The sequence below is a fragment of the Pseudomonas sp. OV546 genome, from assembly GCF_900116845.1.
GTDB classification, from domain to species: Bacteria; Pseudomonadota; Gammaproteobacteria; order Pseudomonadales; family Pseudomonadaceae; genus Aquipseudomonas; species Aquipseudomonas petroselini.
The window spans coordinates 1-57,135 of sequence record NZ_FPCE01000006.1; the positions used below are offsets into that span (position 1 = coordinate 1).

Below are 57,135 nucleotides of genomic sequence, written 5' to 3' on the forward strand. Positions count from 1 at the left end.
ACTGGATTCGGCCTCATCAATTCAACGATGGGTTGGCACCAGCGCAGGCCGAGGAAAAACTTAACGTCGTGTCCGGGATTAGTTGACCACTACATTCCTTCAGTCGCTGTCGGCCGTGAAGCTTTAGGTCAACCGGTTGGCCGGTAAGAGAAAAACGACAGGGGGATGGACACGCACGCCCATCCCCCTTTTCTGTTTCTTACGTTGTAGCGCTAGCCACGGTCATTTCATGAAAGCACTCGCCGCTGGCCCCTAGGCAGTCCAGGGTGTCGGCTTCTTCGTTCCTTGGGTTGCCGGCCTTCACCAGCGAAGACTATGCTTGGGCTAGCGGTCAGCAGTAGTAATGTGATTGCTAGGTATCTCATGTTCATATCGGTAGTCTCAAAGGTGTGGAGGCGCAAAGCGCCTTTAGTAGACAGGCTTCGTTAGGTGAATTGTTAGGGGTGTTTGGAGGGGGAGGGGGGAAGGAAGTTTGTCGGCATTATTATCTAAGGCGCTCAGATTTTTCGGCCAAAAATAGCAGGCGCTCAATACTTTATTGAGCGTTTTACACGTGCATTTTTGGTCCTCTGGATTTAGGAGGCACCATCGGCTGCTTTTACTGCTCAGCCCGCTTGTGAATGGTTAACGGGTCGTCTTTATTTGTATAGAACACCTATGATTGCAACTGCATGCACGACTGTTCTAAGACCTTTGTGCTCCCTTTCTATGGCTAGAATATCAGCGACCCCAAGCCCCCCAATACTTTCAAACTGTCGCAAGTGCTGAAGTGGTGGTGGAAGCCTATTACCAACTCGCTTGAAAAGATTAGTTCCATCGTCTAGATGTAATGCAACGTACTCGTCAATATGAGCATCAAAGCCATCTACAGGTATTGATTCACCGCCGAGAGCTATTTGCCCAGGTAGTGCTAGCGGTATGGCGCTGTCCTCTTTAATGCGGTAAGCCGTGCGGACTTTTTGAATTTGTGGTGCCTCACCTACTTGAACTGCCTCTGCCTTGGAGGCAGGGACAGAGTCCAAACCGCCAAACAGGATACCCATAATAGGATGAAGTGATACTTGCAGCTCATGTAGCAGCTGAGTAGGAGGGCTTTTCCGAGGATCCGGTGTCTCAGCCGCCAATGCAACAAACTCTGAGCCCTGAGGCCTTAGCATTCTACGGGCGTATACTTCCTTCCCCGCCCGCGCGATAACTAACTGGCGATCAGTTGGCGCTACTGCATCTATATCTACGATGACAACACTGCCCGGTGGACCCGCGAATCCCAAGGAGTTTGACCTAACGTAGAAGAGTGCTTTGGAGGTGAACCAATCGGAGGTGATTACTTCGTGTTCGATCTCTTGAGACTCGCCAATTGAAGCCCCTCGTACAAACGCCTTAAGAGTTGCTTGGATAGAAATTTGGAATTCTGGAATTTCGGCAGGGGGTAATGAGGGGAGCGTGTTCGTGGCTGGAGGTAATGGCTCTCGACGATTGAAGTTGCGGAACGCTTCGTGTGCGCGCTCCACATTCTGCCGCAACCGATCTAGATCACTTCTGATGTCAGACACTTCTTTAGGGCGAATAGATGCTTTGTCTCGATGATGCACCTTGTTGAGTAGGGCCAAAACTGGAGATCCGTCTTTCAGTGCCGGGTCATTGATGAAGTTAGTAATCGCGGGGCTTTTGAAGAGCTCATTGGAAGCATTCTTTATCAAGCCTCGCAGTCGACTCAAATGGTCACCCAAAGTCGGGGAGAAATTGACTGTTGCCGCTGCCGGGTATGTACGGTCATCAAACAGGTCGCCCATACGGCCTTCTAGAAAAATTCGACATTCTGAGAGGTAAGCTTGGGCGGCCGCTGGGTCATCCGGCATTGAGTTGAAAAGGGCTAGAGTGTCTATTACATTATCAACGCTCGGAGTTAAGAAGATGGTTCCTCTCCTTACCGTGGCGGGATGAACATACTGATGGTTTAAGTAAATAGACTTTCTCTGCGTGCGCTTTGCTACGGCAAGTGCGAATCGTGTGTCATGTGTTGTTATTATCAATTGTGCGCCAGCTTTATTGATGTCGTAGATTGCGTCGGCTAGTCTATCTCTGTTGTCCCCATCTAACAGTTCTTGTGGGTCGTCGAGTAGCAGTAGCTTGAGTCCGCCGCGCTCTTTTAGCATGTATTGCCAATAAGCTAAATAGAAGCCAAGCAGGCTCGCGCGAAGAGCAGATGCGTTAGAGACATGCTGCGCTGGTGCTGCTACTTTTGAAGCGCCAACAAGAAGTTGTAGATCTCCACCTCCACTCATTCGAGTGTCGACCAGTTCCATGCTATTAGAGGGAAATGCACTGAGGTAGATTTTATTACGCCAGGAGGTTGCGCTGCTATGAAGGCGTCCTTGCAGTTGTTTGACCTGCTGCTCTGCCAACTCACCTATGGTAATACATTCCTTAAGTGCAATACTTGCGACGCTATACGCTTTAAGTCGTAGTTCAAAGCCGCGGCGTTTTTTTACATCGGCCATGAGACGCTTTTGCTTTACGGCTGCTTCATCAATAGGTGCCACTGCGCTGACAATATTTTGCAGCTTGTGTAATTGCCCCATGAGCGAGTTGGATTCCGTCTCCCTCTCGTCTGTGGTGACCTGCCCAACCACCTCGCGCATGAAGCTACCTACTGCTAAATTGGCACTCCGCCGCCACTGAGGGTAAGCCAGCGCCAGCTCTATTCGATAGATGAGTAGGTTGAGATCCTTGAATTCGGACCTCCCTGCGCCCAGTTTCTCCGGTTCAGTAAAGGCCAGCTCTGGAAAACTTGAGAGAGCTTTGTCACAGATATTGATAACGTGTGATTTAAGTGGTTTCAGGCTTCCGGCGAAAGCTGGGTCATTAAAAAGCTCTTCCTCTACGGCTTGTCGTATCAGAGATGCGGGTCCGTCCGAAGGAGCCCTTCTTACTTCTGCTGCTAGTGCTACAGGAAGGGACGTCGTGATTTCTGCAATAACGTGTTTCGCCCAAGCGCCAAACGTCTTGCCCGCATAGTCCCCTTCTTTTGCGGCGCCTGCGATGTGATCCTTCACCATCAATCCTGTGATTTCATCCACAACATCGAACAGACTTTGGCCACAAACAGCACAGTTGCTTTCGTTGTGCGCCAGTTGAGTATGATCTCGCATCCATGCAGCAACACGAGCGTAAAGGCGAACGCGCGCTGCCTTTTTAGGCTCTGCTGCTATTTCGATAAGTTCAGACGCCTCCTTACGAACTGCCGCAATTAGATCTCTAGCCGGTGCAGCTTCAGCTTCTGTGAGTCTGGTGAGCGCCCTTAAGCGGCTCATTGACGGAAGGGGGTCTAATTTACTTACTGCGCTCAATGCAGGTGCGATGCTATCGAATAAGTCTTTTCGTTGTGTTTCATCTTGCACGTCGAATGTGTTCCCCAAAACTTGTTTGGCGTGGTTAAGGCCGTAAGTTTTGAGTTCTTCAAGCTTGCTGGAAAGCAGATTCAATTTAGTCTCAGCGTTCTCGGAGTCCGACGGGAACGGAATTTCAGCATCTGCGATTTGCAACTGATGTTTATGTAGTAAATCGACTAAGTCTGTACGCGAGCGAAGATAGGCTTCGTCAATGTTTTCAATCTCGACTCCCTTAGCTTTAGTGAGGTCGCCATCTATCTTTTTCTTTGCTTTGTTTGCATGATTTGCAAGCTGGACCAGAGGTGCCATGCCCGTGAGTTCTGAAACAGCCTTTCCTAGCGCTGAGGCGGATCCCACCTGCACGTAGGGAAGAATGCCTGGCATTGTCGTCCCAACTCTAAAACTAATAGGGTCGAGACCCAGTTCATCAATTCCTGATGCCTCGTCCTTTAAAACGCCGCGTGCTATACGCTTGAGGCTTCGTCGAACCTGATACAGCCTTTTGTCTTGGTCTTCGAATTCCAACTCAACCCAAGTATCAACCGGAATCGCTGGTGCCCCAAGCTCTTCTAGTGAAGGATCAGGCAAAGGAACAACGGGTGGGGCAGAATGAGTTGAACCTTCATCCACCTCAAAATTAAAGTCCTTATTGCCCGACTCAGGCGCTCGTTGAGGCCTCAAGATTTCTCCTGTCAGAGCCCAGATGATGGCGTTTAGAAGTGAGGTTTTACCGCATCCGTTGTATCCCTCGAAAAGGGTTACGCCGTCCCTGAATTCGAACGTGAAGTCGATTGGTTTGGAGCTGGATGTGCCTGCGTGATGCAAGCCAGAAAACTGATGTGCTTTTATTGTTGTGAGAGTGAATTGGCGGGGAGATACAGATACAGTTGTTTGATTAGAAGTGGGAGGTAAGTCTAGTAGAGTTTCAGCCGCATCAACTATAGCCTCAACATCGACAGTTTGGACATTTCCTGCCCACTTCTGCTTATTGTTACCATACCAGAACAGTATTCCACGCGACGCGGCCGACTGAAGCTGAAACGTGCTGCCGTCGTTTCCCACTCCGATAGATAACCCTGCTACCAAGTCGACGCATAGACTGTCCAGCGTATGCAGATGAAGTGGGCGGCTCAACTCCGTGGTCATGTCCTTCTCCTTGCCCTGTTCAGCCTGCGCCTCCCAAATGGAATCGCAGATGCAGCACCACAGGATTGTCACATCCTACTATTTTTTTTCAGGGTGTGGAGCAGCCAGGGAGGTATTAGTGATTGCTCAATCTTCTCCCCCATAGAAGGAACCGAAAGCGCCCAGCCTCGGCCTTGTATTGCATAAATCTATATCCTTAGAAGAATACCTTAAGACGGCAAAAGGCTCGAAATGCTGGCGCTAGCGCTTGCGACTCATCGTTTTAGGTAGGTTCAACGCTGCATTGTCGGACGGGACTTAAAGCGGTCCTTTATCCACGGTGCTGTCTTGTCCACCCTTTGTTAGTAAAAAACCAGAGGGCGGATCCCGGTTTCCGGGATCGACTCGCCTCAGACGAGCCAGCAACACTTCAGTCTGGCGGAAGCTCTTAAGATGGCTCCGGTGTACCGTAAGCGGGTTGATTCGCTTGTGCTATTTTAGGGCTCAGGCGATTTGCGTCCGTGTAGGCATCACTGAGGATTTCCCATGAAAAGAGCATTAACGATTAGTGTCGAAGCCCAATCAGAAGAACACCTTAAGAAGCTTTTGGAGTTAGCACTGTTCGAGCTGGATAAAGTGGGAGAGGACTCAAGAAGTATGCTCGGGGGAAGTACAATACCCTTGAATATGGAGGGAACGATGGGGCACTACAGCTTGCAGTATAAGCTAGGTTCTCACGCACTTATCCAGGCTCAGGAGAAATTGATCGAGCAAGGCTATGTGCGCGTAGAGGGTGCTAATTGGATCTATCAGGAGTACAGCGTGTTTACTCACCCAAGTGAGCAAGCAGTGCGACTATATTTCAGTTCTGCTGAGGTTATGGAGCATGACGAAGAGGAACATCAGGCTAATCTAATCAAATTCTAGAAAATATCCTTAATCGTATCCTCATATGGAATGAAGAAATGCAAGCAGTAGCAGTTTTTGACGACACACTGATTGAGTTAGATGACTTAGTAGACTCATTGAAGGCTCACGGAGTAGTAGTTCTCAACTCTGTGATGCGCGGTTATGCCCAAAATCTACGAGATGAGGCTGTCAGTTCGATGGGGCTTTGGGGCAATGAAAACGTAGTTATCAATTACCTAGAGCTTCAAATGACGGTTGCGGGAGAAGTTTGGTTTGTTCCTACAATGTTTTTCTCCAAAGTGCATTCCTATGGGCCAACCTCAGCGGAATTAGTTTGGCGCGCCATGGAAGCTTGGGTGCAGAGCGGGGCACCCTCGTTTTATCTCTACAAAGATGCCGCCTAGCTACCTTGATTTTACTTGGCCTTGTGAGGACTAGCAGCATGAGATGGGGCCGTTGACTACGAATTTAGAGCTAGTAGTGCTGGTAAATATCGGTGGTGGTACAAAAGTGAGGCAATTAGGTGGTACAAACGCCTTGCCAGACTGCCCAGCACTTGCCTTACAATGCCTCCAAATTCACATCCGCCAGCGTGACGTGAAGAACCGAATTTGAGAGCGCTTTTGATTTGAATGGCCCCGCTTGCCGAGAGGCCAGCGTCGTTATGGTGACCCCATCGGTCCCCCCGCAACGATTACCCGTGAACCTGGTCAGAGCCGGAAGGCAGCAGCCACAGCGGGAACATTGTGTGCCGGGGTGTGGCTGGTGGGGTTGCCTCCATAACGCTCTTCCTTGCATTCCCTCTTCAATTTCACTTCAAAAATGCTTTCACGCCATCTGCCATCGGGCGGTTCATGGCGGCATACTCCAGTGCCTGGCATCCGGAGACAACACACGTGGAAAAAGTCGACGACCTCACTCGCGAAAAACTGCGGGAGTGGCAGATGCGGCGCCTGGAGATCAAGGACCGTATTCAATCGCACCCTGAACAGACCCTGGAATTAGCGAGGGTGCTGGACCTGATGGATGACGAGCACGCGGAGATCCTCAGCCAGGCGCAAATTATCCAGGTTGCGCAGGTGGCCGATGAACCCGCGCCGCCCGCCGAGCCCGCGTCGCCGCCACTCGCGGGTGCCTGCACGCTGCAGTTGAATGTGGCCGCACAGAGTGCCGAGGACTTGCGCAGGCTGCTGGATATGGCGGTGTTCGAACTCCAACAGCAGATCAATGCGATGGCCTCTACGCCGCACGTGCATCCTCATAGCGGCGGCATGTCGGGGTCTCTTGGGGAATATCGGTTTGAGCTGGGCGGTCAGGGCAATGCCTGATTGCCTGGCTGCGAGGAACTATGCAACCGGAACACTTTGATTTATCCAGCCCCGTCTTCCTGCCCGTGACGGATGAGACCTGCACGGCCCTGCTGGGCACGGACGGTGCCACGGCCCTTGCCGGCCTGACGGACCCGGAGTTGGCCGCCGTGCTGGTCATCCAGAACCTGGCCCAGACCGCGGAAAAAGACCTGACCTGCACGGGCGCCGAGCGCATCCTGACCAAGCTGATCGACTGGGCGGTGGACACGCAGGCAGAAGGCGCTGCGAGATTACTGTCCGAAGCCCAGCGGCTGTTCGATCCGCGCAAACTGTACTTTGGCTTCAATGCGCTCAAAACGGTCAACCTGCGGCTGCTGTCGGCTGAAGAAGTCGCGGCGCGGGATTACCTGCTGCCTTCGGGCAAATGGGATATCGGCTACAAGGTCCGCCACCTGCGCAGCAATGACCCGTTCAGCCAGCAGATGATCACGCCCCGGCACCGCGAACGCTGGCTCAGTCCGGCCCAGGACAAGCTGGTGCGCACCTTTCGCGCCAACCTGAACGAAGACCTGCATGTGCAAGGCTATGCGGGCATCGGCAAGAGCCACTTGCTCGGCGCGTTGATGGAGTGCCTGCGGCCCGCCCAGACCCTCGTACTGGCGCGCACGGGGGCAAAGTTGGCGACGCTTCGCGAACGTATGGGGTTGGCGCGTGACAGCAAGGCCGGCTCGACGTTTGCCGCCTTCGCCAAGGCCCTGTTGCAGGGGCCACGGCCCTCCGCGCAGATTTCGCCGGTGAGGTTGCCCGGCAAGCACGATGTGTCCCAGGCCCTCAATATCCATGGCTGGCGGGGGCACGATGGTGCGGCGACACTCGATATCTGTCTGAAGGTGCTCGAAAGCTATTGCCACTCCAACCATCACAGCCTGTCGGCGAGGCACTTGCCGCATTTCAAGCAACCGCTGTCCAGCGTCAACGCCCAAGCGTTGCTGGAGTATGCCAGCCGCGTGTGGACCTACCTGGAAGCCAACCCGCAATGGGCCAACCAGACCGGCTTCGCGGCGCTGTGGCTGATCAAGCGTGCGAGCCTCGAAGGGTGCGTGGTGCCGCCCCGGTACACCCATGTACTGATCGACGAAAGCCAAGACATCCCGCCGTCGTTGCTGCAGATTATCGAGCGCGGCCGCCAGGTGCTGATCACCCTCGGCGATGAATACCAATTGGCCAGCGGTGTGATGGTCCGGAGAAAGCGTGAGGTCCGGCACACTGACATCAGTTACTCCGTCCGCTCAGGCCGCAACGTCGAGCGTCTGGTCAATCCGTTGATCAGCGTGCACTCGCAGAAGGGCAAGACGCCCTTTGAAGGCGCCCGGGATGCCGATGTCGGCATCGAGCATTACCCCCAAGGCTTTGTGCCGCCGGAAGGCTGCGTGGTGCTGACCGCCTCCCATTGGGACACCATGAAATGGGCGATTCAGTTGCAGCAGGCCAACTGCCCCTTTGGTCTCCTCGACAACGCCGCGCAGCAGGACCTTGAGCGCTTCATGATCAGCGCCGTCGCCTTGTTCAAGCCGGAGTTCTACAGCAACGAGCACAACGACAACGGCCCGCATGCGTATTTCAGCGACATGGACGACTGGCAGCAGGTGCGCGATGCCGGCCAGTTCGATGAATCGTTCCTGTGGGTCGAGAGTGAATTGGAAAAAGGCTTCAACGTCGCCGACATTACCCGTTTGAACCGGTTGAGCGGCGTCCCCGGCAAGCGCTGCCTGCTGATGCTCGCGGAAGAGGCGGGCGGCATGGAGTTCGACCGCGTATTGCTCACGCCTGAGCTGCTCACCAACGTTAAGTTCAAGGATGCCTACGCGTTCGATCAGCGACTGTGCGCGGTGTACATCGCCATTTCCAGGGCTCGCGCGCAGCTGTACCTGCCTTACGACGTGGTCGAGTGGATTGATTTCCACACGTATCAGAAAACCCGAGAGTTTCACGGTTACTGATCAAATATATTCGGCTGTTTCACAACTTTTACCGGTCGCTCTGGACAACCCCAAACCTCCTTGTTAGTTTCCGCCAGCCACTTGTTTCAGAGTATGACAAGGTGGTGGAGTTGATATTGAAGTGCCACTACTTCTTTAACTAACAAGGATGTCTGTGATGAAAAGCCTGCAAGGGTTGCCCCGTCTTATCAGTGCTTCGGTGGGCGCCCCCGGTAAAGCCCGTAACTTGCCCGCCGATGTGCAGTGCATCCAGTATCTATTCAATTTGATCATTCCCAAGCTGGGGTTTCCGCTGGCCGAAAACGGCAAGTGCGACGGCCAGTTGGTGCAGTGCATCAGCCAGTACCAGTTTCGCCACCTCAAATATGCCCACCCCGATGGTGTGATCGACCCTACCGGTAAAACCTTCAACAGTTTGATCGAAGAGGCGGTCAAGGTGCCGGTGAAGGCCTTCCCGACCCTGCGTATTCCGAGCTTTCTGAATACGTTCGGCAATAACCAGGGGGATGCGGTGCAAGCCACGGTCAATGTGTACCTGGACCGCATGCGCGCGGTGATCGAGGCCGAGCGGCGTAACCGCCAATTGATGCTCCAGGCCACGTGCGACGGGGGCATGACCCTGAGCGAGAGCGATTTTCAGAACGCCGCTACGCAGTTAGGCAGTGGCATTTCGGTGAATATCATCAAGGCTTTCGCCACGGTGGAGTCCGGCGGGCGTTCGGGGTTCGGGCCGGCTAAGTTGCCGGTGATCGCGTTTGAAGGGCACCTGTTTCAGCGGTACACCAAGCACATCTACGACCAGGCGCACCCGCTGCTGTCCTACACCTATAAGAAAAAGGCCGGGCCCCAGTGGCAGATTAACAACAAGGACCAGACCAAGGCCTGGGAAACCATGGCCACCGCCTTCGCCCTGGATCAGGAAGCGGCCTTGATGTCGGCGTCGTGGGGCATGTTTCAGATCATGGGGTTCAACTTTGCATCCTGTGGTTACAAGACCGTGTTTGAGTTTTCTGCGGCATTAAAAGTGAATGCGGGCAATCAACTAAAGGCGTTTCTCGGGTTTTGCAGTAAGAGCCCGGCGTTGATGAAGGCCATGAAGACTAAAGATTTTACCGGCATGGCGCGTAACTATAACGGTGAGGACTACGGCAACTACGACGTCCTGATGCAAAAAGCCTACGAGAAACTTGAAGGGAAAAAATAAGATGATCCGTTTTCTAGCACTGGGTGTGTTGTCGTTGTGCACCGTAGCGCCTGCCTTTGCCGGTTCGCCCGCGTTGCATTCAGGCAAATACGAAGGGCTGATGCTCGCGGTGACGCCTGAGCACCAGGTCGAAGGCTACTACTCGGAACAGATGGGCGAAGGCGTGACGCGCGGCTGCACGTTTTACCTGCAAGGCCAGCCCGGCGCGCTGACCACCTGGCTCGACGAGTCTTACCCCGGCAGCGTGGCAGCGTCGTCTGACGGCGTGACCCTGACCGTGGCAGAAGGCCGCCAGCATCCGGGTTGCCTCAATGTGCTGATGCCGGAGATTGCCACCGGCCTGGACCTGACCCAGACCGCCAGCAAAAAATGGATCGGCCTGGTGAAGGTGTCCGCCGACAAGGCTTACCTGCTGAAAAACCCAAGTGCCAAGGCGGCGAAACGGCCGTACATCGTCAAGAATGACGTGGTCGGTGTGCTGGCCTTCAAGGATGGCTGGGCCCAGGTCGAGTTCATCAATGCGGATGATCGCTCGTTTACGGGGTGGATCAGCCAGGATCAGTACGCGCGTTTGGCGGCCCCCAAAGGCTGATTTCGACAACGATAAGCGTCTAAATCTGGACGCGGGCGTGTTGTGGGGGATGGGGCTTTTTGGGGTGAGCGGGGCTTGACCCCCTGCGGGTTCATTGTAGATCTGATGGGGCTGCTTCGCAGCCCGGCGCGGGGCAAGCCCGCTCACTACAAAAAAACCGTACATCACAAAGAGCCCCATTTACCCCAACAAGCCCACACCCACATTTTGGATCTTCATCCGCCAAAGGTTTCACGCAACAAGTCGGCAAACGCATCCCGCGCCAAGTGCCGCTGGGTGTCCTTGTGCCAGAACAGCAGGTTGTCCACTGCCTGCAGTTCCTCAAAGCGGTACGACGCCAGCTGATTGGCCTGCTCATAGCGGGCCAGGATGCCTTCCGGCGCCAGCGCCACGCCAATCCCGGCACTCACGCAACCGATGATCGTGCCCCAGCTGGCATAGCTGGCAATCGCCGGTTTGAAGGCGTGGGGCTTGACCCAGTTCTCCAGCGCCGCCCGATAAGGGCAGCCCGGTGGCCACACCAGCAAGGTGCGGCCAGCCAGGTCTTCGGCGCTGTGGATCGGGTCGCTGGAGGCGCTGGCGATCAGCACCAGGCGTTCGCGGTAGACCACGCTGTGTTCGAGCTTCGCGCGTTTGTTGCCGGCGGCCACCAGCGCCACGTCTAGGCGGTGGTGTTGCAGGTCGTCGAGCAGCTCGCCCCAGGCACCGGTCACCAGTTCCAGGCTGACGTCCGGGTAGCGCCGGTGATACTCGGCCAGCAGGGGCGGCAGACGCCCGCTGGCGCTGGACTCCACGGCGCCGATACGCAGGGTGCCACGGGGAATGGCGTTGGCGTCCACGGCGCGTTTGGACTCGTCCACCAAGGCCAGGATGCGTTCGCAATACTCCAGGAAGATCTCACCGGCAGCACTGATCACCAGCCCACGCCCGGCGCGAATAAACAGTGGCGTGCCCAACTCGCTTTCCAGCTGCTTGATGCGCGTGGTGATGTTGGACGGCACGCAATGCAATTGCACGGCGGCCTGGGCCACGCTGCCGGTTCGCGCCACGGCTCGCACCATGTTCAGTTGGGCCAGTTCCATTGCTCAGTTCCCGTGATTTCAGAAGTCAGAAACGGTTAATTGTCCTATGCCTTGCCTGGGCCAAGACTGACGGCATTCCTTCTCAGTTTTCGGATGGCCGTCAATGAATACCCCGTCACCCCTGAAGCTTACGCTAGTCATCGCCAGCGTCATCCTCTGTTGGGCCTATTCACCGATTGGCGTGCATATGGGCCTGCACAGCTACAGCCCTGGCCAGCTCGCGCTGCTGCGGTTCTTGATTGCGTCAGTGTTCATGGCGGGCGTGGCGCTGGTGCTGGGCATCGGTCGACCCCGCGTGCGGGATCTGCCGTGGCTGCTGGTGTTGAGTTTTTTCGGCGTGTTCCTGCACCACACCAGCCTCAATTACGGGCAGCAATTCGTGACCGCTGCGGCGTCGAGCGTGCTGGCGCAATCGGCGCCGCTGTTCAGTGTATTGCTCGCGTTTTTCTGCTTGAAGGAACGGGTCAGCCTGTGGCGCTGGAGCTGCGTGTTGCTGGGCTTGCTCGGCGTGCTGGTGGTGATCTGGGGCGATCACGGTGTGGGCGATATCGACCCGCGCGGCTTGCTGATCCTGCTCGCGGCCGTGTCGTGGAGCTTGTACTTCGCCATCCAGAAACACTATGCGCACCGCTACAGCCCGCTGACGATGGCGTGCTACATGGTGTGGGCGGGCACCTTGATGCTCTGCGTGAATCTGCCAGGTCTGCCCTCGGCGGTGATGAAGGCGCCGTTGCCGGAAAACCTCGCGGTACTGGTCCTCGGGATTTTTCCCAGCGCCTTGGCGTACCTGGCCTGGGGGTATGTGTTGAAACATGTCGAGGTCAGCCGCGCCTCAGTGGCGATGTACCTGATCCCGCCGGTGGCGATGACGATGGCGACAACGCTGCTGGGCGAGCACATTGCCCTGCAAGTGGTGCTGGGCGGCGTGATCGTGTTGGCCAGCGTGGCCGCCATCAGCCTGGAAGGGCGTTGGCGGTCAATCGTGCAGGCAGAACGCGCGCAGCCGGTGACCATCGAGGTCCTGGGCGACGAAGGTGTAGCCGAAGTCCAGGGCGGTCGGTGACTGGATGATCGTCGCACCGCGCTCGACCCACAGGGCGTGCAAGGCATCCACGGCGGCCTTGTCGGCCAGGGACACGCCCACTTCACCGCCACCGCCCGTGAGCTGGGCCGCCGGCTGTACGGTATGGCGCGACCACAGCCCCAGTTTTACCCCATTGTCGAGAATGAACAGGGCGAAGGTCGGGTTGAGCTCCACCGGTGGCTTGTCCAGCAGACGGCTATAGAAGTTGGCGCTGGTGGCCGGGCTGTCGACGTACAGCAGGAAATAGTGAGCGATGGTGTTCATGCGGGCTCCTTGGACATGCGTGTTTGGGGAGCCGAGTCTATAAGGCGGTGCTGTCAGTTCCTGTCAGGAGTCTCACCGGTGTAGAGCTGGATGAGTTGATCGATCTCGCCCGACAGCTTCATCCGCAATAAGGTGCGCAGGATCTGCTGCACCGGCACATCCGGGTCGTTGCGTACGGCGCAGCCCAGGTGCTGTTCATCCATCACCGCCACCTTGTGCAGCCGTTTGCCGACCGGCATCCGCTGGTTGAAACGGTCGAGTATCCATTCATTGGCCACGGCGAACTTGAAGCGCCCGGCCACCAGTTTGTGCAGCACTTGCTCCTCGCTGCGCGCATCGTCGCGGCTGAGCTGGCCGCTGGCAAACAGCGGGTCAAGGGTGGCGTAGCGGTAATTGAGCACCGTGCCGATGGCTTGCGGCGCGAGTGTGCTGGCGTGTACCGGCTGCGCGGGGATGTGGGTGCTGACCAGCAGGTTGCGCTGCACCATCAGCGGGACGCTCCAGCTGTAGTCGCCGGACAGGTTGTCGACCCAGGCCTGGGTGACATAACAGCGCACATCAATGTCGCCATGCTCCATGGCGCCGGAGATGCGCGCCCGCGCCAGCACGTGGAATTCGGCCGGTCGGCCAACTTGGGTGGCCAGGCTCAACATCAGGTCATACAAAATACCCTGGGTCGGCCGGCCGTCCTCCAACTGCACCACGGGCATGGCCCAGCTGTCGGAGACCGAGAAGCGCAAGGGGGCGGGGGCTGCAAGGCAAGCCGAGGTGATCATCCATAAAGCGCCCAGGACTCCGCGCATACACTCTCCGGGTTCAGGCCTTTTTGGGGCCAATCAGGCAAGCTTAGTCAGATTAGGCGAGCGTGCCGGATGCAATTTCCCCCTTGCTCCGCTAGCATTACCGGCTTCCGCTTCCCAGTTGCGACGGTTTTCGATGAGTTATCAGGTTCTTGCACGTAAATGGCGTCCGCGCTCGTTCCGCGAAATGGTCGGCCAGACCCATGTGCTCAAGGCTCTGATCAATGCCTTGGACAGCCAACGGCTGCACCACGCCTACCTGTTCACCGGTACTCGGGGGGTGGGCAAGACCACCATTGCGCGCATCATCGCCAAATGCCTGAACTGTGAAACCGGTATCACTTCGACGCCCTGCGGCACGTGCTCGGTGTGCAAGGAAATCGACGAAGGGCGTTTCGTCGACCTGATCGAGATCGACGCCGCGAGCCGCACCAAGGTCGAAGACACCCGCGAACTGCTCGACAACGTGCAGTACGCGCCAAGCCGCGGCCGCTTCAAGGTCTACCTGATCGACGAAGTGCACATGCTCTCCAGCCACTCCTTCAACGCCTTGTTGAAAACCCTGGAAGAGCCGCCGCCCTACGTCAAATTCATCCTGGCCACCACCGACCCGCAGAAACTTCCTGCAACGATTCTGTCGCGGTGCCTGCAGTTCTCCCTGAAAAACATGACCCCCGAGCGGGTGGTCGAGCATTTGACCCACGTGCTGGGCGTCGAGAACGTACCGTTCGAAGACGATGCCCTGTGGCTGCTCGGCCGCGCCGCCGATGGTTCGATGCGTGACGCCATGAGCCTCACCGACCAGGCCATTGCCTTTGGCGAGGGCAAGGTCATGGCCGCCGACGTGCGCGCCATGCTCGGTACCCTGGACCACGGCCAGGTATTCGACGTGCTGCACGCGCTGATCGAAGGCGACGCCAAGGCCTTGCTCGAGGCCGTGCGCCACTTGTCGGAGCAAGGCCCCGACTGGAATGGCGTGCTCTCGGAAATCCTTAATGTGCTGCACCGCGTTGCCATCGCCCAGGCGCTGCCTGAGGGTGTCGACAACGGCCATGGCGACCGCGACCGCGTGTTGGCCCTGGCCCAGGCGTTGCCGGCCGAAGACGTGCAGTTCTACTACCAGATGGGCCTGATCGGTCGCCGCGACCTGCCCCTGGCCCCCGACCCGAGGGGCGGCTTTGAAATGGTGCTGCTGCGGATGCTGGCCTTCCGGCCCGCCGACTCGGCAGACGCGCCGAGACAGCCGCTAAAGCCAGTGGGGATCAGCCAGGCCACAGTTGATTCCGCCAAACCAGTGGCTGGCGCGGCGGTGGTTGCGCCAGTGGTTGCTGCACCCACGCCGGTTGCTTCGGTGCCTGAACCTGAACCTGAGCCTGGACCAGTGTCTGCTGCGCCGGCGGTTGAGCCGGAACCGGTCAGCGCGCCTGAGCCGGTCGTCGACCTGCCTTGGAATGACCCGGTGGAGGCTGACGCCGACGTCGAGCGGGTGCCTGCCGTAGAGCCCGTGCTGGAAACCATCGGCGAGCAGCCCGAGCTGACGCCGATGCCCACGCCGACCCCGGACAGCGTGGTGCCGGATGCCCCCGAGTGGGTGTCCGCGCCGGTCCCCGAGCCTACCGTGGCCCAGGTGGAAGCTGCCACGCCGGGCATCGACCTCGACGACGAACCGCCGCTGGACGAGGACTACATCGAGCCGGACATGGATTCGGCCTACAGCTACCTGGACGACCTGGCCAGCGAACACACCGCCGAGCCGGCCCCCGAGCCCGAGGCGGAACCCGCTGCGGCCCCGGCCACCGGCCTGGCCCTGCAATGGCTGGAGCTGTTCCCGAAACTGCCGATTTCCGGCATGACCGGCAGCATCGCCGCCAACTGCACACTGATCTCCATTGAGGGCGACCACTGGCTGTTGCACCTGGACCCGGCCCACAGCGCCCTGTTCAACGCGACCCAGCAACGCCGCCTCAACGATGCACTGAACCAGTATCATGAGCGCCCGCTGACCATCACCATCGAGCTGATCAAGCCCGAGCAGGAAACCCCGGCCCAGGCCGCGACCCGCCGGCGTATCAACCGCCAGCGCGAGGCCGAGGATTCGATCCAGGGTGATCCACTCATCCAGCAAATGATGCAACAGTTCGGTGCGGTCGTCCGTCACGATACTATTGAACCCGTCGAAGCCCCGGTGCCTCAGGCGTCATAACACCGGGCTACTAATTGATCCACGTACTTTGAGGTGATTCCCATGATGAAAGGTGGCATGGCCGGCCTGATGAAGCAGGCGCAGCAGATGCAGGAAAAGATGGCCAAGATGCAGGAAGAACTGGCCAACGCCGAAGTCACCGGTAAAGCCGGTGGCGATATGGTCAGTGTGGTGATGACCGGTCGTCACGACATCAAGCGCGTGAGCATCGACCCAAGCGTCCTGCCGGGCGTTGGCGAAGATGACCTGGAAATGCTCGAGGCGCTGTTCGCCGCGGCCGTTAACGACGCCGTGCGCAAGATCGAAGCCAACAGCCAGGAAAAAATGGGCGGCGTGACCGCCGGCATGCAACTGCCACCGGGCATGAAGCTGCCGTTCTGATCGATGTGTTTTAGCTACACTCCACTGCCAGGCCACGTGCCTGGCATTTTTTTGTGTGCCAATTGGATCGAACCCTGGTACGCCACGCAGGGTCTGCACCCTATACCGATACATTCGATAAAGGAGCCCCTTCATGCCTCAAGAACCGATCCTGAACCAGCGCATTGTCCTGGTCTCACGCCCTCAAGGCGCACCGACCCCGGAAAATTTCCGCCTGGAGCGTGTGAATCTGCCTGACTTGGCTGACGGCCAAGTCCTGCTGAAAACCCTGTACCTGTCCCTCGACCCCTACATGCGCGGACGTATGAGCGATGCACCGTCCTACGCAGCTCCGGTGGAAATCGACGAAGTGATGACCGGTGGGGCTGTCAGCCGTATCGAACAGTCGCGTAACCCGAAATTCGAAGTGGGCGACCTGGTCGTCGGTGCTACCGGCTGGCAGAGCCATAGCATTTCCGATGGTCGCAACCTGATCCCGGTGCCTAGCGGTCTGGCGAGCCCGTCCATGGCCTTGGGTGTGCTGGGCATGCCGGGTATGACCGCCTACATGGGCCTGATGGACATCGGGCAGCCCAAGGCGGGCGAAACCCTGGTGGTGGCCGCAGCGTCCGGCGCGGTGGGCTCGGTGGTGGGGCAGGTGGCCAAGCTCAAAGGCTTGCGTGTCGTGGGCATCGCGGGGGGCGCCGACAAATGCCGCTACGTGGTGGACGAATTGGGCTTTGATGCCTGCGTCGACCACAAGAGTGCGAATTTTGCCGATGACTTGGCCCAAGCGTGTTTCAACGGTGTGGACATCTATTTTGAAAACGTCGGCGGCAAGGTCTTTGATGCCGTGATGCCGCTGCTTAACCCCAAGGCGCGCATTCCGTTGTGCGGCCTGATCGCCGGCTACAACGCCCACGAGGCGCCCAGCGGTCCTGACCGGTTGCCGGCACTGCAGCGTACGTTGCTGACCAAGCGTGTGCGCATCCAGGGCTTTATCGTGTTCGATGACTACGGTGATCGCCAGCCGGAGTTCCTCAGCGCCATGGCGCCTTGGGTGCGCGATGGCAAGATTAAATTCCGCGAGGACGTGGTCGACGGCCTGGAGCAGGCACCCGAGGCCTTTATCGGTTTGCTGGAAGGGCGCAACTTCGGCAAGTTGGTGGTGCGCGTCGCGCAGGATTGAGGATTTGACGCTAATCCGGGGCGCGGGTATAAACCGCGTCTCGTTGTTTTGTCGGACCATTGCCCATGAGCTTCAGCCCCCTGATTCGCCAACTGATCGACGCCCTGCGCACATTGCCGGGTGTCGGCCAGAAAACCGCCCAGCGTATGGCGCTGCAATTGCTCGAGCGTGATCGTAGCGGCGGCACCCGGTTGGCCCAGGCCCTGAGCCAGGCCATGACCGGCGTGGGCCACTGCCGCCAGTGCCGCACCCTCACCGAGGAAGAGCTCTGCCCGCAATGCGCCGACCCGCGCCGCGACGACACACTGCTGTGCGTCGTGGAAGGGCCGATGGATGTCTACGCGGTAGAGCAGACCGGCTATCGTGGGCGCTACTTTGTGCTCAAGGGCCACCTGTCGCCGCTGGACGGCCTTGGCCCGGAAGCCATCGGCATTCCGCAACTGGTGGCGCGCATCGAAGAGCAGGGCACCTTTACCGAAGTGATCCTGGCCACCAACCCGACGGTGGAAGGTGAGGCGACCGCGCATTACATCGCCCAATTGCTGACCAACAAAGGTCTGATCACCTCGCGCATCGCCCACGGCGTGCCGCTGGGTGGCGAGTTGGAGTTGGTGGATGGTGGGACGCTGGCGCATTCCTTCGCCGGGCGTAAACCGATCGCCCTCTAAAGACCACCGCACTACAAATGTGGGAGCTGGCTTGCTGTGGTGAGCGGGCTTGCCCCGCGCTGGGCGGCGAAGCAGCCCCATTAGATTTGCTGGGAGACTGGCTCCTTCACCACAGCAAGCCCCTTTCCATATTGGGTTTGTGCCATTAGCAATAGCTGAGTACGGCTTGATAACCAAGCAAGCGCTTGGTAATTTCCCTCCGCCCCCCCCCGTGGAGTTTGCCGATGTCTGCCTACCTGGACTACTTCGACCCCAACCACCAATTGGTCCGCGACAGCGTGCGTCGCTTTGTCGAGCGTGAGCTGTTGCCCGGCATCGAGCAGTGGGAGGAGGCGGAAAGCTTTCCCCGCGAGCTGTACCTCAAGGCCGGCGCGGCGGGGATTCTCGGCATCGGTTATCCCGAAGCCCTGGGGGGTAGCCATGAAGGCGATCTGTTCGCCAAGGTGGCCGCCAGCGAGGAGTTGATGCGCTGCGGCTCTGGCGGTGTCGTGGCGGGGCTGGGGTCGTTGGATATCGGCCTACCGCCCGTCGTCAAATGGGCCCGGCCCGAGGTGCGCGAACGGGTGGCGCCGCAGGTGCTGTCGGGTGAAAAGATCATCGCCCTGGCGGTCACCGAACCGGGCGGCGGTTCCGATGTGGCCAGCCTGCAGACCCGCGCCATTCGCGACGGTGACCATTACCGCGTCAGCGGCAGCAAGACCTTCATCACCAGCGGCATCCGCGCCGATTTCTACACCGTGGCCGTGCGCACCGGCGGGCCTGGCTTTGCCGGTATCAGCCTGCTGCTGATCGAAAAAGACACCCCCGGTTTCAGCGTCGGCCAGCCGCTGAAGAAAATGGGCTGGTGGGCGTCGGACACGGCTGAATTATTCTTCGACGATTGCCGCGTGCCCGTAGGCAACCTGATCGGCGCCGAGAACATGGGCTTTGCCTGCATCATGGGCAACTTCCAGAGCGAACGCCTGGCCTTGGCCCTGATGGCCAACATGACCGCGCAAATGGCCTTGGAGGAAAGCCTCAAATGGGCGGCCCAGCGCGAAGCGTTCGGCAAGCCTATCGGTAAATTCCAAGTGCTCAAGCATCGCCTGGCAGAGATGGCCACTGCCGTGGAAGTCTCCCGCGAATTCACCTACCGCCAGGCGGCAAAAATGGCCGCAGGTATCAGCGTGATCAAGGAGATTTCGATGGCCAAGAACCTGGCCACCGACACCGCCGACCGCGTCACCTACGACGCGGTGCAGATCCTCGGTGGCCAGGGGTATATGCGCGGCAGCCTGGTGGAGCGGCTGTACCGTGACAACCGTATCCTGTCCATCGGTGGCGGTACGCGTGAAGTGATGAATGAGATCATCAGCAAGCAGATGGGGTTGTGATGTGCTGTGCTGCGGATGGCCTCATCGGGGGCAAGCCCCCTCCCACATTTGATTGGGTTCACAGATTCATATCTGTGAAGACGATCAAATGTGGGAGCGGGCTTGCTCGCGAAGAGGCCGGCCCAGGTAAACCTTAACGTTCAGTCAACGCAAACTGCGTCAAGCAAAACGTCGGAATCCCCATATCTTCCAACCGCTGCGAGCCACCCAGCTCCGGCAGATCAATAATCGCCGCTGCTTCGAAGATCTTCGCCCCCATGCGCCGCACCAGGTTCGCCGCGGCGATCAGGGTGCCGCCGGTGGCGATCAAATCATCGAACATCAACACCGAGTCGCCCTCGCACAGGCTGTCCGCGTGCACTTCCAGGAAGGCCTCGCCGTACTCGGTCTGATAACCCTCGGCCAGCACGTCGGCGGGCAGCTTGCCCTGCTTGCGGAACAGGATCAGCGGCTTGTTCAGTTGGTAGGCGATGATCGAGCCGATCAGGAAGCCCCGTGCATCCATCGCGCCGATATGGGTGAAGTCGGCTTCGACATAACGCTGGGCAAAGCTGTCCGCTACCAGGCGCAGGGCGCGGGGCGATTGGAACAGGGGAGTAATGTCACGAAAGATCACCCCAGGCTTGGGGAAGTCGATGACGGGGCGGATCAGGGGTTTGATGTCGAACGAATCGAAGGTCATCGTCGAAGAGTCCTGGGCTGGAAACGGACTCGAAGTATACCTGCGACCTCGCCGATTGGCGCGCCGCAGGTGTCTGGATCAACCCTTCTCTTAACCTTCGAGTGCCTTAACCTTCGAGCGAACCACCGGCCAGTGCACACAGCTGGATCGGGTCGAGGATATGCACTTCCTTGCCTTCGGCGGCAAGCAGTGCGTTCTGCTGGAAGCGGGTGAATACGCGGGACACGGTTTCCACCGCGAGGCCCAGGTAGTTGCCGATTTCATTGCGCGACATGCTCAGGCGGAACTGGTTGGCCGAGAAACCACGGGCACGGAACCGTGCGGACAGGTTGACCAGGAACGTGGCGATGCGCTCGTCGGCGGTTTTCTTCGACAACAGCAGCATCATTTGCTGGTCGTCGCGAATCTCGCGGCTCATCACTCGCATCAGCTGGCGGCGCAGTTGCGGCAATTGCAGGGCCAGTTCGTCCAGGCGTTCGAAGGGGATTTCGCACACCGATGTGGTCTCCAGGGCCTGGGCCGACACCGGGTGAATCTCGGTGTCCATGCCCGACAACCCCACCAGTTCGCTGGGCAGGTGGAAACCAGTGATCTGCTCTTCGCCGCCATCGCTCAGGCTGAAGGTCTTCAACGCACCCGAACGTACTGCATAAACGGAATCGAACTTGTCACCCTGGCGAAACAGAAACTCGCCTTTTTTCAGCGGGCGACCGCGTTTAACGATCTCGTCCAGCGCATCCATGTCTTCCAAATTCAGCGAAAGTGGCAAGCAGAGGGGGGCCAGGCTGCAATCCTTGCAATGGGCCTGGCTGTGAGCGCGCAGTTTAACTGGCTCGGACATTTCTTAAATCCTTGTGGGAAAACACACATAAGACGTAAGGGTAACGCACTGGGTGGCAGTGAGGCCAGCCTGTACAAAAAAACGACAGCCGTATAAAGCTTTTTGTATCGATGCCGATACACGGTTACTACCTCGTGAGCCTGGGAGGCTCGAATCATGATTTCCATTGGTGCAACCCATCCGGCCAGCACTGGTGTTCAGTCCTTTTCGGAGCCTAAAGATCTGGTGGCGGAAGCCAAGGCTGCCAAGGCCGCCAAAGATCTCAAGGACAGCACTACCGCTCCGCTGCGCGCGCCCAAAGAGGAGGAGGGCGTGAAGGTGACCATTTCCGGTGCGGCGTTAAAAGCCCTCAGCGATGTTAAGCAATCCAACAACGATATCGAAGAGAGTGGTCTGCCGGACAACGTCCAACAGGTCCTCAAGATGATTCGCCAGATCAAGGCGCAGATCGCCGAAAAGCAGGCCGAGCTGCAGGCGGTGATGGCGGACAAGCGCCTCACCCCGGAAGAAGCGCGGATCAAGATCAGTAACCTGCAAGGCGCGCTCAGCAGCTTGCAAGCCAGCCTTGTGACCGCGCAGACCTCCCTGGCCAAGACGATGAAAGGTCTTAGCAGCCAAGATGCGCTCAAGGCCGCTTCGTTATCGGTATAACTAGATCACCCGTGAAAATCGTTGCCTGTTCTGGTGCTCCAGGTAGGCATCGAACACCATGCACACCGACCGCACCAGCAGTCGCCCGGCGGGCAATACACGAATGCCCTGGGCGTCGAGTTCGATCAGGCCATCTTCGGCCATTGCCTGGAGTTGCGGCCAGATCTCCTCGAAATACCCACGAAAATCAATGTTGAATGCCTGCTCGATGTTCTCGAATGCCAGGCTGAAATTGCAGATCAACTGCTGAATCACTTCCCGTCGCAAGCGATCGTCCGTGGTGCAGACCAGCCCGCGGCTGGTGGCCAGTTGCGCGCCCGCCAAGGTGTTCTGGTAGCCGGTGAGGTCACTGCTGTTCTGGCAGTAAAGATCACCGATCTGGCTGATCGCCGACACCCCGAGCCCGATCAAGTCGCAATGGCCGTGGGTGGTGTAGCCCTGAAAGTTGCGTTGCAGGGTGCCTTCTTCCTGGGCGATGGCCAGTTCGTCGTCCGGCAGGGCGAAGTGGTCCATGCCGATGTAGCGGTAACCGGCCTGGGTCAGTTGCTCGATGGTGGTTTGCAGCATCAGCAGCTTTTCCGCCGGGGAGGGCAGGTCGTCGGTGTTGATGCGCCGCTGGGGCATGAAGCGTTCCGGCAGGTGGGCGTAGTTGAACACCGACAGGCGGTCCGGTTGCAACTTGATCACTTCCTCTACCGTGCGCGCGAAGTTGATGGGCGTTTGCTTGGGCAGGCCGTAAATCAGGTCGATATTGATCGAGCGAAATTGCAGCGTACGTGCCGCATCGATCACCGCGCGGGTTTCCTCCAGGCTTTGCAGGCGATTGACGGCCCGTTGCACCTCGGGGTCGAGGTCTTGCAGGCCGATGCTTACGCGGTTGAAACCCAGCTCACGCAGCAGGCCCATGGTGGCCCAGTCGGCTTCACGCGGGTCGATCTCGATGCCGTAGTCGCCGGAGTCATCATCCAGCAGGTTGAAGTGCTGGCGCAGGCAGTTCATGACCTGGCGCAATTCGTCGTGGCTGAGAAAGGTCGGCGTGCCGCCGCCGAAGTGCAGCTGTTCCACCGGTTGTTTCGGGTCGAGGTGGCAGGCCACCAGCTGGATTTCCTGCTCCAGCCGTTGCAGGTAGGGCAGGGCGCGGCCGCGGTCCTTGGTGATCACCTTGTTGCAGGCACAGTAATAGCAAATGTTGGCGCAGAACGGCACATGCACATACAGCGACAGCGGCCGCGCGGCCTTGCGGCTCTCACGCAGGGCGTGGAGCAGGTCAAAGGTGCCGACCTGGCTGTCGAATTGTACGGCGGTGGGGTAGGACGTGTAGCGCGGTCCCGCCAGGTCGTAACGGTGAATCAGATTGGTGTCCCAACGAATGGCGTCGAGCATGCGGGCGTTCCCCCGGATAGGCTAGTGGGCCGAGTCTAGGGGCTGGCCGGGGGGCGCACCTTGATTTGCATCAACAGGGAGCGGCGCTATGCCACAGCGCGTTAGTGGCCCATCAACCAGTGCTGATGCGGACCGGGCAATGTCCATATGCCGAACAGCATCACCAGCAGCCCTCCGGCCATGCGCACGCTGCGTTTGCGCAATAGCGCCGTGACGCGCTCAGCCGCCAGGCCGGTCGCCAACAGCACCGGCCAGGTCCCCAGCCCGAACGCCAGCATCAACAGGCCGCTGTCCAGCGCATTGCCCAGGCTGGCCGCCCACAGCAACGTGCTGTAGACCAACCCGCACGGCAACCAACCCCACAACGCGCCCAGCAGCAATGCGCGCGGCAGGCTGGAGACCGGCAACAAACGGCCGGCCACGGGCTGGATATGCCGCCACAGGCCGCGCCCGAGGCGTTCGATGCGGGTGAGGCCGCTCCACCAGCCGGCCAGGTACAGGCCCATGCTGATCAACAACAGCCCGGCCAGTACGCGCATGAACATCGCCGCCGGGCTGTTCGCCACCGCCCAGCCGGCCAGGCCGATCAACACCCCGGCTGCGGCATAGCTGAGCACTCGGCCCAGGTTGTACGCCAGCAGCAGTTGAAACCTGCGGCCACGCTGTTCCTTGGGAATCGCCAGGGTCAGCGCGCCCATCAGCCCGCCGCACATGCCCAGGCAATGGCCGCCCCCCAGCAGGCCGAGGATCAGCGCGGAGACCAACAGCGGCGCCAGCTCAAACATGGGGCGGGTCTTTGGGCTTGGACGGGTGTTCGGCGTCGTTGGCTTCGTCGATGGCAGCCAGGTGGTTCGGGTCCTGGTCGTCGAACAACACGCTATGGGCCGGGCCGTCGAGGTCGTCGTACTGCCCGCTGTCCACGGCCCAGAAGAAGATGTAGATGGCCACACCCACTAATAGCAGCGCCGCCGGAATCATCACGTATAAAGCTGGCATCTGCACTCCATGCTCGCGCGGTTCACACCGGCAGCGGGCGGGTTACTGAGGGGGCTCGGGCCGCCGGCGCGCTCGGCAGGCGAGTCAGGCGCAGGGCGTTGAGCACCACGGTCAATGAACTGAGGGACATGCCGATCGCGGCCCAGATGGGGGTGATCCAGCCCAGGGCGGCAAACGGCAGCATAAGGCCATTGTACAGCCCGGCCCAGAGCAGGTTTTCAATGATCACCCGGCGGGTGCGTCGTGCCAGGGTAAGGGCGTGTACCAGCGCGTCCAGTCGATTGGACAGCAGCACGGCATCGGCGCTGGTCTTGGCCAGGTCCGTGGCCGTGCCCATGGCCACGCTGATGTCGGCGGCGGCGAGTACCGGCACATCGTTGACCCCATCGCCGAGCATCAGCACCTTGCGGCCTTCCTTGTGCAGGTGTTGCAGCACGCGCAGCTTGTCATCCGGGCGCAGGCCGCCGTGGGCTTCATCGATACCCAGCTCGGCGGCGACGCTGGCGACCATCGGCGAACTGTCCCCGGACAGCAACAGCGTGCGCCAACCGCGCGCCTTGCACGCGGCCAGCAACGCAGGGGCGTCGCTGCGCAGGCGGTCGTCGAGCACAAACCAGGCCAGGGCGCCTTCGCGGTCGCCAAGCAGCAGCCATTGGCCGGAAAGCTCCGGCGCAGTGGGAATCGCGCAGCCACTGAGTTCGCAGACAAAGCCCGGTTGACCAATGCGCAGTAGGCGCTCGCCCACGCGGCCTTCAAGGCCCAGTCCTGGCGAACTGAGCACCTCGTCGGCGGCCAGCGGTGCACGCCCAAAGGCACGCGCAATCGGGTGTTCGGAGCGGTTTTCGAGGGCGGCGGCGAGGCTCAGGCACAGGTCGGTGCTCAAGCTGCCCAAGGGCCGGATCGCTCTCAATGCCAGGCGCCCTTCGGTGAGGGTGCCGGTCTTGTCGAAAATCACTGTATCGATCTGGTTCAGCCCTTCCAGCACATGGCCCCGGGTCAGCAGCAGCCCCAGTTTGTGCAAGGTGCCGGTGGCGGCGGTGAGGGCAGTGGGCGTGGCCAGGGACAATGCGCAGGGGCAGGTCGCTACCAGCATCGCCAGCACAATCCAGAACGCCCGTGACGCGTCCAGCTCCCACCAAAGCAGACCGATCAGCGCGGCCGCGATCAGCGAGCACAACAGGAACCACTGCGCGGCGCGGTCGGCGATCTGCGCCAGGCGTGGTTTCTCGGCCTGGGCCCGTTCCAGCAGGCGCACGATGGCGGACAGGCGCGTGTCATGACCCAATGCACGCACTTCGACGGTCAAGGCACCTTCGACGTTAAGGGTGCCCGCCGTGACCGCATCCTCGGTCTGGCGCGGTTGCGGCAGGTACTCACCGGTGAGCAGGGATTCATCAATGCTCGAGTGGCCGTCGAGGATCACGCCGTCTGCCGGCAGCACCGCGCCAGGATGCACCAGTACACGGTCGCCCAGCGCCAGTTCGGGGAGCAGGATGCGTTCACTCTGGCCATCGGCCTTGAGTCGCAGGCAGGAGGCGGGCAGCAGGTTGACCAGCTGCGCGGTGGCGGCGGCCGTACGCTCGCGGGCACGACGTTCCAGGTAGCGACCGGCCAGCAGGAACAGCGCAAACATGCCCACCGCATCGAAGTACAACTCACCCACGCCGGTGATCGCGGTCCAGATCCCCGCCAGGTACGCACCGCCGATGGCCAATGACACCGAGACATCCATGGTCAGGTGGCGGGTGCGCAGGTCGCGCATCGCCCCCTTGAAAAACGGTGCGCAGCTGTAGAACACGATGGGCGTGGTGAGAAACATCGCCACCCAGCGCAGGATTACATGCAGCTCCGGGCTCAGGTCGATATTGAATTCCGGCCAGGTGGCCATGGTTGCCATCATCGCCTGGAACCACAACAGCCCGGCCACACCCAGTTGGCGCAGGGCCAGGCGGTTTTCGCCGGCCAGTTGCTCGGCGGCGCGGTCGGCTTGATAGGGGTGGGCGGCGTAGCCGATATGGCGCAGCTCACTGAGCAGCTGGCTCAGCGGCAGTTGCCCATCCGCCCAGCGCACCTGCAAGCGGTGGTTGGACAGGTTCAGCCGCGCCTCGGCCACGGCGGGCAGGCTGCGCAGGTGTTTTTCGATCAGCCAGCCGCAGGCGGCGCAGCTGATGCCTTCCATCAGCAGGGTGGCTTCGGCGAGGTCGCCTTCGTGGCGCACAAAAGGTTTTTGCACGTCGGCGCGGTCATACAGCGCCAGCTCGTCCAGCAACTGCACCGGCAGCGTTTCGGGGTTGGCCGAGGCTTCACTGCGGTGCTGGTAATAACTTTCCAGGCCCCCGGCCACAATCGCTTCGGCCACGGCCTGGCAGCCGGGGCAGCACAGCTCGCGGCGCGCGCCGAGGATCACGCTGGTAAACCGGCTGCCGGAGGGGACGGGGAGGGCGCAGTGGTAGCAGGGGGTGGTCATGATCTGGAATCTATAGGGGCTGGGAGGGCCTCATCGTGGGCAAGCCCACTCCCACAGGGGACCGCGATCCAGGGGGAGCGGGCTTGCCCGCGATGCACGAAGCGCAGGTGTTTATTTTTTCAGGTCTTCGGCACCCTGCAACGGTTCATCACCCAGCAGCAAGTCCTTGTCGTGGCTGACCTGTTCTTCCTCAAACATGCGCCAGGTGCGATCGCCTTCCACACCGAGCAACTCGACGAAGCGCCGGCCTTCGACCTTATCGGTGACCTGGCCGATGTAGCGGCCGGGTTCGCTGTCGCTGCGGGCCAGGTTGATCTTGCGATCCTTCTCTGGCTGGGTCGGGGAAATCAGGTTCAATTCCAGGGTGGTCGGGTTGCTGTTGCCGGTGAGGTTCACCTCGACTTCACCGGTCAGCTCATCCAGGTGCACCTTGGCGCGCAGTTGCAGGGTCTGGGCCAGCAGCTCGCGGTCCAGGGAACGGTTGATGCCTTTGCCGGCCTCGTAGTAGTTGTCGTTGACCAGGTTGTCCGGGTTATTCACCGCGATGGTCACCATGGACAAGGTCAAGGTCACCGAGCAGGCCAGGATCCCAATGATGATCCAGGGCCAGAGGTGCTTGTACCAAGGGCTTGCGGCAGTTGCTACGGACATTGTTCGGTTCTCTGTTAGCGATTAGCGGACTTGGGGGCCGATGAATCGGCTCTTGGCTTCAATGTGGACACTGGCGTCATCGGCATCGGTGAGGATGAATGTCACCTCGTTGGTGCTCGACGGCAACTGTTCCGGCGCACTCGACAGCTCAACCGGCATGCTGACGATATCGCCGGCAGCCACCTTGATTTCGCGACGGCCTTGCAGCTTGAGGTCCGGCAAGCCCGCGGCATCGAGCACGTAGGTGTGGTCGCGCTGGTCCTTGTTCATGATCTTCAGGCTGTAGACGTTTTCGATACGGCCTTCGGCGTTCTCGCGGTACAGCACACGGTCCTTGCTCACGTCGAAACCCACCAGCGAGCGCATGAAGAATGCCGCCGCCAGCAGGCCCATCATCGCCAGCAATACCAGGGCGTAACCGATCAGGCGCGGGCGCAGCTTGTGGGTCTTCTGCCCCGACAGGTTGTGCTCGGTGGTGTAGCTGATCAGGCCGCGCGGGTAGTCCATTTTGTCCATGATGTTGTCGCAGGCGTCGATACAGGCGGCGCAGCCGATGCACTCGATCTGCAGGCCGTCGCGGATGTCGATACCGGTCGGGCACACCTGCACGCACATCGTGCAATCGATGCAATCCCCCAGGCCCTGAGCCTTGTAGTCGATGCCTTTTTTGCGCGGGCCACGCACCTCGCCACGGCGTGGGTCGTAGGAAACGATCAGGGTGTCCTTGTCGAACATCACACTCTGGAAGCGCGCGTACGGACACATGTAGATGCACACTTGTTCGCGCAGCCAACCGGCGTTGCCATAGGTGGCGAGGGTGAAGAAGCCGACCCAGAAATACGACCAGCCATCGGCCTGGCCGGTGAAGAACTCGAACACCAGTTCGCGGATGGGGGAGAAGTAGCCGACGAAGGTCATTCCGGTGACAAAACCGATCAGCAGCCACAGGGTGTGCTTGCTGAATTTGCGCAGGAATTTGTTGGCGCCCATCGGCGCTTTATCCAGCTTGATGCGCTGGTTGCGGTCGCCTTCGGTGACCTTTTCGCACCACATGAAGATCCATGTCCATACGCTTTGCGGGCAGGTATAACCGCACCACACGCGACCGGCATACACGGTGATAAAGAACAGGCCAAACGCCGCAACAATCAAAATACCTGAGAGCAGGATGAAGTCCTGGGGCCAGAAGGTCGCGCCAAAAATAAAGAACTTACGTTCGGGCAGATTCCACCACACGGCCTGGTGGCCACCCCAGTTCAGCCACACGGTGCCGAAGTAGAGCAGGAACAGGCCGGCACCGCCGAGCATGCGCAAATTACGGAACAGGCCGGTGAAGGCGCGGGTGTAGATTTTCTCTCGCGAGGCGTAGAGGTCGACGGTTTTACTGTCGGAACCGTTTGTGTGTTTGGCAGGCGGGGTAACGTCATGTACCGGTATCTGGTTGCTCATCATTGCATCCCACGGCGGTGGAGATTTGCCTCGGCCAGTACGTGCCAACCGGGGTCAAATGAAGGGTGTTGCAGTGGCTTAATGATACGCCCCCGATAGTACGTCAAGGGTGCGACCTTTGGTCGCGTTGGGTGAAATCAATTGATGGTGTACGTGACCTGGATCAATTGACTTGGGAAGTATGGACGGTTTTTGCCGACCCTGACCTCAAAAGTGTTGGAGGCCTTCGAATGTGGGAGGGGGCTTGCCCCCGATTGCAGTGTGTCAGCCAGAGCAACTGCTACCGACCCACCGCTATCGGGGGCAAGCCCCCTCCCACATTGCTATTGCAGCGGCTTTTATTGCTCTTCAGCCTTCTTATCCCCATGGGACAAGCTGTAAACATAGGCTGCCAGCAAGTGCACCTTGTCGTTCCCCTGCAGTTGCTCCTGCGCAGGCATCTGGCCCTGGCGGCCCCAACGGATGGTCTGTTGCAGTTGGGCGAAGCTTGAGCCGTAGATGAACGCGCCAGGGTGGGTCAGGTCGGGCGCACCCATGGCGGGCGTGCCTTTACCGGCCGGGCCGTGGCAGGCCACGCAGTTGGCGGCGAAGAGTTTTTCGCCGTTGGCCACGTCGGCTTTCACCCCTTCCGGCAGTTTGCGCCCGTCGAGGTTGGTGACGACGAACGCGGCCACATCGCTGACGCCTTGTTCCTTGAGGATATCCAGCCAGGCGGGCATCACCGCATGGCGGCCCTTCATGATGGTTTCCTTGATGGTGGCCGGGTCGCCGCCCCAACGCCAGTCGGCATCGGTCAGGTTGGGAAAGCCGTAGGCGCCCTTGGCGTCGGAACCGTGGCACACCGAGCAGTTGGAGGCGAACAGGCGGCCACCCATCTTCAAGGCTTGCGGGTCCTTGGCCACTTCTTCAATGGGCATCGACGCGAATTTGGCGAAGATCGGGCCGAACTTAGCGTCCGACCTGGCCATTTCCTTTTCCCATTCGTGCACGCCGGTCCAGCCGGTCTGGCCGTTGGCGAAGGGGGTTTGCTTGTCGTTGTCGAGGTAGTTGTAGCCCGGCAACAGGCCCTTCCAGTTGCCCAGGCCGGGGTACAGCGCGAGGTAGCCGAGGGCGAAGATGATGGTGCCGACGAACAGCATGAACCACCATTTGGGCAGCGGGTTGTCGTACTCCTCGATGCCGTCGAACGAGTGGCCGACGGTCTCGTCGGTTTGCTCGGCGCGCTGGCCCTTTCGGGTCGACAGCAGCAGCCAGGTCAGGGCGAAGATGGTACCCAGGCTGAGGACTGTGACGTACAGACTCCAGAACGTAGTCATTCTTTGTTACTCCTAGAAGCTTGCTCGACGTGCTTGATGGCTTCGGGATCATCCGCAAAAGGCAGCAAGGTCGCGTCTTCAAACTCCGACTTGCGCTTGGGGCTGAACACCCACAACGCCAGGCCGATAAAGGCCACCATCACCACAACGGTGCCCAAGCCACGAATCATCCCGATATCCATGAAGAATCACCGTTTGCTTTTGATGATGGTGCCAAGGCCTTGCAGGTAGGCCACCAATGCGTCCATTTCGGTCTTGCCCTTCACGGCTGCGGCTGCACCGGCGATGTCTTCGTCGGTGTAGGGCACGCCCAGGGTGCGCAAGACTTCCATCTTCTTCGCGGTGTCCTTGCCGTCGAGCTTGTTTTCCACGAGGAACGGGTACGCCGGCATTTTCGACTCAGGCACCACGTTGCGCGGGTTGTACAGGTGCGCACGTTGCCAGTCATCGGAGTAACGCCCGCCCACACGGGCCAGGTCCGGGCCGGTGCGCTTGGAACCCCACAGGAACGGGTGGTCCCACACGCTTTCACCGGCGACCGAGTAGTGGCCGTAGCGTTCGGTTTCGGCACGGAACGGGCGGATCATCTGCGAGTGGCAGCCGACACAACCGTTGGCGATGTAGACGTCGCGGCCTTCCAGTTCAAGCGCGGTGCGCGGCTTCATGCCTTCGACCGGTTTGTTGGTGACGTCCTGGAAAAACAGCGGAACGATCTGGGTCAAGCCGCCGATACTCACGGCGATGACCATGAAGAAGGCCAGCAGGCCGATATTCTTCTCGACTACTTCATGCTTCATCAGTGGGCTCCCACAACGGCGATCTTGGCGGCGGCTTCGGCTTCTGCAGGGTCCGAGGCACGCACGGTGCGCCAGACGTTGTAGGCCATGAACAGCATGCCGGTGGCAAAGAACGCACCGCCCAGGGCGCGGACGATATAGCCCGGGTGGCTGGCTTGCAGCGCTTCGACGAAGGAGTAGGTGAGGGTGCCGTCATCGTTGATTGCACGCCACATCAGGCCCTGAGTGATGCCGTTGACCCACATCGACGCGATGTAGAGCACGGTACCGATGGTCGCCAGCCAGAAGTGCGTGTTGATCAGCCCGACGCTGTGCATCTGCACGCGGCCGAACAGTCTGGGGATCATGTGGTAGATCGCGCCGATGGAGATCATCGCGACCCAACCGAGCGCGCCGGCGTGAACGTGGCCGATGGTCCAGTCGGTGTAGTGGGACAGCGAGTTGACGGTCTTGATCGCCATCATCGGCCCTTCGAAGGTCGACATGCCGTAGAACGCCAGGGATACCACGAGGAAGCGCAGGATCGGGTCGGTGCGCAATTTATGCCAGGCGCCCGACAGGGTCATCATGCCGTTGATCATGCCGCCCCAGCTCGGGGCCAGCAGGATGATCGACATCGCCATGCCCAGGGACTGTGCCCAATCCGGCAGCGCGGTGTAGTGCAAGTGGTGAGGACCGGCCCAGATGTACAGGGTGATCAGCGCCCAGAAGTGCACGATGGACAGGCGGTACGAGTAAATAGGACGTTCGGCCTGTTTCGGCACGAAGTAATACATCATCCCCAGGAAACCGGTGGTCAGGAAGAAACCCACGGCGTTGTGGCCGTACCACCACTGGATCATGGCGTCCGTGGCCCCGGCGTAGGCCGAGTAGGACTTGAACAGGCTCACCGGCAACGAAGCGTGGTTGACGATGTGCAGCATCGCCGTCACCAGGATAAAGGCGCCGTAGAACCAGTTGCCCACGTAGATGTGCTTGGTCTTGCGCTTGACGATGGTACCGAAGAACACCACGGCATAGGTCACCCACACGATGGCGAGCAAAATGGCGATCGGCCATTCCAGCTCGGCGTATTCCTTGGTGGTGGTGTAACCCAGCGGCAGGGTGACGATGGCGCCCAGGATGACCGCTTGCCAACCCCAGAAGGTGAAGGCCGCGAGGCTGTCGGAGATCAGTCGCGTCTGGCAGGTTCGCTGCACGACATAGTAGGAGGTGGCAAACAGTGCACATCCACCGAAGGCGAAAATCACCAGGTTGGTGTGCAGCGGGCGCAGGCGGCCAAAGGTCGTCCATGGCAAACCGAAATTCAATTCCGGCCAAACCAGTTGCGAGGCGATGAACACCCCGAGCCCCATGCCAAGGATCCCCCAGACCACCGTCATGATGGCGAACTGGCGGACTACCTTATAGTTATAAGCAGTCGGACTGATTGCTGTGCTCATTCTAAGGTTCCACGGTTTAGGTTTTTTTATAGGTAAAATCGGCCGCAAGTATGGAGAAAGCGAGGGGCCATTGCAACGCAATGGCTGACCTGTATCAATGCGTTCCACGCCAGATTCTGCGCCCTTTCCATGTTTCGTGTAAGGATAAAATCGGAAATAGAAAGCTGATCAAGTGGACAGGATATTTATGGGGTCGCAACGGTTGTCGTTACGTACGCCAGAATCGGTCCGCTGTGCAGGGAAGCGTAGACCCGAATGGCAGGAGGGGAAAGGTGTGCTTTGGAAGGGTGTGACACTGGGTCGCACAAGAAGGTACTGCTGTGGCGAGGGAGCTTGCTGCCGTTGGACCGGGCTGGCGCTCCAGTGCGAAGCGCTGCCAAGATTTTGGGGCCGCTTCGCAGCCCAACGGGAGCAAGCTCCCTCGCCACAGGTAGAGTTGCCGCCCCAAGGTGGGGCGGCATTCAGAGGTTACTGGGGCTGGCTTTCTGGCGTTGCGCCATCAGCGTTATGGGACAAGCTATACACGTAGGCGGCCAACAAGTGCACCTTGTCATTACCCTGTAGCACTTCCTGCGCCGGCATCTGGCCCTGGCGGCCGTGGCGGATGGTTTGCTGCAACTGCGCAAGGCTGGTGCCGTAGATGTAACCGGCCGGTTTGGTCAGGTCGGGCGCGCCCATGGCTTCCATGCCGTGGCCTTGCGGACCGTGGCAAGCGACACAGGTGGTGTTGAACGCAGTTTGGCCTGCTGCCAAGTCAGCGCTGCTGTCAGCCGGCAACGGCAGTTTGGCCACGTCGTGACGTACATAGGCGGCGACGTTTTTCACCCCTTCATCGCCGAGCATGTCACCCCAGGCCGGCATTGCTGCATGACGGCCGTTGAGAATGGTGGTCTTGATCGCCTCGGCCGAACCGCCCCAGCGCCAGAGGTTATCCGCCAGGTTGGGGAAACCAAACGCGCCCTTGGCGTCCGAGCCGTGGCACACCGCACAGTTGGAGGCAAACAGGCGACCGCCCATCTTCAACGCTTGCGGGTCTTTGGCGACTTCTTCCACGGGCATGGCCGAGAATTTGGCGAAGATCGGCCCGAACTTGGCGTCGGCCTTGGCCATTTCCTTGTCCCATTCCTTGGTCTGGGTCCAGCCGTCTTCATAGCCCGGTAACACGCCTTTCCAGTTGCCTAGGCCCGGGTAGAGGATCAGGTAGCCGACCGCAAACACTAAGGTGCCGGCGAACAGCATGAACCACCACTGGGGCAGCGGGTTGTCGTATTCCTCGATACCGTCGAAGGCGTGGCCCATGGTCTGGTCGACGCTGCCCTTGGTCTCGCCCTTGCGGGTGCCGATCAAGAGCCAAGTCAGGCCGATCAGGCTGCCGAGGGTCAGTACGCAGATCCATGTACTCCAGAATAGGGTCATGGCCGTGTGCTCCTTATTGCAGGCTCTTCTTGAGCGTCGGATGGAGAAGGTTCATCGGCGAAGGGCAGCAGGCGCGCCTGCTCGAATTCCGCATTGCGCCGGTTGTTGAACACCCACAGCGACAGGCCGATAAAGGCGATGGCGACCACCAGCGTGCCGAGGCCGCGGATGGTGCCCGCATCGAATTCAAATCCCATGGCTCACCTCTTGCTCTTGATGGCAGTACCGAGCACTTGCAGGTACGAAACCAGCGCGTCCATCTCGGTCTTGCCCTTGAGGCTGGCGACGGCGCCACTGATGTCGTCGTCCGTGTACGGCACGCCGAGGGTGCGCATCACTTTCAACTTGGTCTCGGTGTGGCTGCTGTCGACGGCGGCGGTGACCAGCCATGGGTAGGCCGGCATTTTCGACTCGGGCACGACGTTGCGCGGGTTGTACAAGTGCGCGCGGTGCCAGTCGTCCGAGTAGCGAGCGCCGACGCGCGCCAGGTCTGGGCCGGTGCGCTTGGAGCCCCACAGGAACGGGTGGTCCCAGACGCTCTCGCCGGCGACCGAGTAGTGGCCGTAGCGTTCGGTCTCGGCGCGGAACGGGCGGATCATCTGCGAGTGGCACTGTACGCAGCCTTCGCGGATGTAGATGTCACGGCCTTCCAGTTGCAGCGCGGTGTAGGGCTTCATGCCTTCGACCGGCTTGTTGGTCACGTCCTGGAAGAACAGCGGGACGATCTGGGTCAGGCCGCCGATGCTCACGGCGAGCACCATGAGCAGCATCAGCAGGCCGACGTTCTTTTCAATCGTTTCGTGTTTCATCATCGACTCCTCAGGCCAGCTGCGCAGTAGTGGCGGCTTCGACGGGCTGCGCGGAACGCACGGTGCGCCAGGTGTTGTAAGCCATCAGGAACATGCCGCTGAGGAAGATGGCGCCGCCCACCAGCCGCACGATGAAGCCTGGGTGGCTGGCCACCAGGGTTTCGACGAAGGAGTAGGTCAGCGTGCCGTCTTCGTTGACCGCACGCCACATCAGGCCCTGGGCGATGCCGTTGACCCACATCGAGGCGATGTAGAGCACGGTGCCGATGGTGGCCAGCCAGAAGTGCGCGTTGATCAGGCCGAGGCTGTACATCTGCTCGCGACCGAAGATTTTCGGGATCATGTGGTACAGCGCGCCGATTGAGATCATTGCCACCCAGCCAAGGGCGCCGGCGTGGACGTGGCCGATGGTCCAGTCGGTGTAGTGGGAAAGGGCGTTGACGGTCTTGATCGCCATCATCGGGCCTTCGAAGGTCGACATGCCGTAGAACGCCAGCGACACCACCAGGAAGCGCAGGATCGGGTCGCTGCGCAATTTATGCCAGGCGCCCGACAGAGTCATCATGCCGTTGATCATGCCGCCCCAGCTCGGTGCCAGCAGCACCAGCGACATCACCATGCCCAGCGACTGTGCCCAGTCCGGCAGTGCGGTGTAGTGCAAGTGGTGCGGGCCGGCCCAGATGTACAGGGTAATCAGCGCCCAGAAGTGCACGATGGACAAGCGATACGAATACACCGGACGCTCGGCCTGCTTGGGCACGAAGTAGTACATCATCCCCAGGAAGCCGGCTGTGAGGAAAAAGCCTACTGCGTTATGCCCGTACCACCACTGCACCATGGCATCCGTCGCACCGCCATAGAGGGAGTAGGACTTGGTCAGGCTGACCGGGATTTCCAGGTTGTTAACGATATGCAGGATGGCCACGGTGATGATGAACGCACCGAAGAACCAGTTGCCGACGTAGATGTGCTTGGTGTTGCGCTTGGCCACGGTGCCAAAGAACACAATGGCGTAAGCCACCCACACGATGGTGATCAGGATGTCGATCGGCCATTCCAGCTCGGCGTATTCCTTGGAGCTGGTGTAGCCCAGCGGCAAGGAGATGGCGGCCAAGAGAATGACCAACTGCCAGCCCCAGAAGCAGAACGCGGCGATCTTCGGCGCGAACAGCTGGGTTTGGCAGGTGCGTTGTACCGAGTAGAAGGAGCTGGCGAACAAGGCGCAGCCACCGAAGGCGAAGATCACCGCGTTGGTGTGCAGCGGGCGCAGGCGTCCGAAGCTGGTCCACGGCAAATCGAAGTTGAGTGCAGGCCAGACCAATTGGGCCGCGAGAAAAACCCCGAGCCCCATGCCGACGATGCCCCACACCACCGTCATAATGGCGAATTGGCGGACCACCTTGTAGTTATAGGCGGTACTTAAAGTAGTGTTCATGGTTCCCCATCCACGGTTCAACCCAAGCAGATGCGGCACTTGGGCTGGAGTTATAGGCAGACTAAAAAGCGAGGCAAGCATGGGCAAAGAGCACAAGGCCAGTATTGACGGGGATCAATGGGCGCAGTGTGTGCGCGAACGCGGCGGGTTGTGGGATGCCGCGTCGACTGCCGCGAAGGGCACGCCAGTGACGCTGATCCTGGCCCACGGTGCCGGCGCACCGATGGACTCAGCCTTCATGAACGACATGGCTGCGCGCCTTGCCGGGCATGGCGTGAACGTGTTGCGCTTCGAGTTTCCCTACATGGCCCAGCGCCGTGTGGACGGTGGCAAACGTCCGCCGAACCCGGCGCCCAAACTGCTGGAAGCCTGGCGTGAGGTGTATGCCGAGGTGCGACGTCATGTCGCTGGGAAACTGGCCGTTGGTGGCAAGTCGATGGGCGGGCGCATGGCCAGTTTATTGGCCGATGAATTAGGCGCCGATGCACTGGTGTGCCTGGGGTATCCGTTCTATGCGGTGGGTAAGCCGGAAAAGCCACGGGTCGAGCATTTGGCCGGGTTGAAGACGCCGACGTTGATCGTGCAGGGCGAGCGGGATGCGCTGGGCAATCGGGCGGCGGTGGAGGGGTATGAATTATCGCCGAGCATCGAGATGATGTGGCTGGTGGCGGGGGATCATGACTTGAAGCCGTTGAAGGCGTCGGGGTTCAGTCATGAGCAGCATCTGGAGGCTGCGGCGGTGCGGGTTTCTAGCTTTCTTAGAGCGCTTGAGTGAAACCTGTGGCGAGGGAGCAAGCTCCCTCGCCACAGTGTATTTACCGGTTAAAACGCTCGACCAGCGAGTACTGGGTATTGGCGGTATGCGTCAATTCCTCACTCAACTGCGCCGAGTTCATCGCCTGTTCCGAAGTCTGGTCGGCCAACAGCGCAATGGTGCTGATGTTACGACTGATCTCTTCGGCCACCGAGCTTTGCTCTTCGGTGGCAGCGGCGATCTGCGTGGTCATGTCGGTGATATGCGCTACCGCCTCACTGATCCCCACCAACGCCTGATCCGCTTCCATTACCCGCGCCACGCCTTCTTCGGCCTGGCGATGCCCGGCGTCCATGGTTTGCACGGCGGCGGCGGCGGTTTGCTGCAGCTTGGCGATCAGGGCGTGGATCTGCCCGGTCGATTCCGCGGTGCGCTGTGCCAGTTGACGGACTTCGTCGGCAACGACCGCAAACCCGCGGCCCATCTCGCCGGCACGCGCCGCTTCAATGGCGGCGTTGAGCGCCAGCAGGTTGGTCTGGTCGGCAATGCCTTTGATCACATCGACCACGCCGCCGATTTCATCGCTGTCCTTGGCCAGTTGCGTGACGGTCACGCCAGTCTCGCCCACCGCGACAGACAGGCGCTGGATCGCCTCGCGGGTTTCCCCGGCGATGTCGCGGCCACGGCCGGTCAGGCGGTTGGCTTCCTGGGTTGCGTCGGCCGTGCGCTGCACGTGGCTGGCGACTTCCTGGGTGGTGGCCGCCATCTGGTTGACCGCCGTGGCCACCTGTTCGGTTTCCACGCGCTGGCGTTCCAGGCCGCTGGAGCTGTTATGTGCCAGGGTGTTGGACTGCGCGGCCTGGTCGTTGAGGTGTTCGGCGGTGTCCTGCAAGCGCGTGAGACAGGTCTTAAGACGCGCCTCTTGGCTGAGGATCGACATCTCCAGGCGCGCCTGGGCGCCACGGCTGTCGGTGTACATCTGCGCGATCAACGGGTCGGAGGTGGTCTGCTCGGCCAGGCGCAGCAAACGCTTGAGACCGCGCTGTTGCCAGCTCAGGCCGAGCAGGCCCAGCGGCACCGACAACCCTGCCGCCAGGGCAAAGCCCCAGTGGGAGTTGAGTGACGCACCGATCATGAAGCTCAACTGGCTCACCAGGATAAACGGCAGCCAGTCCTGCAACACCGGCAGCCACTTATCGCGTTGGGGAATCGCCGACTTGCCTTGATTGATGCGTTGGTAGAGCGCTTCGGCGCGGCGGATCTGCTCGGCGGTGGGCTTGATGCGCACCGATTCGTAGCCGACCACCTGGTTGCCTTCGAAAACCGGCGTCACGTAGGCGTTAACCCAATAGTGATCACCGGTCTTGCAGCGATTCTTGACAATGCCCATCCATGGCAAGCCTTGTTTGAGCGTCGACCACATATGCGCGAAGACCGCGCCCGGCACATCCGGGTGACGCACCAGGTTGTGCGGGGCACGCACCAGTTCGTCGCGGGAGAACCCACTGATCTCGACAAAGGCGTCGTTGCAGTAGGTGATCACGCCTTTGGCATCGGTGGTGGAGATCAACCGTTGCTGAGCGGGGAAGGTACGTTCGCGCTGGGTAACGGGTTGGTTATTACGCATGGTTGTTCAATCCGCAAGGCTTTCAAGGGTTGTCGGCCGGAAAACGCTTTTATTTAACTTAATTTTGCAACAATCACCCGGCCAGCATCGGGTAGGTAAACAACCCGAAGTGAAGCAGATTCAAACCAAAGTGCGTGGCAACCGCCGCGCCCAGGCCACCAAAGCGATAAGCCAAGCCATACCCTACGCCGGCGATGCTCGCCAGCAGCACCCAGTGCCAGCCCGCCCCGATGTGCACCAGACCGAACACGAGCGATGCCAGTAACAAGGCGAGGTTCTCGCCGTAAGGCAGGTGTTTGAAGCGTCGGCTCAAGCCGCCCTGTACATAGCCCCGGAACAAGGCCTCTTCCACCAGGGTCACCAACAGCAGGTTATTGAGGACCCACAGCCATGCCTGTTCCGGCCATTTCGGCGCCCAACTGATCACACCCAGCAAGGTGGCGCCGCCCAGCGCGGCGATGGCGGTGAGGGTCAGGGCCAGGGCGGCCACGCAGATCGACAGGCGCAGCGAGCGCCGCGCCACGATCCACGGGCAGGCCAGCAACAGCCAGAAGCCAATCAGCGGCTTGTCCTGGTTCAAGTACATCGAGAAGGGCACGGCATCGTCGGTGAAACGCTGCGGGGCAATGCCACGCCCATTGTAGAAACCCGGCAGCCAATGCATCGCCAGACTCAGGGCCAGTACGATAAACAGCCCGTGGCCGAGGTAGCGCGCCCAAGGCGTACGTTGCTGGCGGACCGCGTAGCCGGCGATCAGCAGCAGCGCGATGGACACGCCCGCCAGCATCCCCAGTTGCCCGTAGATCAAGGCCAGCAGATAGCCGATGGAAAGAAGCGCCAGGTACAGCCAGGGCAATGCGATCATGGGGAGTCCTTGGAAAAATCTGGGCGGCATTATAGCGAGCCGTCCCTGGGGGCCACATGAAAACTCCGGCAAGCCCGCTCACCCCAAGCGCGCTGACAGTCTCTTCGGCCGCAACACCAACCACAACGCTCCCGCGATCAATACCCCGCCATACAGGTGCGCCATCGACAACGGCTCATCCAGCAGCAACGCGCCCCACAGCACGCCGAACGGCGGGATCATGAAGGTCACGGTCATCGACTTCACCGGCCCGATGGAGGTCAGCAGGCGGAAGTACAGGATGTAGGCAAACGCCGTGCACACCAGGCCCAACCCCAGCAGCGACAACCACACCTGCCACCCACCCCAACTGGCGGGCGGCTGGCTGACGGCGCTGTAAGCGAAGAGCGGTAACAGGAACAAGGTGGCGCCGAGCATGCTGCCCAGGGCAGAGAGGCGGCTGTCCAACCCTCCGCGCTGATCAAACCAGCGCCGTGCGAGGAACCCGGCAAAGCCGTAACAGGTGGTCGCCAGCAAACACGCGAGCGCGCCCATCAGCAATTCCAGGTCAAACGCCACGGGCCCCGCGCGGGTCAGCACGCCCACGCCCAACAGGCCCAGGCAGACGCCGGCGACTTTCGACGGGGTCAGGTGCTCGCTGAAAAACAGCCCGCCGATCAATACGCCCATCAATGGCGTGGTGGCGTTGAAAATCGCCGAGTAACCCGCCGGCAGCACTTGGGCGGCCACCGAATACATCGTCGCCGGGATTCCGGAGTTGATCACCCCCAAGAGCAACACCGTCTTGAACTTGCCCTGGAAGTCCCATTTCACCCGCATGGCCGCCAGGATCACCAGCAACCCGGCGGCGGCAATCGACACGCGGAAAAACGCCGTCGGTAGCGTGCCGATCTCCGGCGCGATGATGCGCATGAACAGGAAGCTCGCCCCCCAAATGGCGGCGAGCCCCAGCAAGTACAAGGTGTCCACAGGTCTCACGGAAAACTCCCCTATCAATAAGGCGGCGAGTGTTGCACGCCGCTTTCATTGATTACAGGACAAACCGCGTCACCAACCCATTCAAATCCACCGCCAAGCGCGACAACTCCTGACTGGCTGCCGAAGTCTGGGTGGCGCCGGCGGCGGTCTGGGTAGACAGGTCGCGGATGTTGACCAGGCTGCGGTCGACGTCGCGCGCCACCAGCGCCTGCTGCTCGGCGGCGCTGGCGATCACCAGGTTGCGCTGGCTGATCTGCGAGATGGCGGCGGTGATTTTTTCCAGCGCGCTGCCGGCGCTGTTGGCGCGTTGCAGAGTTTGGCCGGCGTGATCGGCGCTGCTGTTGAGGGCTTCGACGGTGTCTTGGGTGCCGCGCTGGATACCGACGATCATCTGCTCGATTTCTTCGGTGGAGTCCTGGGTGCGTTGCGCCAGGGAGCGCACCTCATCCGCCACCACCGCAAAACCACGCCCGGCCTCACCCGCGCGGGCGGCTTCAATCGCCGCGTTGAGCGCCAGCAGGTTGGTTTGCCCGGCGATGCCGCGGATCACTTCCAGCACCTTGCTGATGTCCTGGGCCTGCACCGCCAGGCCTTCGGCCTTGTTCGACGCACCGAGCACTTCGTCCACCAGGTTCTGGATCGAGCTGATGGTCTCGCTGATCTGGTAGTGACCGTGCTTGCTGTCCTCGTCGGAAGCCTGGGACGCCTCGGCGCTGGACACCGCATTGCCGGCGACTTCGTCCACCGCCGCGCTCATTTCGGTGACGGCCGTGGCAGCCTGTTCGATCTCATCGTTCTGCGCCTGCAGGCCACGGGTGCTTTGTTCCATCACCGAACTCATCTCTTCGGCAGCCGACGCCAGTTGTTGCGCCGACTCGCTGATGCCGCGGATGGTGCCTTGCAGCTGCGCCTGCATGGTGGCCAGGGCGGTGAGCAACTGGGCGGGTTCGTCCTTGCCGCTGACGGCGATCGGCTGGCTCAGGTCGCCGCCGGCAATGGTGCGTGCCACGGTCAGCGCCTGGCCGAGCGGGGCGGTGATGCTGCGGGTCAGCAGCCACGCCAGCAGCAAGGTGGCGATCAGTGCGACGACGATGATCAGGCCGACAATCCACTGCGCACTGGCGTACATCTGCGCCGCTGCATCCGCCGCGGCCTCGACGCCGTTCTGGTTGAACACGATCAGGTCTTCCAGGCTCTGGTTGAGCACTGTGCCCTGGGGGGCGAGGCGGCTGGTGAGCAGGTCGATGGCGTCTTGCTGTTGATCCTTGTCCACCAGGGCGACCATCTGGGTCACGATGCTGAGGTAGGTGGCTACATTGGCTTTCAACTTATTCAGCAGCTCGCGCTCGCCATCACTGCTCAGCATTGTTTCCTGGCGGTCCAGCAGCCCTTGCAGTTCGCCGCGATGGCGGGTGAGGAGGGCTTTGCTGGTATCGCGCACCCGTGATTCGTCGGTGGTCGCCAGGCGCAGCGCCTCCAGGCGGATGCTGGCCACATAGGCCGCGCTGTCGTGGATGTTCTCGATGCTCGGCATCCATGACTGTTCGATGACCAGCGCACTTTGCCGCAGCTTGGCCATCTGGCCCAGGCCGAACATCCCGACAATTACCAGCAAGCTGGCCAAAACCGCAAAACTCAGACTGGCACGCAGACCGATCTTCATGTTCCTCAATGACATCTCAATGCTCCTTAGGCTATTAGAACCTGTTCCCGGATCGGTCTTCTGACCTTGTTAGGGTGGGAGAGGGCGCGCTGTATATCAAAGTGCCATCAAGGTAGTAATCAGGGTTTCCCTTAGTTGGATCCAACGCTCTAAGAGGTTCATCAAGACCAGCGCGGCGGGCCCTTTGCCTGCCTCAACCTTCCAAGCCCCAGGGTTGAAGGCGTGCAGGTAAAACTCGCGATAACTCACAAGTGTGTTTATTGACCGGATGGTCGACTTTAAAAATTGCAAATAAATGTACGAAATGAACGAACTTGTACAAGCTGGCGTAAAAAATGACCCTTCTCCTGTTTCCGTACACTGGCTAAGCTCAGGGGCTCCAGATGCTCGTCGAGGTTTCCCGCATGTCGCCTTCCGCCCGCGCTATCGCCCAGATGATCCTCGATGGCTTCGACGATTACCGTGAACACTTCCGCCAGATCACCGATGGCGCCCGCGAGCGTTTTGAAAAAGCCCAGTGGCAACTAGCCCAGGCCGCTTCAGCGGCGCGGATCAACCTCTATGAAGAGAAGGTCAATGAAGTGACCGCGCGTCTGCATGAGCACTTCGATGACGCCACATTGCTCGACATTGATGCGTGGCCCGTGGTGAAAAGCGCCTACATCGGCCTGATCGACCTGCGCTTCGACGATGAGCTGTCCGAAACCTGGTACAACTCGATCTTCTGCGGCCTGTTCAGCCACGACCTGATCAGCGACGGTTGCATGTTTATCCACACCACGCGGCCCAGCCTGCGCCGGGCACGGGCCGCGCAGACGCGCACCTACACGCCCGCCGGGAACATCCCGCAGATGCTCGCGCAGGTGTTTGCCGACTACCGCTTCAGCGAACCCTACGCGGACCTGGCAGCCGACCTGCGTCGCCTCGAAGTCCAACTGCGGGAAAACCTGCCGGACTGGGTGTGCAAGGACCCGGACCTCAAGGTCGAGCTGTTTTCCTCGGTGCTCTACCGCAATAAAGGCGCCTACCTTGTAGGACGCATCTACACCCGCGACGAACAATGGCCGCTGGTCATCCCGCTGCTGCACCGCGAAGGCCAGGGCATCCAGATCGATGCGCTGATCACCGACGAAGCCGAAGTGTCGATCATTTTCTCGTTCACCCGTTCCTACTTCATGGTCGACGTGCCGGTACCGGCGGAGTTCATTGGCTTTCTCAAGCGCATTTTGCCGGGCAAGCATATTGCCGAGCTGTACACCTCCATTGGTTTCTACAAGCACGGCAAGTCGGAGTTCTACCGCGCGCTGATCAACCACCTGGCGACCACCGACGATCAGTTCATCATGGCCCCCGGCGTGCGCGGCATGGTCATGAGCGTATTCACCCTGCCGGGCTTCAACACGGTGTTCAAGATCATCAAGGACCGCTTTTCGCCGTCGAAAAACGTCAACCGCGCCACGGTGATCGAGAAATACCGCCTGGTCAAAAGCGTCGACCGCGTTGGGCGCATGGCTGATACCCAGGAGTTCGCCGACTTCCGTTTTCCCCTGAGCAAGTTTGAACCGCAGTGCCTGGCCGAGCTGTTGGAAGTGGCCGCCGGCACCGTCGAAGTGGAAGACGATACCGTGCTTATCCGTCACTGCTGGACCGAGCGGCGCATGACCCCGCTCAACCTCTACCTCGACAACGCCAACCCCGCCCAAGTGCGCGAAGCCCTGGAAGACTACGGCTTGGCGATCAAGCAACTGGCGGCGGCGAATATTTTCCCCGGTGACATGCTGCTGAAGAACTTCGGCGTCACCCGTCACGGCCGCGTGGTGTTCTACGACTACGATGAAATCTGCTTTCTCACCGAAGCCAACTTCCGTCACATCCCCGCACCGCGCACCCCCGAGGATGAAATGGCCTCCGAGCCCTGGTACTCCATCGGCCCGCTGGATGTGTTCCCCGAGGAGTTCCCGCCGTTCCTGTTCGCCGACGCGGGCCAACGCAAGCTGTTCGATGAGCTGCATGGCGAGTTGTACAACGCCGATTACTGGAAGGGCCTGCAGGCCGCGATTCGGGCGGGGAAGGTCATTGATGTGTTTCCGTATCGGCGCAAGGACCCGCAGGATGAAGGGGGGCTGTCGACGTGATCGCGGAGGGCATTGCCCACTGGCTGACTGCGGGTGTGCTGCCGTCAGCCAGGATTGACGGTCAATGGTCGCCAATGGCGATGAACGCTAGGCGCCTTCTTTGCGATTTTCTTTGCGGATGTCTTTGAGCCAGGGTTGGCCCTTGCCCAGCGTAGTCAATGTGTCTGTTACGTTGGAGGCGCGGTTTCTGTCAGTAGGGTTGGAGCCACGGGTCTGTACGTCCCGGGCTTGCTTGTAGAGGGACCCCATCTCTTTATTGAATGCCTTATCGGTTTTTTTGCTCTCCCGGTAATCGTTGAATTGGTTGATCGGGTTTTTGCTTCCGGGGCTGACCTCAAGCTTTTTGATCCGTTGTTCCAACAGATTGATAGGGGGTTGGTAGGACGTTTTTGGAAGCGCGGGTGTCGGGAAGTCGACGGGGAGTTTTTCCAGTGCGTCCTTGGTCTTTTTCAGTTGATCGAGTTCTTTTTGCCTGGAGGGGCTCATGGCGGAGTAGGGCTGTTTATCCAGCAGCGGCGCCGATGCGCCAGTGTTGCTTGAACCTTGCATCCAAGAGCTTTGTGTCGAATGGGTTTGAGGCGCAACGTCCTGATGCTTGGTGGCGTATCGGTCTGAGTAATTGTTGGCGCTGCTGTTGGCATAGCGGTCGATGGGTAATGGCATACGAAATCCTTAAGTCACAGTAACGTGTTGAATGGGGCTTAACCGCTGTATTAAGGGCTGTCCATGAAGTTCGTTCCCCGAATGGCGCGGCTTATCGCGTGGAAGTTCGCGATCCTGGTCGCCGTCAGGTTGGTTGCAGGTTCCGACGACTCCCGGTTGTCGGGCGAAGACGATGGGTGCTGTGTATAGGCCGGAGGGAACTCGTATCTGGGAGGGGGCTGCGACTCGTGCGAGCGCGGTTGAGCCTGCATGGCAGCTGAATAGCTCGGCAGGTTGGGGGAGGAAACAGGGGCGTCGATGGGCATAAAGCCTCCGTATCAGGTTGGAATATCCTGGTTGTCCAGACCTCTCTGGATGACTTATTGGGCGCCTGCCAGCGCTTACGGAAAATCGGACTTTTGCTTTTCAACCGTCGGATGAACTGGTCATTTTTTGTAGTCAGAATCTCTGTGGAGTAGCCCCATAAGTCTTTTGCCTACCTGGGTTCATCCCGGCAACGTTAGGGAAGGGACGTGGTTATGTGGTGAATGGCCAGGTGGCTTCTGAGGTCGGTGTAGAGGGTGTGCAAATCGGTATTCAGTTCAGCAATCAGCGCCCGCTGTTTGTTGTCGTCTTTAAGCTGACGGATGGCGGCATGTTTGACATGGGGGTTGTTGGCCGACTGAATCAACGCTTTGAACGCCTGGCGATCCTTGGCGCTGCCGGCTTGCTCCGTGCGGGGGATGGTGTCCAGTTGCACAAAGGCATGTTCGATAACCGCCAGCTCCAGTTTGATTCGCTGATTATTCGGCGAGGTTAAAATCAGCATGGGGTCCATGCCTGCCTCCGAACTGCCATCAAGCCTGCCGTTACGCCAGGCATCGCGTAAATTCGCCAGGGCATTGCGCGCCGCGTTCACCGCTTGTGGCGACAGTTTTTCTCCCACGCCGTGGCGGTGGGCGGTTTCGAGCGTGCGCTCCAGTCGGTGGAGCGTCAGTTCCACCGGTGCCGATTGATGGTTGCGCTCAAGATTCTGCTCCAAGCGTTTACGCTCCGGGGTGAGGCCAACGGTGGTGGTGAATTGACTGCTGCCTTTCAGGCGTCCCGTTGCCCAGGCGTTGCGGTATTCGGTCAGGGCGTTACGTTGCTTGATAAAGATATCTTCTTCGACTTGAGACAACGGGTGCGGTTGTTGCTTGATGTGAGCATCCAGCAGGCCCGTCTCCTTATCCAGGGCGTTGACGTGTTTGACGGCCTGTTTCAGGTCTTGCGCGGTCAACCTGCTGTTCAGCGGTGCAGGTAGCAGGACGTGGAGGGTGATCGGGTCCAACTCACTGGACGCTGGAGGGGTGGCGGCCGCCCATGCGGCGCGTCGATCCAGCAAGGCGTTGCGTGCTTCCACGCGGGTTGCCAGTTGCTCATTGCGTTGCGTAAGTGCTTGCAGGCGTGTGTTTGCATCCGGTTGCAGGGCAAAGCGTTTGCGGCTTTCCTGGTCGAAGGCCTCAAGCGCCGCGTCGAGCCTTGAAACGTGCATCCAGGCTTGAAGTTGATGCCCTTTTTCCTGTGGCGCACTTTCCGGCATTCGACTGATGGGGCGAAGCAATGCGTGTTCGAGGTTGCGGGTGTTCCCGAGCAGGTGACTGTGCCCTTGATCGACCAGGCTTTTAACCACGGCGCCCTGGATAAAGTGGGTTTGTTGTACCAGCCGGCCCAGGGTGGCGCCGGACTCGGGGGGTGAAAACGGTGTGGGTCTGATCACAGGGGCTTCTCCGGGTGATGGCTTCAGATTCGAGAATTTTTCAGGCCTTCAACCAACCTGTAGACGTCTACCAGAATGTGGTCTGCGTTCAGTGGGTCGGTCAGGTACTTATCCCGGTACTCCGTTTTTGCAACATCCCACAGGTTGTTTATCAATGCTTTCAAAGCGTCCTCCTGCAGTGTTCGCGGGACGGGAGCGCAATGACTGGCCAATTGCGTGCCTATCCGTGATGACCCCGCAAATGCGCCAGCGGCCCAGGCAGACCTGAGCTGATCCAACTTGCGACAAAGCGTCACCACGGTTTGTAAGTCGATGGACGTTCCGCCCTGCTGATCACGCTCCAGCAACAGCGTGCCTAATTGCTCGGCCTGTTCGAGCACATGGTTGAGGCGGTCCACATGCTTCACCGCCTGCGCCAGCGCCCTGCCTGATAGGCTGGGTGAAAAACTCACTGGGTCCTCGTCGATGGAAGGAGTGTTTCCCACCTGTTCAGGCAGTGGGCTGTCCCTGCCCATGGCTTGCCAGTAAGTCGGCGCAAGAGACGATGGCCGTCGTGATTCGAGCTGCCTGACCGAATCCGGATGCGTATCTTCGGCGTACATGCCCAACGTATCGACGTAGGTCTGGGCAGCACGTGCGCGCGGCTCCAAGGCAGGATCCTGCTCCGTGTAAGAGGGGGCCGCATGCGAGGTCCACGTCGTTGAGAGAGAGGGCAAATTGGCTGTTGGGCTTGGCATGAAGTTTTTCCGGTGCGGGCAGCGTTGGGCATCAAGGGAGGCGTTTTTTGCGTGCCGCAGTAGAGCGCGCCGGGTCATGGGCAAGCCATATAGAAAACCCTGATGGTTGCGTGCGAAAAGTCATGTAAGGGTGTGGGTTGGGACGTTCCCGTCAGGCTCAAACAGCCTGCCACCCTTGTATGAAGCGGTGGTTTTGCGGCTTTGAAATGGCTTGCCTCGTTCACAGCGACTGAAATCTGCGACAATTGCCACCCACGATCACGTCACCGCAGGCTCACCTGCCTCACTAGAAGACCTTTGCGTACCTGATGACTGACCAAGCACCCACTATCGACCAACTGCTCAAAACCCTCGACCACGCCATGCTCGCCGACCGCCACCGCTTGCGCCGGCAGTTGCTTGAGCTGCGCAAGAAGCCCGACGAGGAAAAGCTGGCGCAGTGGGTGGCGCGCATGCAGGCGTCCTGCGCACAGGTCACGGCGCGGCGCGCCAGCCTGCCGGTGATCCGCTATGACGACAGCCTGCCGATTGCGGCCAAGCGCGATGAAATCAAGGACGCGCTGCTCAAGCATCAGGTGCTGATCATTGCCGGTGAAACCGGTTCGGGTAAAACCACCCAGCTGCCGAAGATCTGCCTGGAGATCGGTCGTGGCCAGTTCGGTTTGATCGGCCACACCCAGCCGCGCCGGATCGCCGCGCGCAGTGTCGCCAGCCGCGTCGCTGAAGAACTCGCCACGCCGCTTGGCGCGCTGGTCGGCTATCAAGTCCGGTTTGAAGACCAAAGTGATTCCAATACCCTGATCAAGCTGATGACCGACGGCATCCTGCTGGCGGAAACCCAGAACGACCGTTACCTCGAACGCTACGACACGATCATCGTCGACGAAGCCCACGAACGCAGCCTGAACATCGACTTCCTGCTGGGTTACCTGAAGACCCTGCTGCCGCGCCGCCCGGACCTGAAGGTCATCATCACCTCGGCGACCATCGACCTGGAGCGTTTCTCCAAGCACTTCGACGATGCGCCGATTGTCGAGGTGTCGGGCCGCACCTTCCCGGTGGACACCTGGTATCGCCCGCTGACCCTGGAACAGGACGAGGAGGGCAACCGTGTCGAAGACGACTTGACGGTCGATCAGGCGATCCTCGCGACCCTCGACGAAATCGCCGCTTATGAGCGCAGCGAGCGGCGCAGCCCCGGCGATGTGCTGGTGTTCCTGCCGGGGGAGCGCGAGATTCGCGACGCTGCCGACATGTTGCGCAAGGCACAGCTCAAGCACACCGAAATCCTGCCGTTGTACGCGCGCCTGTCGCCGGCCGAACAGCAGCGCATCTTCCAGTCTCATCCGGGCCGGCGCGTGGTGCTGGCGACCAACGTCGCGGAAACCTCGCTGACCGTGCCGGGCATTCGTTATGTGATCGACAGCGGTACCGCACGCATCAGCCGCTACAGTTACCGCGCCAAGGTGCAGCGCCTGCCGATCGAAGCGATTTCCCAGGCCAGCGCCAACCAGCGTAAAGGCCGTTGCGGTCGGGTCGAGCCCGGCATCTGCATTCGCTTGTACAGCGAAGAAGACTTTATCGGCCGTCCGGAATTTACCGACCCTGAGATCCTGCGCACCAACCTCGCCGCCGTGATCCTGCAGATGCTGCACCTGCGCCTCGGCGAAATCACCGATTTCCCATTTATCGAACCGCCGGACGGCAAGGCCATCAGTGATGGTTTCAACCTGCTGCAAGAGCTTTCGGCAGTGGACCGTAACAGCCAGCTCACCCCGTTGGGCCGCCAGCTGGCGCGCCTGCCGGTCGACCCGCGCATGGGCCGCATGTTGCTCGAAGCCGCCAAGCTCGGCAGTTTGCAGGAAGTGCTGATCGTCGCCAGCGCCATGTCGATCCAGGACCCGCGCGAGCGGCCGCCGGAGCGTCAACAGGCCGCCGACCAGGCCCACGCACAGTGGAAAGACCCGGATTCGGACTTCGCCGGTCTGGTCAATCTGTGGCGCGGCTTTGAAGAGCAACGCCAGGAACTGACCGCCAGCCCGTTGCGTAACTGGTGTCGCAAGAACTTCCTCAACTACCTGCGCCTGCGCGAGTGGCGCGACTCCCATCGCCAGTTGAGCCTGATTTGCCGCGACATGCAGCTGACCGTCAATAAAGAGCCGGCGGACTTCCCGAAACTGCACAAGGCGGTGCTGTCCGGCCTGCTCAGCCAGATCGGCCAGAAGACCGAAGACGGCGATTACCTCGGCGCACGTCAGCGGCGTTTCTGGATTCACCCGTCCTCGGGCATCGGCAAAAAGCGCCCGCAATGGTTGATGACTGCCGAACTGGTGGAAACCACCAAGCTGTATGCGCGCATGGTCGCCAAGATCGACGCGGACTGGATCGAGCCGCTGGCCGGGCACCTGATCAAGAAAAACCACTTCGAACCGCACTGGGAGAAGAAGCGCGGCCAAGTCGTGGCCTTTGAGCAGATCACCCTGTTCGGCCTGATTGTGGTCGGCCGCCGGCCGGTGCATTACGGGCCGATTGACCCGGTGGTGTCGCGCGAGCTGTTTATCCGCGAAGGCCTGGTGCGTGGCGAGATCCAGTCGCGAGCCAAATGCCTCACGGCCAACCAGCAGTTGCTGGAACAGCTCGACGAACTCGAAGCCAAGGCGCGTCGTCGCGACATCCTGGCGGATGAAGAAACCCTGTTCGCCTTCTACGATGCGCGCTTGCCGGCGGAGATTCACCAGACCGCGACCTTCGACAGTTGGTACAAGGTCAACAGCCAGAAAGACCCGCAACTGCTGATCATGCGCGAGGAAGATGTGCTGGCCCGCGAAGCCAGTGAAGTCACCGCCGCGCATTACCCGGACACCCTGCACCTGGGCGACCTGGAACTGGCCTTGAGTTACCACTTCGAACCCAACCACCCGCGTGACGGCGTGACCCTGCGCGTGCCGGCTCCGTTGCTGCCGGCCCTGCCGCCGGAGCGCCTGGAGTGGCTGGTGCCGGGGGTGATCGAAGCCAAATGCATCGCCCTGGTGCGCAACCTGCCCAAGGCGCTGCGCAAGAATTTCGTGCCGGTGCCGGACTTCGTCAAGGCCGCCCTGCAACGGATCGAGTTCGGCCAGGGCTCGTTGCCCCAGGCGCTGGGCCGTGAATTGCTGCGCATGACAGGGGCGCGGGTCAGCGATGAAGCCTGGGCCGAAGCCGCGCAGCAGGTCGAAAACCACCTGAAGATGAACCTGGAAGTGGTCGACGGCGAGGGCAAGTTCCTCGGCGAAGGCCGCGACCTGGCTGAACTGACGGCGCGCTTCGCCGAGGCCAGCCAGGCCGCGTTGGCCGTGCCGCAAACCGCGAAAAGCCAGCAGCCGGTCGAGGCCAAAGTGTTTGCGGCGGTGGCGGAAAAGACTCAGCAGAAGATCGCCGGGCTGTCGATGACGGTGTACCCAGCACTGGTGGAAGACAACGGCACGGTCAAGGAAGGGCGCTTCTCCACCGCCGCCGAGGCTGAATTCCAGCATCGCCGCGCCTTACAACGCTTGCTGATGCAGCAACTGGCGGAACCGGCGAAGTTCCTGCGTGGCAAATTACCGGGTCTGACCGAATTGGGGCTGATGTACCGCGAACTGGGGCGCATCGATGCGCTGGTGGAAGACATCCTGTTGGCCAGCCTCGACACCTGCGTACTCGAAGGCGAAGCCAGCCTGCCGCGTGATGGCGCCGGTTTGGCGGCCTTGGCCGAGCGTAAGCGTGGCAGTTGGACCGAACACGCCGAGCGTTTAGCGCGCCTGACCCTGGAGGTGCTGAAACTCTGGCACGGCCTGCAAAAACGCTTCAAAGGCAAGATCGACCTGGCCCAGGCCGTGGCCCTGAACGATATCAAGCAGCAACTGAGCAACCTGGTGTATCCCGGTTTTGTGCGGGAAACCCCGGCGCAGTGGTTCAAGGAGTTGCCGCGTTACCTCAAGGCCATCGAATTGCGCCTGGAGAAACTGCCGAGCCAGGTGCAAAAAGACCGGGTATGGAGTGGCGAGCTGAGTGGCTTGTGGACGCAGTACGAAAACCGCCTGAAAAAACACGCCCAAGAAGGCAAGCGCGATCCCCAGCTGGAGCTTTACCGCTGGTGGTTGGAGGAATATCGGGTGTCGTTGTTTGGCCAGCAGTTGGGGACCAAGGTGCCGATTTCCGACAAGCGTCTGAGCAAACACTGGAGTCTGGTAGAGGCCTGATATTTACACGGTTTCCAGGTCAATACAGGTCCAGTGTGGGAGGGGGCTTGCCCCCGATTGCGGTCTGTCAGTAAAGGATGTGTTGACTGGCCCACCGCTATCGGGGGCAAGCCCCCTCCCACAGATAGCGCCAAATTTCGAGGTTTGTGGCAAACTTCGCGGTTATAAATGCCGGGATCGTCGTGAAGGGCTGCGGCGCGATGGAATAAAGCGACGCCAGTTTGATGTCCGCTGGGCGGCATTGGACTACTTACAGTTTGGTACGACGGTACCAATATCTTCTGCCTGACAGATTTAGAGGAACGACCGTGCATAAAGTCGTCATCAGCGGCACTGGCCTGTACACCCCGGCCAACAGCATCTCCAACGAAGAGCTGGTGCAGTCTTTCAATGCTTACGTGCATCAGTTCAACAGCGATAACGCCGCCGCCATCGAGCGCGGTGACGTGCAGCCGCTGACCGAATCCAGCGCGGCCTTCATCGAGAAAGCCTCGGGCATCAAGAGTCGCTTCGTGATGGACAAAGACGGCATTCTCGACCCGCAGCGCATGGCCCCGCGCCTGCCCGAGCGCAGCAACGACGAGTGGTCGGTGCTCTGCCAGATGGCCGTCGGCGCCGCCGAGCAAGCCCTGCAACGCGCCGGCAAGACTGCCGCCGACATCGACGGTGTGATCGTCGCCTGCTCCAACCTGCAACGCGCTTACCCGGCCATCGCCATTGAAGTCCAGGAAGCCTTGGGCATCGAAGGGTTTGGCTTTGACATGAACGTGGCCTGTTCTTCGGCCACCTTCGGCATCCAGAACGCCGCCAATAGCATCCAATTGGGCCAGGCGCGGGCGATCCTGATGGTCAACCCGGAAGTCTGCACCGGGCATCTGAACTTCCGCGACCGTGACAGCCACTTCATCTTTGGTGATGCGGCCACTGCCGTGGTGCTGGAGCGCGCCGACCTGGCGACCTCCGAGCATCAGTTCGACGTGGTGAGCACCAAGTTGCTGACCAAGTTCTCCAATAACATCCGCAACAACTTCGGCTTTCTCAACCGCGCCGCGGAAGAGGGCGTCGGCGCGCCGGACAAGCTGTTCGTGCAGGAAGGCCGCAAGGTGTTCCGTGACGTATGCCCGATGGTGGCGGAATTGATCGGCGTGCACTTGGAAGAGAACCAGTTGAACGTGGCCGATGTGAAGCGCTTCTGGCTGCACCAGGCCAACCTGAGCATGAACCACCTGATCGTGAAAAAACTGCTGGGCCGCGAAGCCTCGGTGGAAGAAGCGCCGGTGATCCTCGATACCTACGCCAACACCAGCTCGGCGGGTTCGGTGATTGCGTTTCACACCTACCAGGATGATTTGCCCAAGGGCTCCGTGGCAGTGCTCAGTTCGTTTGGTGCGGGCTATTCGATCGGCAGCGTGATCCTGCGCAAGCGCTGATTGGTCGGTCGAACGCGGTCAAATGTGGGAGCAGGCTTGCCTGCGATAGCATCACTGCGGTGTGACTGATACACCAAGGTGTCTGCATCGCAGGCAAGCCTGCTCCCACAGGAATCGGGTTTCCACGGTGGAATCGAGGTAGACATGGCAGCAGCGGACGACGCGCACCTGCTTGAACGCCTGCTCAAGGGTGAGCAGCGGGCCTACAAGGAATTGGTCACCACCTACCAGAGCGCCATGCGGGCGGTGGCCTATGCCATCGTCGGCCAGCGCCACGCCGACGAAGTCGTGCAGGACGCCTGGCTGTCGGTGGTACGCAACCTGGCCAAGTTCGAAGGGCGCTCCAGCCTCAAGACCTGGCTGCTGACCATCACCGCCAACGCCGCCAAGGGCCGCTACAAGCAGAACCGTCGTGAGGTGTTGCTCGACGATTTGCCTTCGCCCCATGGCACCATCGGTGACGAGCGCTTTTCCCCGGACGATGGCCACTGGGCCGTCGCCCCCTACGCCTGGCATCAAGACACCCCGGAAGCGCTGCTGACCGAAGATGAACTGCGCCAATGCCTGGAGCATACGTTGCTGAGCCTGTCGGAGTTGCAAAGCAGCGTGCTGGTGCTGCGTGAGCGCCAGGGCCTCGAGCTGGAAGAGATCTGTAATCTTCTGACGCTGTCGCTCTCCAATGTCCGTGTGCTGTTGCATCGGGCGCGGCTTAAAGTCTTCGCCTCGGTGGAGCATTTTGAGGAAACGGGCGAATGTTGACCTGTAAAGAGCAAGTGGCACGTTCCAGTGATTACCTCGATGGGCAATTGACCTTTCGCGAGCGTCTGCTGGTGCGTCATCACTTGATGTTCTGCCCGAACTGCCGTCGGTTTATCCGCCAGATGCGCCTGCTGCAGGCGACGCTGAAGATTATGCCGGATGAGCCGGTAGAGGGTGTGGATGCCCTGGCGCAGCGGCTGGCTGCCGAGCGGCTCAAGGATCACAAAGGCGGGGAATAAGCAGGCTCGCGTGGTTGAATCGGACGGATGATGGGGACCGATCCACCCACGCAAGGCTGTAGAGCCACCTCGGGCCGTCCTGGCCCAAGGCTTATGACGCGTGCAGTTAGAACTTGGCTTCTGCGTCCAGCTGGAAGGTGTTGGCTTTCGCGCTACGGTCCACGAGTGTGCGGCTGTAGGTGTCGGTCTTGGTCAGGAAGTAGGTGGCGCCGATGGCGAAGTTCTTGTCGATGTCATAGCCGACTTTGAACTTGTGGCCACGGGAGCCGGTGAAGCCGCCGCCGAAGTCCGAGTCGGTAAAGGCACCCACTACGGCGTTTTTCTCTACGTCGCGATAGTTGTAGTCCAGGTTGAAGCCGAACACCTTGGACTTGGCACCCAACAACCAGGCAGTGTCGGCATCGTCGATAGCGTCGTTGTTTTTTACGTACTGGCCGTAGAACGCCAGAGGCACTGCCAGGCCGCCGATATCGACTTGGCTGAAACCTTCATACAAGCGGAACTCGCCGTTTGGCGTGTTGCCGTTGGTCGCCAGTACGTTCGGGGTGCTGGTCCCGGAGGCACGGCTGTCTTCGTCGTTCTGGTAGGCGTAGATGCTGCCGCCCAGGGTCACTTTCAGGTTGTCGGTCACCGAGAAACGGGTGCCCAACTGGCCGGTGGTCAGGCGCAGGTCGTGGCGGTACTGCACGCCGTCGCCGTCCACGTTGTCCTTGAGGTTGTAGTTACCCAGGCTGCCGAACAGCTCGGCGCTGACACCCAGTGGGTACTTGTAGGTGACTGCCAGGCCTTCGGGGTTGATGTCGCTATCCCAAATCACGTCGCCCATGTTGACCCACGGCTGCAGCATTTTGCCGCCAATGATGTGCAGGTTCTTGATCTGGTCGGGGTGGTAGTCGATGTAGCCGAGGTCCAGCCAGATCGATTTTTTATCGAAGTAGCCGTCCAGGTCCTGGTTGGTGGAGCGCGCATCGCTGCCGCCGCCGGTGGCGATACGAATACCGGTGTCCACCTGCGGGTTGATCTCGGTGTAGGCGCCGAGGCGCGCGCGGATCCGTTCGCGATCTTTGTCACGGCCGGTGACGCCGGCGCGGGTGACGCCATTTTCGCCTTCGACCTTGATGGTCTCGTGGCGCATGCGCACATCACCCTTGAACTGAGTCTTGGCGGCCCAGGCCAGCTTCTGGTCGAAGCTGCTCAGCTCGTTGGTTTTTTTCGCGGTGGCCGCGATCTGTTCGTTGGTCTCTTGTTGAGCTTGCCGTGCGATCTGCTGTTCTTTCTGGTCTTTGGCCAATTCGCTTTGCAGTTCAGTGTACTGCGCAGCGGTGATCTGGCCGTTGGCCTTGAGCATGTCGAGCAATTTAGCGTCGACTGCAGCGCTGGCCGGAACGCTCAGGGCCAGTAACAGGCCGCCGCACAGGACCGCCGCAGTTTTAGTGGAAGCAAGACGCATATCAATCTCCGAAGGTGAGGAGGGATGGCAAACCATCCAGGACACAACCGACCGATGACGGACGGAACACATAACCACCTGATAGAACCAGGCGCTCTAAAAACAGGCGTCAGTATCACGATCGTTTATGACGCCGCAGTGGCTAAGTGATGTCATCTACATGACAAATTATTCATCTTCGGAACTATTGGTTTAGAGCCTTGTCGCGCGAATCGGGGGTGTGCGAAGGCCGGCGATCAGCGATACTCGCCAAGCTTTCACGCCCTGAAGTAGTGAGGATGCCGATGCCGTTGCAACGCCTGGACAGCCTGTCCGAAATCGCCCCGAAAGCCTGGGATTCGCTGGTGCCACAGGGCCAGCCGTTCGTGCGCCATGCGTTCCTGAGCGCGTTGGAAGACAGCGCCAGCCTGGGTCCGCAATCGGGCTGGCAACCGGAGCATCTGTTGCATTGGGAGGGCGATCGACTGGTGGCGGCGTTACCCAGTTATCGCAAGTGGCATTCCTACGGCGAGTACGTGTTTGATCACGGTTGGGCCGATGCCTGTGAGCGGGCCGGTATCGATTACTACCCCAAGCTGCTGACGGCGGTGCCGTTCAGTCCCGTGGGTGGCCCACGCCTGTTGGCGGCCCGTGCCGAGGACGGTTTCGAGCTGCTCAAAAGCCTGCCGGGTTACCTGGAAATCGAAGGGCTCTCCAGTGCCCACATCAACTTCACCGATGACCTGGCCGATGAGGCACTGGCCCAACAACCTGGCTGGTTGCAGCGCTTGGGGTGTCAGTTTCACTGGCAGAACCGCGGCTACCGCGACTTCCAGGACTTCCTCGACGCCTTGAGTTCACGCAAGCGCAAACAAATGCGCAAAGAGCGTGAACAAGTGGCGGGGCAGGGGATCGACTTCGAGTGGCTGCAAGGCCATGAACTGAGCGAAGCCCAGTGGGATTTCGTCTACGCCTGCTACGCCAACACCTACGCCGTGCGCCGCCAATCGCCTTACCTGACTCGCGCGTTTTTCAGCCTGTTGGCCGAGCGCATGCCCGAATCGATCCGCGTGGTGCTGGCCAAACAAGGCACACGCCCGGTGGCCATGGCCTTCAGCCTGATCGGCGGCGACAGCTTCTATGGCCGCTACTGGGGCTGCCTGGCAGAGTTCGATCGCCTGCACTTCGAAACCTGCTTCTACCAGGGCATGGACTACGCCATCGCCCACGGCCTGCAACGCTTCGACGCGGGGGCACAGGGCGAGCACAAATTGATTCGCGGGTTTGAACCGGTGATTACGCGCTCGTGGCACTACCTGCGTCATCCGGGGTTGAAGAACGCCGTGGAGGATTTCCTTGAGCGCGAGCGGGTGGGGATTGTGGCGTATGCCGAAGAGGCGAGGGCAGCCCTGCCTTATCGGCAGGTGTAAAGGGCGTGCTATATCCTGTTGTGCGCGCGAGTGATTCTGCTGCATAGATGGGCAGCAGAGTCCGTCGGTGAGGGAACCGTGGATGACACGTCGAAGAAAGGGCAGGTGGTATTTGTGGTGAGCGGGCTTGCCCCGCGCTGGGTTGCGAAGCGACCCTGACCAGGGCACTGCACTCTTGCAGGCAAACTGCAGTGGCAGGGGTTGGGGCTGCTGCGCAGCCCAGCGCGGGGCAAGCCTGTTCACCACAGTAAGCCTGTTCACCACAGCAAGCCTGCTCCCCCATTTAGAAAGCCGTGGCATCAATCGATGCCGACAAAACCCCCGGTCTGGTGCTGCCATAACCGTGCATACAACCCGCCGTGCTCCAGCAATTCGGCGTGGCTGCCGCTCTCGGCAATCTGGCCTTTCTCCAGCACCACCAGGCGGTCCATCCGTGCAATGGTCGACAAGCGGTGCGCAATCGCGATCACTGTCTTACCCTGCATCAGGGTCTCCAGGCTTTCCTGGATCGCGGCTTCCACTTCCGAGTCCAGCGCCGAGGTGGCTTCGTCCATGATCAGGATCGGCGCGTCCTTGAG

General features: G+C 60.2%; 49 protein-coding genes and 1 other RNA gene (1 of these 50 only partly in view). 21 read left to right on the forward strand and 29 right to left on the reverse strand.

Features of this window, described 5'->3' with window-relative positions; translation table 11 throughout:
• Positions 1-638 precede the first annotated feature (638 nt).
• Entirely contained in the window at positions 639-4,526 is a 3,888-nt protein-coding gene (locus BM403_RS14925) for an ATP-binding protein (RefSeq protein WP_175538076.1), read from the reverse strand.
• Positions 4,527-5,063: 537 nt separating this feature from the next.
• Here BM403_RS14925 and BM403_RS14930 point away from each other — a divergent pair.
• The 7 genes from BM403_RS14930 to BM403_RS14960 all read left to right on the forward strand — a co-directional run bounded on the left by BM403_RS14930 (position 5,064) and on the right by BM403_RS14960 (position 10,532).
• Positions 5,064-5,444: a hypothetical protein gene (locus tag BM403_RS14930; RefSeq protein WP_093543450.1), complete on the forward strand. Its 381-nt coding sequence runs from the start codon at positions 5,064-5,066 to the stop codon at positions 5,442-5,444.
• Positions 5,445-5,482: 38 nt separating this feature from the next.
• Positions 5,483-5,830: a hypothetical protein gene (locus tag BM403_RS14935; RefSeq protein WP_093543452.1), complete on the forward strand. Its 348-nt coding sequence runs from the start codon at positions 5,483-5,485 to the stop codon at positions 5,828-5,830.
• Positions 5,831-6,100: 270 nt separating this feature from the next.
• Positions 6,101-6,197: signal recognition particle sRNA small type (gene ffs / locus BM403_RS14940), an RNA gene on the forward strand.
• Between the two features lie 125 nt (positions 6,198-6,322).
• Positions 6,323-6,754: a hypothetical protein gene (locus BM403_RS14945; RefSeq protein WP_093543791.1), complete on the forward strand. Its 432-nt coding sequence runs from the start codon at positions 6,323-6,325 to the stop codon at positions 6,752-6,754.
• Between the two features lie 20 nt (positions 6,755-6,774).
• The gene (locus BM403_RS14950) at positions 6,775-8,736 is read left to right on the forward strand and encodes a hypothetical protein (RefSeq protein WP_093543454.1); all 1,962 of its coding nucleotides are present in this window, start codon (positions 6,775-6,777) and stop codon (positions 8,734-8,736) included.
• A gap of 157 nt (positions 8,737-8,893) precedes the next feature.
• Positions 8,894-9,940 carry an N-acetylmuramidase family protein gene (locus tag BM403_RS14955; protein ID WP_015885320.1) on the forward strand — a complete coding sequence of 349 codons (1,047 nt, stop codon included), beginning with the start codon at positions 8,894-8,896 and terminating at the stop codon, positions 9,938-9,940.
• Between the two features lies 1 nt (position 9,941).
• The gene (locus BM403_RS14960; protein ID WP_093543456.1) at positions 9,942-10,532 is read left to right on the forward strand and encodes a hypothetical protein; all 591 of its coding nucleotides are present in this window, start codon (positions 9,942-9,944) and stop codon (positions 10,530-10,532) included.
• A 215-nt stretch (positions 10,533-10,747) separates the two neighbouring features.
• On the opposite strand, the gene BM403_RS14965 is transcribed toward BM403_RS14960, so the two are convergent.
• On the reverse strand, positions 10,748-11,614 hold the full coding sequence (locus tag BM403_RS14965) for a LysR family transcriptional regulator (protein ID WP_093543458.1): 867 nt from the start codon (positions 11,612-11,614) through the stop codon (positions 10,748-10,750).
• Positions 11,615-11,717: 103 nt separating this feature from the next.
• On the opposite strand from BM403_RS14965, the gene BM403_RS14970 reads away from it, so the two are divergent.
• Positions 11,718-12,677, forward strand: coding sequence for a DMT family transporter (locus BM403_RS14970; protein WP_093543460.1), 960 nt, complete (start codon positions 11,718-11,720; stop codon positions 12,675-12,677).
• On the opposite strand, the gene BM403_RS14975 is transcribed toward BM403_RS14970, so the two are convergent.
• Positions 12,591-12,962, reverse strand: a complete 372-nt coding sequence (locus BM403_RS14975; protein WP_093543461.1) for a VOC family protein — start codon at positions 12,960-12,962, stop codon at positions 12,591-12,593. The two genes, BM403_RS14970 and BM403_RS14975, sit on opposite strands and share 87 nt — an antisense overlap.
• 53 nt (positions 12,963-13,015) lie before the next feature.
• Positions 13,016-13,765: a substrate-binding periplasmic protein gene (locus BM403_RS14980; RefSeq protein ID WP_093543463.1), complete on the reverse strand. Its 750-nt coding sequence runs from the start codon at positions 13,763-13,765 to the stop codon at positions 13,016-13,018.
• Positions 13,766-13,898: 133 nt separating this feature from the next.
• Here BM403_RS14980 and dnaX point away from each other — a divergent pair, with 133 nt between their 5' ends.
• The 5 genes from dnaX to BM403_RS15005 all read left to right on the forward strand — a co-directional run bounded on the left by dnaX (position 13,899) and on the right by BM403_RS15005 (position 19,555).
• Positions 13,899-15,965: a DNA polymerase III subunit gamma/tau gene (gene dnaX, locus BM403_RS14985; protein WP_093543465.1), complete on the forward strand. Its 2,067-nt coding sequence runs from the start codon at positions 13,899-13,901 to the stop codon at positions 15,963-15,965.
• Between the two features lie 42 nt (positions 15,966-16,007).
• Complete coding sequence (locus tag BM403_RS14990; protein WP_003175481.1) at positions 16,008-16,346, forward strand: YbaB/EbfC family nucleoid-associated protein; 339 nt, start codon at positions 16,008-16,010, stop codon at positions 16,344-16,346.
• Positions 16,347-16,479: 133 nt separating this feature from the next.
• The gene (locus BM403_RS14995) at positions 16,480-17,514 is read left to right on the forward strand and encodes an NADP-dependent oxidoreductase (RefSeq protein ID WP_046036433.1); all 1,035 of its coding nucleotides are present in this window, start codon (positions 16,480-16,482) and stop codon (positions 17,512-17,514) included.
• Between the two features lie 65 nt (positions 17,515-17,579).
• Positions 17,580-18,182: a recombination mediator RecR gene (gene recR / locus BM403_RS15000; protein ID WP_015885312.1), complete on the forward strand. Its 603-nt coding sequence runs from the start codon at positions 17,580-17,582 to the stop codon at positions 18,180-18,182.
• Between the two features lie 224 nt (positions 18,183-18,406).
• A complete protein-coding gene (locus BM403_RS15005; RefSeq protein ID WP_093543467.1) occupies positions 18,407-19,555 on the forward strand; it encodes an acyl-CoA dehydrogenase family protein in 1,149 nt (382 codons plus the stop codon).
• A gap of 133 nt (positions 19,556-19,688) precedes the next feature.
• On the opposite strand, the gene BM403_RS15010 is transcribed toward BM403_RS15005, so the two are convergent.
• Together BM403_RS15010 and fnr are read right to left on the reverse strand one after the other, a co-directional pair.
• Positions 19,689-20,237, reverse strand: a complete 549-nt coding sequence (locus BM403_RS15010; RefSeq protein WP_093543469.1) for an adenine phosphoribosyltransferase — start codon at positions 20,235-20,237, stop codon at positions 19,689-19,691.
• A gap of 106 nt (positions 20,238-20,343) precedes the next feature.
• Positions 20,344-21,078, reverse strand: coding sequence for a fumarate/nitrate reduction transcriptional regulator Fnr (fnr, locus tag BM403_RS15015; RefSeq protein WP_015885309.1), 735 nt, complete (start codon positions 21,076-21,078; stop codon positions 20,344-20,346).
• A gap of 156 nt (positions 21,079-21,234) precedes the next feature.
• Here fnr and BM403_RS15020 point away from each other — a divergent pair, with 156 nt between their 5' ends.
• Positions 21,235-21,729: a hypothetical protein gene (locus BM403_RS15020; RefSeq protein WP_093543471.1), complete on the forward strand. Its 495-nt coding sequence runs from the start codon at positions 21,235-21,237 to the stop codon at positions 21,727-21,729.
• On the opposite strand, the gene hemN is transcribed toward BM403_RS15020, so the two are convergent.
• From hemN to ccoN (BM403_RS15090), 14 genes are all read right to left on the reverse strand, one after another.
• Entirely contained in the window at positions 21,730-23,112 is a 1,383-nt protein-coding gene (gene hemN / locus BM403_RS15025; protein ID WP_046035977.1) for an oxygen-independent coproporphyrinogen III oxidase, read from the reverse strand.
• A 101-nt stretch (positions 23,113-23,213) separates the two neighbouring features.
• Complete coding sequence (locus BM403_RS15030) at positions 23,214-23,897, reverse strand: sulfite exporter TauE/SafE family protein (protein WP_093543474.1); 684 nt, start codon at positions 23,895-23,897, stop codon at positions 23,214-23,216.
• Entirely contained in the window at positions 23,890-24,108 is a 219-nt protein-coding gene (gene ccoS / locus BM403_RS15035) for a cbb3-type cytochrome oxidase assembly protein CcoS (protein WP_046035979.1), read from the reverse strand. The genes BM403_RS15030 and ccoS overlap by 8 nt, the downstream gene beginning before the upstream one ends.
• 22 nt (positions 24,109-24,130) lie before the next feature.
• Complete coding sequence (locus BM403_RS15040) at positions 24,131-26,575, reverse strand: heavy metal translocating P-type ATPase (protein ID WP_093543477.1); 2,445 nt, start codon at positions 26,573-26,575, stop codon at positions 24,131-24,133.
• A 111-nt stretch (positions 26,576-26,686) separates the two neighbouring features.
• Positions 26,687-27,226: a FixH family protein gene (locus BM403_RS15045; RefSeq protein ID WP_015885303.1), complete on the reverse strand. Its 540-nt coding sequence runs from the start codon at positions 27,224-27,226 to the stop codon at positions 26,687-26,689.
• Positions 27,227-27,247: 21 nt separating this feature from the next.
• Positions 27,248-28,675: a cytochrome c oxidase accessory protein CcoG gene (gene ccoG / locus BM403_RS15050; RefSeq protein ID WP_015885302.1), complete on the reverse strand. Its 1,428-nt coding sequence runs from the start codon at positions 28,673-28,675 to the stop codon at positions 27,248-27,250.
• A gap of 338 nt (positions 28,676-29,013) precedes the next feature.
• Positions 29,014-29,991, reverse strand: coding sequence for a cytochrome-c oxidase, cbb3-type subunit III (ccoP, locus tag BM403_RS15055; protein WP_015885301.1), 978 nt, complete (start codon positions 29,989-29,991; stop codon positions 29,014-29,016).
• A complete protein-coding gene (locus tag BM403_RS15060; protein WP_003175465.1) occupies positions 29,988-30,173 on the reverse strand; it encodes a CcoQ/FixQ family Cbb3-type cytochrome c oxidase assembly chaperone in 186 nt (61 codons plus the stop codon). Before BM403_RS15060 ends, ccoP (BM403_RS15055) begins: the two co-directional genes overlap by 4 nt.
• A gap of 6 nt (positions 30,174-30,179) precedes the next feature.
• Positions 30,180-30,788 (reverse strand): cytochrome-c oxidase, cbb3-type subunit II, encoded by a 609-nt coding sequence (gene ccoO / locus BM403_RS15065; protein WP_003193167.1) that lies wholly within the window; start codon positions 30,786-30,788, stop codon positions 30,180-30,182.
• Complete coding sequence (ccoN, locus tag BM403_RS15070; RefSeq protein WP_015885300.1) at positions 30,788-32,230, reverse strand: cytochrome-c oxidase, cbb3-type subunit I; 1,443 nt, start codon at positions 32,228-32,230, stop codon at positions 30,788-30,790. The genes ccoO (BM403_RS15065) and ccoN (BM403_RS15070) overlap by 1 nt, the downstream gene beginning before the upstream one ends.
• Positions 32,231-32,698: 468 nt before the next feature.
• Positions 32,699-33,646, reverse strand: coding sequence for a cytochrome-c oxidase, cbb3-type subunit III (gene ccoP / locus BM403_RS15075; RefSeq protein ID WP_093543480.1), 948 nt, complete (start codon positions 33,644-33,646; stop codon positions 32,699-32,701).
• Positions 33,643-33,843 (reverse strand): cbb3-type cytochrome oxidase subunit 3, encoded by a 201-nt coding sequence (locus BM403_RS15080; protein ID WP_010208563.1) that lies wholly within the window; start codon positions 33,841-33,843, stop codon positions 33,643-33,645. Before BM403_RS15080 ends, ccoP (BM403_RS15075) begins: the two co-directional genes overlap by 4 nt.
• Before the next feature lie 3 nt (positions 33,844-33,846).
• Complete coding sequence (ccoO, locus tag BM403_RS15085; protein WP_017735321.1) at positions 33,847-34,455, reverse strand: cytochrome-c oxidase, cbb3-type subunit II; 609 nt, start codon at positions 34,453-34,455, stop codon at positions 33,847-33,849.
• A gap of 10 nt (positions 34,456-34,465) precedes the next feature.
• Positions 34,466-35,890 carry a cytochrome-c oxidase, cbb3-type subunit I gene (gene ccoN / locus BM403_RS15090; RefSeq protein ID WP_015885297.1) on the reverse strand — a complete coding sequence of 475 codons (1,425 nt, stop codon included), beginning with the start codon at positions 35,888-35,890 and terminating at the stop codon, positions 34,466-34,468.
• Between the two features lie 79 nt (positions 35,891-35,969).
• Here ccoN (BM403_RS15090) and BM403_RS15095 point away from each other — a divergent pair, with 79 nt between their 5' ends.
• On the forward strand, positions 35,970-36,665 hold the full coding sequence (locus tag BM403_RS15095) for an alpha/beta family hydrolase (protein ID WP_015885296.1): 696 nt from the start codon (positions 35,970-35,972) through the stop codon (positions 36,663-36,665).
• Positions 36,666-36,705: 40 nt separating this feature from the next.
• Here BM403_RS15095 and BM403_RS15100 read toward each other — a convergent pair whose 3' ends face one another.
• From BM403_RS15100 to BM403_RS15115, 4 genes are all read right to left on the reverse strand, one after another.
• Entirely contained in the window at positions 36,706-38,271 is a 1,566-nt protein-coding gene (locus BM403_RS15100; protein ID WP_046035983.1) for a methyl-accepting chemotaxis protein, read from the reverse strand.
• A gap of 73 nt (positions 38,272-38,344) precedes the next feature.
• Positions 38,345-39,136 carry a CPBP family intramembrane glutamic endopeptidase gene (locus BM403_RS15105; protein WP_064052678.1) on the reverse strand — a complete coding sequence of 264 codons (792 nt, stop codon included), beginning with the start codon at positions 39,134-39,136 and terminating at the stop codon, positions 38,345-38,347.
• Between the two features lie 78 nt (positions 39,137-39,214).
• A complete protein-coding gene (locus tag BM403_RS15110; RefSeq protein ID WP_093543482.1) occupies positions 39,215-40,114 on the reverse strand; it encodes a DMT family transporter in 900 nt (299 codons plus the stop codon).
• A gap of 52 nt (positions 40,115-40,166) precedes the next feature.
• The gene (locus tag BM403_RS15115; RefSeq protein ID WP_093543484.1) at positions 40,167-41,792 is read right to left on the reverse strand and encodes a methyl-accepting chemotaxis protein; all 1,626 of its coding nucleotides are present in this window, start codon (positions 41,790-41,792) and stop codon (positions 40,167-40,169) included.
• Positions 41,793-42,181: 389 nt separating this feature from the next.
• Between BM403_RS15115 and aceK the strand changes: the two genes are divergently transcribed.
• Positions 42,182-43,912, forward strand: a complete 1,731-nt coding sequence (gene aceK / locus BM403_RS15120; RefSeq protein WP_046036083.1) for a bifunctional isocitrate dehydrogenase kinase/phosphatase — start codon at positions 42,182-42,184, stop codon at positions 43,910-43,912.
• Positions 43,913-43,999: 87 nt separating this feature from the next.
• Here the strand turns inward: aceK and BM403_RS15125 are convergent, their stop codons facing one another.
• From BM403_RS15125 to BM403_RS15140, 3 genes are all read right to left on the reverse strand, one after another.
• Positions 44,000-44,575, reverse strand: a complete 576-nt coding sequence (locus BM403_RS15125; RefSeq protein WP_093543487.1) for a hypothetical protein — start codon at positions 44,573-44,575, stop codon at positions 44,000-44,002.
• 499 nt (positions 44,576-45,074) lie between these two features.
• Positions 45,075-46,313: a hypothetical protein gene (locus tag BM403_RS15130; RefSeq protein ID WP_139237973.1), complete on the reverse strand. Its 1,239-nt coding sequence runs from the start codon at positions 46,311-46,313 to the stop codon at positions 45,075-45,077.
• A 23-nt stretch (positions 46,314-46,336) separates the two neighbouring features.
• Complete coding sequence (locus BM403_RS15140) at positions 46,337-46,963, reverse strand: hypothetical protein (protein ID WP_064052683.1); 627 nt, start codon at positions 46,961-46,963, stop codon at positions 46,337-46,339.
• A gap of 395 nt (positions 46,964-47,358) precedes the next feature.
• On the opposite strand from BM403_RS15140, the gene hrpA reads away from it, so the two are divergent.
• The 4 genes from hrpA to BM403_RS15165 all read left to right on the forward strand — a co-directional run bounded on the left by hrpA (position 47,359) and on the right by BM403_RS15165 (position 53,698).
• Positions 47,359-51,270: an ATP-dependent RNA helicase HrpA gene (gene hrpA / locus BM403_RS15145; RefSeq protein ID WP_093543493.1), complete on the forward strand. Its 3,912-nt coding sequence runs from the start codon at positions 47,359-47,361 to the stop codon at positions 51,268-51,270.
• A 308-nt stretch (positions 51,271-51,578) separates the two neighbouring features.
• Positions 51,579-52,700 (forward strand): beta-ketoacyl-ACP synthase III, encoded by a 1,122-nt coding sequence (locus tag BM403_RS15150; protein WP_046035992.1) that lies wholly within the window; start codon positions 51,579-51,581, stop codon positions 52,698-52,700.
• 144 nt (positions 52,701-52,844) lie between these two features.
• Positions 52,845-53,459 carry an RNA polymerase sigma factor gene (locus BM403_RS15160; protein WP_046035993.1) on the forward strand — a complete coding sequence of 205 codons (615 nt, stop codon included), beginning with the start codon at positions 52,845-52,847 and terminating at the stop codon, positions 53,457-53,459.
• A complete protein-coding gene (locus BM403_RS15165) occupies positions 53,453-53,698 on the forward strand; it encodes an anti-sigma factor family protein (RefSeq protein WP_015885283.1) in 246 nt (81 codons plus the stop codon). Before BM403_RS15160 ends, BM403_RS15165 begins: the two co-directional genes overlap by 7 nt.
• Before the next feature lie 106 nt (positions 53,699-53,804).
• Here the strand turns inward: BM403_RS15165 and BM403_RS15170 are convergent, their stop codons facing one another.
• Positions 53,805-55,148 carry a putative porin gene (locus tag BM403_RS15170; protein ID WP_093543497.1) on the reverse strand — a complete coding sequence of 448 codons (1,344 nt, stop codon included), beginning with the start codon at positions 55,146-55,148 and terminating at the stop codon, positions 53,805-53,807.
• 284 nt (positions 55,149-55,432) lie between these two features.
• On the opposite strand from BM403_RS15170, the gene BM403_RS15175 reads away from it, so the two are divergent.
• Complete coding sequence (locus BM403_RS15175) at positions 55,433-56,557, forward strand: GNAT family N-acetyltransferase (RefSeq protein ID WP_093543500.1); 1,125 nt, start codon at positions 55,433-55,435, stop codon at positions 56,555-56,557.
• 299 nt (positions 56,558-56,856) lie between these two features.
• Here the strand turns inward: BM403_RS15175 and BM403_RS15180 are convergent, their stop codons facing one another.
• On the reverse strand, positions 56,857-57,135 hold the 3' end of the coding sequence (locus BM403_RS15180) for an ABC transporter ATP-binding protein (RefSeq protein WP_046035995.1). The gene runs 1,554 nt beyond the window's last position; 279 of the gene's 1,833 nt are visible here — the last part of the coding sequence; its start codon lies off the right edge, out of view — the gene reads right to left on this strand; it ends in the stop codon at positions 56,857-56,859.

What these genes read in the sequence shown, in the direction of transcription:
- BM403_RS14930 (WP_093543450.1), top strand. Translation starts at nt 5,064, where the DNA reads ATGAAAAGAGCATTAACGATTAGTGTCGAAGCCCAATCAGAAGAACAC.
- BM403_RS14935 (WP_093543452.1), top strand. Translation starts at nt 5,483, where the DNA reads ATGCAAGCAGTAGCAGTTTTTGACGACACACTGATTGAGTTAGATGAC.
- BM403_RS14950 (WP_093543454.1), top strand. Translation starts at nt 6,775, where the DNA reads ATGCAACCGGAACACTTTGATTTATCCAGCCCCGTCTTCCTGCCCGTG.
- BM403_RS14955 (WP_015885320.1), top strand. Translation starts at nt 8,894, where the DNA reads ATGAAAAGCCTGCAAGGGTTGCCCCGTCTTATCAGTGCTTCGGTGGGC.
- BM403_RS14960 (WP_093543456.1), top strand. Translation starts at nt 9,942, where the DNA reads ATGATCCGTTTTCTAGCACTGGGTGTGTTGTCGTTGTGCACCGTAGCG.
- BM403_RS14965 (WP_093543458.1), bottom strand. Translation starts at nt 11,614, where the DNA reads ATGGAACTGGCCCAACTGAACATGGTGCGAGCCGTGGCGCGAACCGGC.
- BM403_RS14970 (WP_093543460.1), top strand. Translation starts at nt 11,718, where the DNA reads ATGAATACCCCGTCACCCCTGAAGCTTACGCTAGTCATCGCCAGCGTC.
- BM403_RS14975 (WP_093543461.1), bottom strand. Translation starts at nt 12,962, where the DNA reads ATGAACACCATCGCTCACTATTTCCTGCTGTACGTCGACAGCCCGGCC.
- BM403_RS14980 (WP_093543463.1), bottom strand. Translation starts at nt 13,765, where the DNA reads ATGCGCGGAGTCCTGGGCGCTTTATGGATGATCACCTCGGCTTGCCTT.
- dnaX (WP_093543465.1), top strand. Translation starts at nt 13,899, where the DNA reads ATGAGTTATCAGGTTCTTGCACGTAAATGGCGTCCGCGCTCGTTCCGC.
- BM403_RS14990 (WP_003175481.1), top strand. Translation starts at nt 16,008, where the DNA reads ATGATGAAAGGTGGCATGGCCGGCCTGATGAAGCAGGCGCAGCAGATG.
- BM403_RS14995 (WP_046036433.1), top strand. Translation starts at nt 16,480, where the DNA reads ATGCCTCAAGAACCGATCCTGAACCAGCGCATTGTCCTGGTCTCACGC.
- recR (WP_015885312.1), top strand. Translation starts at nt 17,580, where the DNA reads ATGAGCTTCAGCCCCCTGATTCGCCAACTGATCGACGCCCTGCGCACA.
- BM403_RS15005 (WP_093543467.1), top strand. Translation starts at nt 18,407, where the DNA reads ATGTCTGCCTACCTGGACTACTTCGACCCCAACCACCAATTGGTCCGC.
- BM403_RS15010 (WP_093543469.1), bottom strand. Translation starts at nt 20,237, where the DNA reads ATGACCTTCGATTCGTTCGACATCAAACCCCTGATCCGCCCCGTCATC.
- fnr (WP_015885309.1), bottom strand. Translation starts at nt 21,078, where the DNA reads ATGTCCGAGCCAGTTAAACTGCGCGCTCACAGCCAGGCCCATTGCAAG.
- BM403_RS15020 (WP_093543471.1), top strand. Translation starts at nt 21,235, where the DNA reads ATGATTTCCATTGGTGCAACCCATCCGGCCAGCACTGGTGTTCAGTCC.
- hemN (WP_046035977.1), bottom strand. Translation starts at nt 23,112, where the DNA reads ATGCTCGACGCCATTCGTTGGGACACCAATCTGATTCACCGTTACGAC.
- BM403_RS15030 (WP_093543474.1), bottom strand. Translation starts at nt 23,897, where the DNA reads ATGTTTGAGCTGGCGCCGCTGTTGGTCTCCGCGCTGATCCTCGGCCTG.
- ccoS (WP_046035979.1), bottom strand. Translation starts at nt 24,108, where the DNA reads ATGCCAGCTTTATACGTGATGATTCCGGCGGCGCTGCTATTAGTGGGT.
- BM403_RS15040 (WP_093543477.1), bottom strand. Translation starts at nt 26,575, where the DNA reads ATGACCACCCCCTGCTACCACTGCGCCCTCCCCGTCCCCTCCGGCAGC.
- BM403_RS15045 (WP_015885303.1), bottom strand. Translation starts at nt 27,226, where the DNA reads ATGTCCGTAGCAACTGCCGCAAGCCCTTGGTACAAGCACCTCTGGCCC.
- ccoG (WP_015885302.1), bottom strand. Translation starts at nt 28,675, where the DNA reads ATGAGCAACCAGATACCGGTACATGACGTTACCCCGCCTGCCAAACAC.
- ccoP (WP_015885301.1), bottom strand. Translation starts at nt 29,991, where the DNA reads ATGACTACGTTCTGGAGTCTGTACGTCACAGTCCTCAGCCTGGGTACC.
- BM403_RS15060 (WP_003175465.1), bottom strand. Translation starts at nt 30,173, where the DNA reads ATGGATATCGGGATGATTCGTGGCTTGGGCACCGTTGTGGTGATGGTG.
- ccoO (WP_003193167.1), bottom strand. Translation starts at nt 30,788, where the DNA reads ATGAAGCATGAAGTAGTCGAGAAGAATATCGGCCTGCTGGCCTTCTTC.
- ccoN (WP_015885300.1), bottom strand. Translation starts at nt 32,230, where the DNA reads ATGAGCACAGCAATCAGTCCGACTGCTTATAACTATAAGGTAGTCCGC.
- ccoP (WP_093543480.1), bottom strand. Translation starts at nt 33,646, where the DNA reads ATGACCCTATTCTGGAGTACATGGATCTGCGTACTGACCCTCGGCAGC.
- BM403_RS15080 (WP_010208563.1), bottom strand. Translation starts at nt 33,843, where the DNA reads ATGGGATTTGAATTCGATGCGGGCACCATCCGCGGCCTCGGCACGCTG.
- ccoO (WP_017735321.1), bottom strand. Translation starts at nt 34,455, where the DNA reads ATGAAACACGAAACGATTGAAAAGAACGTCGGCCTGCTGATGCTGCTC.
- ccoN (WP_015885297.1), bottom strand. Translation starts at nt 35,890, where the DNA reads ATGAACACTACTTTAAGTACCGCCTATAACTACAAGGTGGTCCGCCAA.
- BM403_RS15095 (WP_015885296.1), top strand. Translation starts at nt 35,970, where the DNA reads ATGGGCAAAGAGCACAAGGCCAGTATTGACGGGGATCAATGGGCGCAG.
- BM403_RS15100 (WP_046035983.1), bottom strand. Translation starts at nt 38,271, where the DNA reads ATGCGTAATAACCAACCCGTTACCCAGCGCGAACGTACCTTCCCCGCT.
- BM403_RS15105 (WP_064052678.1), bottom strand. Translation starts at nt 39,136, where the DNA reads ATGATCGCATTGCCCTGGCTGTACCTGGCGCTTCTTTCCATCGGCTAT.
- BM403_RS15115 (WP_093543484.1), bottom strand. Translation starts at nt 41,792, where the DNA reads ATGTCATTGAGGAACATGAAGATCGGTCTGCGTGCCAGTCTGAGTTTT.
- aceK (WP_046036083.1), top strand. Translation starts at nt 42,182, where the DNA reads ATGTCGCCTTCCGCCCGCGCTATCGCCCAGATGATCCTCGATGGCTTC.
- BM403_RS15125 (WP_093543487.1), bottom strand. Translation starts at nt 44,575, where the DNA reads ATGCCATTACCCATCGACCGCTATGCCAACAGCAGCGCCAACAATTAC.
- hrpA (WP_093543493.1), top strand. Translation starts at nt 47,359, where the DNA reads ATGACTGACCAAGCACCCACTATCGACCAACTGCTCAAAACCCTCGAC.
- BM403_RS15160 (WP_046035993.1), top strand. Translation starts at nt 52,845, where the DNA reads ATGGCAGCAGCGGACGACGCGCACCTGCTTGAACGCCTGCTCAAGGGT.
- BM403_RS15165 (WP_015885283.1), top strand. Translation starts at nt 53,453, where the DNA reads ATGTTGACCTGTAAAGAGCAAGTGGCACGTTCCAGTGATTACCTCGAT.
- BM403_RS15170 (WP_093543497.1), bottom strand. Translation starts at nt 55,148, where the DNA reads ATGCGTCTTGCTTCCACTAAAACTGCGGCGGTCCTGTGCGGCGGCCTG.
- BM403_RS15175 (WP_093543500.1), top strand. Translation starts at nt 55,433, where the DNA reads ATGCCGTTGCAACGCCTGGACAGCCTGTCCGAAATCGCCCCGAAAGCC.